This is a genomic window from Corallincola luteus, from assembly GCF_004336975.1.
Lineage (GTDB): Bacteria > Pseudomonadota > Gammaproteobacteria > Enterobacterales > Neiellaceae > Corallincola > Corallincola holothuriorum.
Genome location: NZ_SJXE01000001.1, coordinates 115,344 through 173,014 on the forward strand (window position 1 = coordinate 115,344; position 57,671 = coordinate 173,014).

The following is a 57,671-nucleotide window of genomic DNA, read 5'->3' on the forward strand; positions in this document are numbered from 1 at the left end:
TCGGTGCCGGCATCGGGCCGAGCACAGCACCGAGTTCGATGGCCGATTCTATGAGCTTCTGTTGCAACAATGCTGAGAGTTGCATTAAAAATGCTTCAGCATCTTCTGAGCGATGGCTTTCCGCCCGAAACAGCGCCAAATGGCGAAATGGTGGCAGTTGCGCCTGTTTTCGTTCACTCAGTGCGGTACGAGCAAAGTGACCATAACCATTCTGCAGCAGATCCTGTAACAGAATATGCTCGGGGTGATGGGTTTGCATTACTAAAGTACCTTGCTTGCCAGCGCGTCCTGCACGTCCTGCCACCTGGGTGATCAACTGCCCCAGACGCTCTGGTGCACGAAAATCGGCACTAAATAAGGCCCCATCCACATCCATAATGACCACCAGTGTCACCTCCGGAAAGTGATGCCCTTTGGCTAACATCTGGGTGCCGAGTAATAGTTTTGCTTCGCCGCGCTTTATCTGACCAAGAAACGCATCCAGTGCGCCTTTCCGTCGGGTGCTGTCGCGGTCGATACGGATACAGGGATGCTCAGGGAAGTGGCGTTGTAGCGCCTGTTCTAACTGCTCAGTGCCGACACCCCGGCCAAGCAGGCGGGTGGAGCCGCATTCCGGGCATTGGTGGGGTACTGGCTTTTGGCTGCCACAGTGATGACACTGCAGCAGGCCCGTACGTTGATGCAAGGTGTAGTAAGCATCACAACGACGACACTCTTCTAGATAACCACATTCGTGACATATCAGCGACGGTGCATAACCTCGGCGGTTGAGAAACACTAACACCTGTCCGTCGTTGTGCAGGTGTTGTTTAATCAGCCCTAATAGTTCAGGACTAAAACCTTGATCTAATGGTCGGCCTTTGATGTCGAGTAACTGATGTTTCACCGCTTGGGCGTTGCCCGCGCGACTGCGTAACTGCAGGTGCTGGTAACGACCATGCAGTGCATTCTGTAATGTTTCCAGTGATGGTGTTGCAGATCCTAGCAACAGCGGAAGTTGCTCTTTCTGCGATCTGGCTACCGCCAGATCCCGTGCATGATAGCGATAGCCCTCTTGCTGCTTCAGGCTCATATCATGCTCTTCATCGACGATGATCATCCCTAATTGATGGCAAGGGGTGAAAATGGCTGAACGGGTACCGATGACGATCCCTGCCCGGTTGTCGCGGGCCTGTAGCCAGGCATCCAGGCGTTCGGTGTCGTTGAGGCCAGAGTGAAGCATGGCGATGGGGCAATTAAAACGTTTTTGAAAGCGGCTGAGGGTCTGTGGTGTCAGGCCGATTTCGGGAACCAGCATCAACACCTGCTTGCCCGCTTCTAGCACGGGTGCCATCGCTTGTAGATAAACTTCGGTTTTGCCACTGCCGGTGACGCCCTCTAAGAGAAAGGGTTGGAACTGCTGTTGTGATCCTCTGATGGCTGCCACAGCGGCGGCCTGCTCTTTGTTCAGCACAGGCGTGTCACTACTGATCTGGAGCTTTTCTCCCCACTTGGCATCGCCGCTGGCAATGCTGAACGCTTCAATCAGCGCTTTCTTCTCCATCGCCAATAGCGCACTACGGCTGCCGGCTTGTTCAGCGATGGCGTTGTCCGTCAGTGCCTGCTCCTGCTGAAATAGGGATAACAGGTGCTGTTGTGCTTTGGCTCTGGATAAGCAGGCAGGGGTGGTTTGTTGTCCGGCAGCGGTTAAGCGCCATTGACGAATGTTACCCGCCGACAGCGCGCCGCCTTCGCGCAGTTTAGTGGGTAAGGTGCTGAGCAGAGCATCGCCTAAGGCGTGTTGGTAGTATTTTGCGCTCCACAAGCTCAGTTGCCATAGCGATTCTGGAAGCAGTGGTTGATCATCTAGTCGCTGTTGCGCAGGCTTGACCTGTTCTGGCTGCCATTCTGTGCTGCTGGCATGTTCAACCAGCAAACCGATGCGATGGGACTTGCCAAACGGTACTTTGACGCGAATACCTGCAGGCCAGTCAGTGGCCGATTCGCCTTCCGGTAATCGGTAGTCAAACAGTCTGCGCATTGGCACAGATAGAGCCACTTTAAGATAACGGGGTGTGAAATTGGTTGAAGACATTCGGCACAACAGTTGATAACTCTCTGCAGCAACATACCGATGGCATCTGCAGATCACAAGCCGCTGACGGGTTAGTTGGTTCGGTATTTATAAAGTTGGTCAATTTATTACCAATAACGCTTGATCGATCAGACCCTGATCCGGTAACATTCGCGACCCAAATTTATCCACAATACGTGTGGTGTCCGGCACAAGGGGTGACCGGATGGCGACACGGCCCAATGAGGTTATCCCATGAAAGATGGTATCCATCCTGATTACGCAGAAGTGACTGCGACTTGTTCTTGCGGCAACGTACTGACTATCCGTTCAACAGTTGGTAAGGATCTGCACCTGGACGTATGTTCAGCTTGTCACCCTTTCTACACTGGTAAGCAGAAAGAAGCTGCTTCAGGTGGTCGTGTTGATCGCTTCAAGAAGCGTTTTGGTGCACTTAGCAGCAAGAAGTAAGCTTCGCTTAAGCGAAAAGAATTTTACCAAGGCGCCGCAATGGCGCCTTTGTTTTATCCAGTGCATACTGTTGTAAATCCTAGCCGTTAGTTATCTATGCCCAATACATTTATCGTCAAATTTGTCCGCTCCCTGTTGATCGCACTTTTGCCTGTGGCGAGTGTGGGTTTTGCCGTTGAGTGCATCCCGCCGGAATACAATGACAGTGGTGTGGTCAAGTATGTGAATGATGGTGATACCTTTACCCTGCATGATGGTAGAAAGATACGGCTGCTGGGGATCGACGCGCCAGAAGTGGAACACCTCTACCCTGAAAAATCTGAAGCGTTAGCGCTGCCCGCCACCGATCTATTAAAAAGCCTGTTGCCTGAGGGGAGCAGTGTCTCTTTGCGCCATGATGTGAGAGTTAAGGATAAATATGGGCGTACCTTGGCGGTGGTTGTTAATCAGCAGCGGCAGAATGTATCCGAAGCTTTGTTGAAAGCTGGACTCGCGCGGCAATACTGGATACCGCCAAATTATTACGGCTGGTTTTGCTATCAACTCCATGAACGGCAGGCTCGTGCCGCTCGAGTCGGCTTATGGGCGCTGGCAGAAAATCAGCCTCGCAGTGCAGTTTCAGTGCAACCTGAGTCGCGGCGCCAAGTGGATGTGGTAGGAAAGATCACGCGGATTGAAGACTCGCCGAAATCTTTACATCTGGTGTTAGATAACCGGATCTATGTCGAGCTGGATAAACAGCATCTTGAACTCTTTTCTGAGTTTAACCTACGTACTCAACTATTAGAGACTGTTCGCATCACCGGCCGGGTTTACGATGCTTATGACAGGCTGCGCATGCGTTTGGAGCATCCTTGGCAGCTGGCGCTGATCAGCAATCTGCCACCGCGTCAAAACTGATAGTCAAACAATGACACCTGTTTGCTGAACAGTTCACCGACCCGCTGACGTAAAGGCTCGGAGAATAACTCTCGATAATTTTTGCTCTCGCGGAAAGAGCTTTTGGCATTAGGTAGGCATAGCGAAGGTAGAGCAAAACGTTCTGCTAGCTCCTTCATCGCCTGATCCATCTGTTCAAAGCGATATACTTTATCGACAGCGATTTGGTTATTGATGGTGTAAACCTGCCAGCCGCGCAAATTGATCGCTTTGGACGCTTCCTCTTCGACAAATTTTTCCAAGCTAGGTCTGGGTTCTTGGCGACAGCGCCAAAAATAGAGCGAGACGACTTTGTCCCAAGGATTACGCTCGAAGCAAAATTTGTAGTAGTTATCCCATATCTCTGCGCCAACTAGCTCTCTCACCTCTGCCGCACGAATATGATTGTAGAAGCGTCGCGGCTTACCTTTTAACAGGTTGATCCAGTCACCTTTGCTGTAATGTTTCAACGGTACTAAATAGTGTTGCGCCCCACAGCCCCCGAGCTGCTGGCTTTTTGATTCGTCCGTTGGGGTGACTCGGGTAATCACGTCTTCACCACCACAATGTTGCCTGAGAGCCAGCTCGATGCTGGTTCCCGCCGTCTTGTTGGTTTTTAGAAAAATGAACTTGTGTCGGTGTGAAATAATCATGAGTCGTCCCTGCCAAGGTTATCTGATAAAGCCTAGAACAGCCGCTGACGAGGCTCTGGGTTGACTTAGAATATTTACTATTTTGTTATCACTTTTAGTTACTACAGGTTGGGTTTGTGTGGATGGAGGATAGCAACTATGCTCAAACCGACTGATTAGTCGGTTTTTGTTTGTACTGCCACCTTTTATGCCTAGAGATAGTTTGGAGTAGCGCCATGCTGGAGAGTAGCCAACCCATTGCGGAGGATGTTGAGGTCCGTGATCCTGCTGCGATGGTCAATACTGAATGCGCGCAGGCACCGGACGGTGCAGAGCCGACGTTGAAACAGCGGCTTGAACATCAACGTGCAGCTTTTTCTGCTTGCCCATTTCCTTCGGCCGAGACTCGTTTAACTCAATTGTCCGGGTTGAAACGTCTGCTGGTTGATAATCAGCAAGCGTTGGCGCAGGCGTTGAGTGCTGACTTTGGGCATCGCGCCAAAGATGATTCTATGTTTGGTGATATTTTGCCGTCGGTGCAGATGGTGAAATATCAGATCCGTCATCTTAAGCGTTGGATGAAACCACAGCGCCGTCGTGCCGGCCTATTACTGGTGCCGGCCCAGGTAAAAGTGGTGTATCAGCCGTTAGGTGTGGTTGGCATTGTGGTGCCGTGGAACTTTCCGTTGATGTTATCTATCGGGCCATTGGCATCGGCATTGGCGGCGGGCAACCGCGCCATGATTAAAATGTCAGAATTTACCCCTCATACCAATGCTTTGCTGAAACGTTTATTGGCACAACAATTTTGTGAAGATGAAGTGGCTATCGTCGAGGGAGAGGCGGATGTTGCCCAGGCGTTTTCAGCGCTGCCTTTTGATCATCTGCTGTTTACCGGTTCGACCGCTGTCGGACATCATGTGATGCGTGCGGCAGCGGATAACTTAACCCCTGTCACCCTTGAGTTGGGTGGTAAGTCGCCGGTGATTATCGCCCCTGATATGGCGATCGATACCGCTGTAGCGCGGATGATCTATGGTAAGACGCTTAATGCTGGTCAGATCTGCGTGTCGCCCGATTATGTATTGTGTCCGGCCGATAAGTTGAGCGAATTCTGTGAACAGTTTGTGCGCCGCTTTCAGCAGATGTACCCGAACGGAGAGGGGGGTGACGATTACAGCTGTGTGATTAACTCGCGGCAGTCTCAGCGGCTACAAGCTTGGTTAGCGGATGCGGAGGAGAAAGGCGCGCAGGTGATCCCTTGTGGTGGTCGCGGTGACGATAACCAACGCCGCATGGCCACCCAGCTGCTCCTTAATGTCAGTGATGAGATGACGCTGATGCAGCAGGAGATTTTTGGCCCTCTGCTTCCGGTTATCCCATATACCGATATTGATGAGGCACTGGAATATATTGCTAAACGGCCGCGGCCATTGGCCTTGTATCTGCTCTCTTTCGACAAAGCTTTGCAGCAGCGGATAGAAACAGAAACTCATTCCGGTGGTGTTTGCATAAACGATACGATTTTCCATGTCGCTGCGGACGATGCGCCGTTTGGTGGTATTGGCCCCTCGGGTATGGGGCACTATCATGGCCATGAAGGATTTCTCACTTTCTCGAAAGCGAAAACGGTGTTGAAGCAGGGACTATTTGCATCGTCACTGCTGGTTCATCCCCCCTATGGTCGTTGGCTGCAAAAGCTGTTGGTGAAGATTTTTGTGCGCTAATCTGAAACCTGCTCTGAGATCGATCCATAAGCGCCAGCGTATTTTAGATGCGGCGCTAACACTGTTTACAGAACAGGGGTTTCATGGCACCTCGACGGCAGCTATAGCCAAGCAAGCTGGCGTAGCGACCGGTACGCTGTTTCATCATTTCGCCTCCAAGGAGGCGTTAATTAATGCCCTCTATCTCGCTGTTAAAGCAGAGTTAGCAGAGGGTATCGCGGCGCAGTCTCTCTCCTTGTCTGGACAGCCTTCGTCACAGCAACTTCGCACTGTTGCCAAGCAGTTTTGGCAGCACTCTTTGTGCTGGTGTGTCAGCATGCCGGAAAAAGTGCGTTTTTTTGCGCAATACAATCACTCTCCATATATCAACAACCAGACACAGCAAACGGCGCAGACCCAAGTGTTTGGCTTTATCAATGGCTTGTTGCGGGTTGGTCAGCAGCAAGCCGTGTTTAAGTGTTTACCAGTGGAGCTGCTGTATGAAACCTGTCATGGATTACTGCTGCAGACCGCATTTTATTATATTGCGCAGCGGCGTATGCCCACAGAAATCGAATGTGATCAGTCATTTGGCTTGCTTTGGGACGCGCTGCATGCATAGTTAGAGTGTTATCAAGGCTTCATTGCTTACTGCTGTGATGTCGTAACAGCAGCGGATCGGCGCTTAGTGGCGGTATCCGCATTAGGGAAAGCCAAATATATAAGAGGGCTGTGTTTTGAAACAGACAGATACCGTGGTGCGTCACGGTCCCTACCCCGAGTTGACGCTACCTGCCGTGCTGGTGGGATATTTTCTTGGCGCCATTATTGCCATCAGTATCGGTTATGCCGCCCTGATCCTCGGTTTTTCTATTGAGGGCTCCGAGTTAGCCGCCATTTTGGGATTTGCCGTGCTGCGGGGAATGCTTGGGCGTCACTCCATTGTTGAAAACAACGTCACCCAAACTGTCGCCAGTGCGGTTAATGGCGCATCTTCGGGGATGATGTTCTCGGTGCCCGCGCTGTTTATTCTGGGGTATACCGACTTTGACCCCGTGCTGCTGACCTTTGGCTGTATTGCCGGTGCCTTTCTTGGTATCGCTTTTATTATTCCGTTACGTAAACAGATGATCGACTATGAGCGCCTGACCTATCCAGGGGGCGTGGCGGTGGCCACGATCCTCAAGTCACCGGGTGCTGGCGTGCAAAAAGCCAAGCTGTTAGTAGGGGCCGCGGCAGTGGCTGCGCTGGTTCACTTTGGATCGCAAATGGCCGGTGTCGATAACTGGGACCTGGGCGCTTTGATTGGCTTGCCAGAGTATATGAATGGTGTCTGGTATCTGTCGCTACTCACGGTTGGGGTTGGTTTTATCGCTGGCCGAGGTGGTATCGCCTTTATTCTTGGTGGTTTTGTCTGTTACTGGTTATTAGCGCCCTTACTTAGTGGCTTTGATTTGTTGCCACTGGATGCGGCTGGCAATCCGGTGACGCTGCCGAATGCTTTACGGGTCGATCTGTTTCGGCCGGTGGGGATCGGCATGTTAATTGGGGGCGCGTTGATGGGGATCGCCCTGGCCTTGCCCCTGATCATCTCCGCTATCCGCTCAATGCAGAGTGCCGCGGTGAGTAAGTCGGTGGTAAGTAAAGACGAGATGCCGATTAAGCTGCTGTATATCGCCATTGTGGCGGCGGCGATCCTACTGGCAGTGATGTCTATTTTGTCGACGGAGCATATGGGCTTGGGCCGCGGCCTACTCATGGCGGTGATGGGTACCCTCTGGATCTGGATTGCTGGAGTGATCTTATCGGAAGCGATTGGCCGCACTAATTGGTCGCCACTCTCTGGTATGACGCTGATCGCGGTGACCATACTGATCATTATCGCTAAAGGGTTGGGTGACGCCGAAGCCGTGATTGCTGCGGTGACCTTGGGCGCGGCGGTATGTGTTGCTATGAGTCAGGCCACCGATCTGATGCTGGATCTGAAAACCGGCTATCTGGTGGGCGCAACGCCGAAGATGCAACAGATGGGACAATTCTTAGGAGCCTGGTTAGGGCCGCTGCTGGTGATCGGTTTGATCATGGTGCTGCATGAAGCCTACGGCTTAGGATCGGAAAAACTACCCGCCCCTCAGGGGCAAGCGTTGGCTAGCATGATCAGCGGTATTCTCGGCGGTGACATCCCGACAGAAAAGTATCTGGCGGGTGCCGGTATTGGTGCTCTGCTCTCGGCGTTGTCCGGTGGCTTAGGTATTACCGTGGGGCTGGGTTTCTATCTTCCCTTTAATATCGTGCTGACCTATGCCCTGGGTACCCTGTTACGGGAACTATGCGACCGTTATAAAGGTGATGCATACAGTGAGTCGGTCGGTATTCCTATCGCCGCAGGCTTGATCGTCGGTGAAGCGTTAATAGGGGTTGGATTCGCCGTCAGTTACGTGATGGAGGGGCTGTAATGTTGCTGCTTGGTTATATGCTATTGATTATTGGTGCGCTGGCTGCGGCGTTTACCACCTCTCTGGATCCTGCCACGTTACCGTGGGGCTATTATGCTGTAGCGATGGTGGTGGGAGCCGTTGGCTTGGTGATGGTGAAGCGTCATCAACACCTTGTTGCTCATGATCCGGAACAGCTTGAGGAAAATCTGGGTCAACTGAATGATGCCCTTGGTCGTATTGTGATGGAGGCAGAACAGCTGGTGGATAGGCGCCACGAGTTGCCGGTGCATGAATACCGTTTTGAGATTGACCGCCTGTTTCGTGCCGATCTGAATCAGTTTGCCGAGGCCAGGTACAGTATTCGCCATAGCTGCGGTGTGCAGGTGTTTGCGGATGTGATGTCGCCGTTTGCCGCCGGTGAGCGTTATATCAATCGTATCTGGTCGGCGTCGGCCGATGGTTATCTGGAAGAGGCAAATACCTATCTGGTAAGAGCGCTTGAGCAGTTTCGAGAAGCGCGGGCAAAATTAACCGCCGCATTGGCGACTGTGGCCATAAAAACTTCTTAGTAAACATATTGTTGTTCCAAAAACAAAAAGGGCCGCTAACGAATAGCGGCCCTTTTTATTTTCTGGCTATAACGCGTTTAGGCTGACTTAATATGCTGGCATAGCTTAAACAGATCGGACTGTACCGAGCCGGCCGTGAGCTCGGGGCCAACTGCCGGGCCACGGATCACCAACGGCTGCTCTTTAAACCATTCACTGTGGATAGCATAGATGTTTTCCCCTGCATGGCAGTTGGCCATGGGGTCACTTGGATCGAGAAATTCCAAACCAACGTGAGCCTGACCGCCACGCTCTAGACGGGCGATATAGCGCAATACGCGGCCACTGGCTTCGGCGCGACCATATGCGGAAGCAATTTGACGATCAAATACCTCGGCATTGGCGAAGAACTCTTCGATCGAGCCCTCCAGAGCCTCTTCATCGACCAGAGAAACCACCTCGATGTCATCCATTTCAAACTCTTCCATACCCAGCTGACGGGCGAGGATCAGCAACTTACAGCAAACATCTTCGCCAGTGAGATCTTCCCGTGGATCTGGCTCGGTGAGCCCTTGATCCATTGCCTCACGGATCAAAGAAGAGAATGGCTGTTTGCCATCATATTGCTGTAGTAGCCAAGACATGGTGCCTGACCATACGCCACTGATGCTGACCACTTCGTCGCCGGAGTGTTGCAGGTCGCCCGTGACATAGTGCACCGGCAGTCCCGCACCCACGGTGGCATTGTTGAGCCAAACCACTGCTTTCTCTTTGCGTTGCTGGGTAATTTCACGGTACAGCGATAACGGTGCTGACGCCGGATACTTATTGGCGCTGATCAGATGGATGCCATGTTCCATCAGCGCAGGGTATTGATACGCCAGATCTCGACTATCGGTCGCGTCGATCACAACCAGTTCATCATAGGGATGACCTGCGAGCAGTTCGAGTAACTGTTCGAAGCCCATATCTTCTTTGTGCTGCTGAAAACGTGCCTGCCAATCATCTACCTCGATACCGGTGAAATCGATAATCGCGCCGTCTTGGTTGTACAGTGCACAGAGTTGCACTTCGAGGCGGTGATAGTTGGACAAATAATGCTGCTGTTCTTGATAAAGGCGTAACCAACCAGAGCCGATATTGCCGGTACCAAACAATGCCACGCCCAGTTTCTTATCGGGGCTGGAGATACCGTGATGCATATGCGAGAGCAGGGTATCTAGGTCGGTTTCCCGCAGCACTGCCACTAAACTGAGGCCATGTTCACCGGGTTGAATAAACTCAACTGGCGCATCTTGCAGATGGCGATAGAAGCAGTGGTAGTGGCGGGCATTCTCGGTGACACCATCGCCAACCATGGCTGCTAAGGCGTAGTTGTCATTCAGTGTTAGGTTGCAGAACGCGCCCTGCAGCTGAAAGTCTTTCAGTCGGGCAAACGCAGTTTCAGCGACTTCTGCGGTAAAACAGAGCCGGATCAAGCGCTGATCGGGTTGATATTGTTTTGCCAGTGGCACTAACTGATAACGGTCGAGATAAGCGCGAATGGTGGCCGTGGCTTCCTCAAATGCCTGACGGGATGAGGTGTTCATACTGATCAGGCAGACTTTATCTAATGAGGTGACAATCTTGGCACCCTTTTCACCCACCTGAGTGGGGGCTATTTGGGTATGACTACCGGTGGCGGCAAAGGTTGAACGGATCGACAAGCGCGTCTTGCGGCCGACCATCGGCTGTAGCGTGCGAGTATGCAGTACCGGTGAGCCTAAACGTGCCAGCTCAGCTGCTTCCGCCAGCGATAGAATTGGTTGCGTACGCGCCCCTTTGACCTTATTGGGATCGGCACTAAAGATACCGGCAACATCAGTCCAAATCGTAGCGGCTTGCGCATCGGCTAAGGTGGCCAGCATAGTCGCACTGTAGTCACTGCCGTTACGGCCAAGGGTTACGGTTTCACCGTCGGGGCCACGACTGATAAAGCCAGTGACAATGGTGAGCTCCTCTTGGCGCTGTAACAGTTGTTCGGCCAGTTTTGGCTGCGACAGTGCAACATCGATCTCTGGTTGCGGTCCCGGCTGCGCCGAGAAAATCTCGCGTGCATCCAACCAGCCTGCGGGCACTGTCGACTGATTGAGCAATGCCGCCAGTAGCCGAGCTGACCATAGCTCGCCAAATCCGACAGTTTCGTTATAGCGCGCCGACTCATCGCCAGCTTGCAGCAGAGTCTGGATCTGGTTGAGATCATCGCTTAACGATTGCAGGGCTTGTTTTGCCGCGGCACCGTCTAACAGCTGGGTAATCAGACTGCCTTGAAAGCGCTCCAGATCAGTTAAGGTTTGTTTTACCAGCTCGTCATTGCTGCCCGCACTTTTGCTGCACAACACCAGCGCGTTGGTGGTTTTACCCGCCGCTGAGACCACCACAAGATCCCCTGCGGAGGTGTGCTCTTTTAGCAGCTCTACGACCCGCAGATAGCAATCTGCATCGGCCAAACTACTGCCACCAAACTTATGAACTCTGCTCCGTGATGACACGGATTCACTGCGCTGTGCGTGCTGCCACATATCGGCTGATTACCTTAGGTTATGCCAGTCGGCCAATTATAACTTAAACCGCATCAAAGCCCGCTTGCAGATCTGCAATTAGATCTGCCACATCTTCGATGCCGACAGATAAACGAAGCAGGTTGTTGCCAATGCCCGCTTCAATGCGCGCTGCTTCATCCATGGCTGCGTGGGTCATGGTTGCCGGGTGGGCAACTAAGCTTTCTACACCGCCAAGAGATTCTGCCAATGAGAACAAACTCAGACCACTGAGAAATGCTTTTACCTCATCGACGCCGCCTTTCAGCTCAAAGCTCAACATGGCACCAAAACCATGCTGCTGACGCTTGGCGATCTCGTGGCCTGGATGATCCGGCAGGCTCGGGTGATAAATCGCCGCAACTTTGGTTTGTTGCTGTAAGAATTTGATGATCTCCGCCGCATTATCCTGGTGTTGTTTCACTCGTGGCTTGAGCGTGCGCAAACCCCGCATGGTCAGGAAGCTGTCAAACGGAGAACCTGTGATCCCGATACAGTTTGCCCACCAAGCTAAATCATCACCCATTGCCTGCTCTTTGGCGACAACGGCACCGCCAACAACGTCGGAATGGCCGTTAATGTATTTGGTTGTAGAGTGGACGACGATATCTGCACCCAGAGTTAACGGCTGTTGCAATACCGGTGACAGGAAAGTGTTATCAACCGTGACTAAGGCACCTTGAGCGTGGGCTTGCTCGCAGATAGCTGCCACGTCAACCACACGTAGCAGTGGGTTACTTGGTGTTTCTACCCAAACCATTTTTGGCTTTTGTGCCAACGCCGCAGCGAACGCGGTGGGATCATTCTGATCAACCACCAACAATTTGAAATGGCCTTTCTTTTCTAAATTGGTGAACAGGCGATAGCTACCGCCATAACAGTCGTGAGGAACAACCAGCAGATCATCGGCTTCTAATAACATGGTAGCTAAATGCACAGCCGCCATACCCGTGCTGGTGATTACGCCTTTCGCGCCTTGCTCGAGTTCAGCTAACGCTTCGGCTAGTGCATCACGGGTAGGGTTGCCTGAACGTGTGTAATCATATTGTCGCGGCTGATCGAAGTCCGCAAACGTATAGTTGCTGGACAGATAGATTGGCGGTACCACAGCACCGTGCTGATGGTCAGTATCGATACCGGCACGCACCGATACGGTGGCAATGTTACGTTTGCTCATCTGGTTGCTCTCACTTTGGCTAAGGGGCCATCTGCTGGACATCAAAATATGCAGGCAGAGGCGGGCATGAGGCAACGATAAGGGATGAACTTTCAGACGTCAAGATATCTGGACGTCTAAACATCCCGCCATTTGGATTGCTATATTTGACTGACTCGTCTGACTCGGTACAATCAGCAGGGTTATTTGCAGCAAACGAAGGTAGGCAGCGCTGACATGGCAGAGTGGAACGGCGAATATATCAGCCCTTATGCAGAGCATGGTAAGAAGAATGAGCAGGTTAAAAAAATCACTGTTTCTATTCCGCTTAAGGTGCTTAAGATCCTGACCGACGAACGTACGCGTCGTCAGGTTAATAATTTACGCCATGCCACTAATAGTGAGCTGCTTTGTGAAGCGTTTCTGCATGCCTACACAGGGCAACCGCTGCCCGCTGATGACGACCTACGAAAAGACAGTCCAGATGACTTGCCTGAAGAGGTACGCAAGCAGATGGAAGAGTTAGGCTTACCGATCCCGGATCTGCACACCGAAGATTAGTCGCTCACCGTCATTTGGATTGCGTAATAAGGAGGCCGTTGCCTCCTTTTTTATCGCCTTTTGGTTACCTAACGGGCAAGCTGAGTGCTGTTGCGCTCGGTGTTTTGGCACAAAAATGACTTGACATTAAATGCCGATCACCTCAAATTTAGGCCGTATAGACGTCTAAACATCTAAATGTGACCCTGTGAGTCACATTGCATTCAGCACTGGCAAGGCCAGGGAGTTAAGTGAAATGGCATTAAGTCACGCACAGCAGATAGGTCTGTTGAACCAAAGCTTGTCGGAGCTTGGCAAGATCAATGTTTCTTTTGAGTTCTTCCCGCCAAGTAATGAAAAGATGGAGCAGACGCTGTGGAACTCGATTGAGCGTTTAGCCCCTCTAAAGCCTAAATTTGTCTCAGTGACTTATGGTGCCTGCAGCGGTGAACGGGATCGTACCCACGACATCGTTAAGCGGATTAAGAAAGATACCGGCTTGACCGCTGCCCCTCACTTAACTTGTATTGATGCCAGCCGAGATGAGTTACGCCAGATCGCCCGTGATTACTGGCAAAATGGTATTCGGGAGATTGTCGCACTACGTGGTGATTTGCCGGAAGGCAGTAATGAGCGCCCAGATATGTATGCGGCAGATCTAGTGGCTTTGCTGAAATCGGAAGCGGACTTTGATATTTCGGTAGCGGCCTACCCAGAAGTGCACCCAGAAGCGAAAAGTGCGCAAGCGGATCTGATTAACCTAAAACGCAAAGTGGATGCCGGTGCCAACCGTGCCATCACCCAGTTTTTCTTTGATGTGGAAAGCTATCTGCGTTTTCGTGACCGGTGTGTCACCGCGGGTATCGATGTTGAGATCGTGCCAGGTATATTGCCGGTATCAAACTTTAACCAACTTAAACGCTTCGCAGGCATGACCAGCGTTCATCTACCGCAGTGGCTGCATAAAATGTATGACGGCCTTGATGATGACGCCATGACGCGTAACCTGCTCGGCGCATCGATCGCTATGGATATGGTCAAGGTGCTGGCGAAAGAGGGCGTGAAAGACTTTCACTTCTATACCCTGAATCGTGCTGATCTGAGTTACGCCATCTGCCATTCATTGGGCGTACGTCCGAGTAACTAATTCAACAGATAATTTAAGCAAAAAAGAGCTGGCCATAGGCCGGCTCTTTTTTTATCTCACGTTAGGCTTGTTCCAACTATCTAGAGTCAGTTATGAGCCTGTTGCCGAACTAACATGGCTGGACGTTTCCACTGCGTCATTTCTGGTAGGGTCAGATAAGCGCCAACAAAAAAGCAGGCTGCGCCGACTAAGGTCCAAAGGTTGATTTGATATAAGTCGAGAACCTCCTGGCTACTGGGTAAGACCAGCGTGAATACGCCTGCGACCATAAAGGCGATAGAGCCGAGCATGTTAACCATGACGACCCACCATGAAATAGATCGTGGCTTCCATGCCCAAAAGCTGTGGCACTCTTCAATTACCGCAAGACCGCTGGCCACCAGGAAACAGACGCAACCGATGATGTCGGGAGTCCAGATCAGTAAATCTTGTTGCAACCAGTTCAGGTCACTTAACATCACATCAAAGGTATTTAGATTGAAGAACAAGGTGCCGACAAGCTGGATAAATGCACTTAACCAGCCAATCTGATTAGGTTGCCAGCTAAACCACGTGAAGGGGTTAGTGGGCGTAACACCCGCTTCTAATTCTGCCCGTCGATCAGCATTGACCACCTCGAGAAGCTGTAGGTAAGCGGCACTGGTGAAGAAGATAGAGCCAACAAAAAACACTATATTGATGGTGTCGACATCTTCTAACCAGTGACTGATTAGCCCAGGCCAGACCTCGTTGATACAGGGGGCGGCAAAACAAGCGGCACCGATCATGAATAGCATCGCCATACACCAGCTTAAAAATGTCGGCCGAAAAACCAATAGCTGCTGACTAAGAGTGGGACTTGTTTGGTTGATTGCACCATGGCCACTACCTTTACGGTGAGCCCTAGATGTCCAGTGGTAAACCGAGCCGTCGCTGAAGTGATGGGAAATCTTTAATACAAATGGGCCGAGTTTGGTTGATTTTATTCGATCAATAACTGGTTGAGGCTGTTGCTTATTGGACCCTGATGTTAACGCCATTCGCTGTCCTGTTGTCTTAAATCGCGTATTCCCCCGCGTTATTTAATGATAGGTGATCAACTAATGCTTCGTTAGTTAAAATCACCGTTTTAGATCTCAATAGGCTGTTTTAATTAATTTATTTTTTCTAGGTGGCGGCATTGGTGAGTGGGTTTGGTTCCGCGTAGTACCGCTGAATCGTCGTTAGTTGTTTAGATCATCACAAAGCAGCTCTCTTGCTTTTATTTTGGTTCGTCGGCAATGAGAGTATTAGGAATAGTGGTGACTTTCGTTGCTGTTCGATACTCCTTGATAGTGATCAGTAACCGTGACTCGAACAAGCAGTCCGGTTGCGTTGGCTACTCATGAACAGCTGACAAGCTGTGCCGGTTGAAGTTTGATAACAGTTTGCACTAACACACACTTGTTAAAAAAATGTGAACTGTGCATAATTGGCACGAATAGTGACTGTTTTTTCAGCAGAAATTCCACGTTTGCAGCCCAAGGATGTCGCAAATGAGTGAGTCGTCAATTTTAGAATCTGAAGAACTGAGTTTTCTCAATGAGGTGATGTTCAGTCGCTTGCCTGAAGGAAATCAGGTTCAGCCGTCGTTTACGTTGGATGGCGATCAAGAGCACAGTGAAATGCTTGGCCGTCTCGGACAGGCAGCCAGTATGCAGATGGTGGCGCAGTTCAAAAACCGCCGTCTTATCTTTCCGTTACAGTTATTTCAGGACGAATTTAACCGTTTAACCATGGAGTTACAGGCGCCGCAGATCTTCGAAACCGGCCCCACCATGCGGCAATGGCGAATGCAGCCGCAGTTACCGCTGCGTTTGTTGGAAGCATGCGGCAAAGAAGCTGAACTGAAGGTGCATGATATTTCTCTCAGCGGCTTCTCTGTGACACTGCCTGAACATGAAGGCACCGCACCAGAGAAGCTGGAGTTGCAGCTGGAATTGCCCGAATGTGGTTCGCTACTGCCTCTTTCTGGCGCAAAAGTTAGGCGTATTGACCAGCAAAGGGTGGCTTACAACCTGTTATTTGATGAACCCGATTTAGAGCAGGCATTGGGACGCTTTTTGTTCGAGCAACATAAACAGCAGCACCCTGAGTGGGAAATGCCCGCCGTCACGCCGAAGTCATCGGAGATGGCAGAGTCTGCCTAGATTTTGAATAGGCCTAGAGACAGAAAAGCCACCTGGATTAGGTGGCTTTTTCGTTTCTTGCTACTTTGGGATTAACCGGTATTACGCATACCCGCAGAGATCCCGGTCATGGTCACCATCAATGCCTGATCCACAGCATTGCAAACCTCGTCTGATGCGCGAGAACGTCGCAGCAGCTCTGCTTGCAACATATGCAATGGGTCCATGTAAGGGTTACGTAGCTTAATAGACTGTTGCTGCCATGTTTCCCGTTCCATCAGATCGTTATCGTGTGTCAGCGACAATACAATGTCGATCCCTTCCTGTAGCTGAGCGCGAAGCTTGTCACCCAGTGCGTGCAGCTCTTGCGGCACCAATACCTGCTCGTAATACTTGGAAACTTCAGGTTCAGCTTTCATGAACACCATCTCAAGCATGTTGAGGCGGGTGCGGAAGAATGGCCACTGTTCGAACATCTCTTCGAGCAGGGGTTGTTGGCCATTGGCTATCACCTCTTTCAGACCCGCAGGTGAGCCTAACCAGGCCGGCAACACTAACCGGTTCTGAGCCCATGCGAAGATCCATGGGATAGCACGCAAACTTTCAATTCCGCCAGTGGGTTTACGCTTGGGTGGGCGTGAACCCAATGGCAGTTTGCCCAGCTCAACTTCCGGTGTTGCAGCGCGGAAGTATTCGACGAATTGAGGCTCGCCGCGCACCACGGCACGATAGGCTTCACAGGAGGTTGCAGACAGCTGATCCATTAGCTGGCGCCAGCTCTGCTCCGGTACCGGAGGTGGTAGCAGTTTACCTTCGAGCACGGCACTGCCATATAACGCCAGTGAGTGCTGAGCGACTTCTGGTAAACCAAATTTCACCCGGATCATTTCGCCCTGTTCAGTGACGCGAATACCGCCATCTAACGAACCTGGAGGTTGAGACAGGATCGCATTGTGTGCCGGGCCGCCCCCACGTCCAATAGTGCCGCCACGGCCGTGGAACAGCATCAAAGCGACGTCAGCTTCTTTACAGACCTGTACCAGATCTTCCTGCGCACTGTACTGTGCCCATGCCGCGGCCATCATGCCGGCATCTTTAGCGGAATCAGAGTAGCCAATCATCACTTCCTGATGGCCTTTGATATAGCCGCGATACCAGTCAATCTCCAGTAAGCGCTTGATACAGTCTGCACCACCATTGAGGTCATCCAGAGTTTCAAACAGTGGAGCTACGCCCATGTTAAAGCTGACACCAGACTCTTTTAGTAACAGTTGTACAGCTAACACATCGGAAGGATCTGATGCCATCGAGATCACATAGGTTCCGAGGGCATCTGGGTGCTGTTCAGCGATCACTTCGCAGGTGTCTAATACCTCTTGTGTATCTGCGCTGGGTTGCCACTGCTTCGGAAGTAATGGCCGTTTACTGGCCAGCTCCTGCAACAGGAAGGCTTGTTTATCCTCTTCACGCCAGCTGCTGTAATCACCCAACCCTAAATAACGGGTGATCTCGCCAATCGCATCGGCATGGCGCGCAGCATCTTGACGAACATCCAGTTTTACCAGATTGATACCGAAACAGGCGACACGGCGCAGGGTATCTAATAGGGCGCCATCAGCGACTACGCCCATGCCACAGTTATGCAATGATTCGTAGCAGAGTTGCAGGGGCTCACGGATATCTTTGACATCACGGATCAGAGGACATACCCCTACAGAGCGACCATCCAATACCGCTTCGATCCCTTCGCGGGTGGCGCGCAGGTGATCTCGCAAACGCTTAAGTACATGGCGGTAGGGTTCTTTGGCACCGTTACTGTAGTCAGCAAGGGCGTCGTCGCATTGGCTCATCGACAACTCGCCAATCAGTGGCCCTAAATCGCGAATATAGAGATCGGCCACTTTCCAGCGCGCCAGCAACAGCACTTCGCGGGTCACCTTGGCCGTAACAAACGGGTTACCGTCACGGTCGCCGCCCATCCAACTGGCAAAGCGAATGGGTGCCACGCCATCGACCGGAAGCTTTCGGCCAAAGCGACTATCCAGTTCCGCGTTGAGATCACGCAGAAAGCTCGGTACCGCTTCCCAAAGTGAGTGTTCGATAACGGCGAAGCCCCACTTGGCTTCGTCTACAGGGGTCGGGCGTTGGTCGCGGATCTCGTTGGTGTGCCACACCTGGGTGATCAACTGCTCCAGGCGGTTTTCAACCAAGCCTTTTTCCCGCTCTGTGTTCAGTGGACTTTCCAAATCTCCCAAGCAGTGCGCCGCTTGCACATACTTGTTGATCTGGGTTCGACGATTCACTTCAGTTGGATGCGCGGTTAATACCAATTCAATATTGAGCGTGGTCAGCGCATCAATGATCTCATCTGCAGACACCTCTTGTGCGTGCAAACGGTCAAACAGTTCGCCGAAAGGATCTGGCTTGTCTACCTGTTGCCGCCCATCACGAGAGATGGTGTGAAACTGCTCTGCCATATTGGCTTGGGCAAGAAACTGTTGGAACGCTTTGGCAACGGGCAGTAGCTCTTCATCGCCAAGAGAGTTCAGAATATCAATAAGGGCTGCTCTGTCTTGCTCCGAACCAGACTGGGCACCTTTAGACAATTGTCGAATCGACTCAATTTTTTCGAGAAAGGCGTCACCCATGTCATGCTGGATCGCTCGACCCAGTAGGGTGCCGAGGAAGCTGACATTGCTTCTTAGCGCCGCGTATTTATCCATACTGGTAATACCTTATGTGCATGTGTGCTAGCAAAAAACCGGCAAGGCTATCGCGCAAAGCTGGATAGCTTTTTGCCACAAAACAAACTTTAGAGGTTCAAATAATAAAGGAAACTGCGTGCAATGTGCACTAGTGCATATGTTAACTCCCGATTTTAATAATTATGCAACTTAGCGAATGGTTAATAGTCGCGCGATGGTGCCTATTTTTCGTTATATATACGTAAAGTTTACATTCCAGTTCAATGGCTGCTGCGAAAAATGAATAAACCCAATAAAAATGCAGATATCTTGCATAAGAAGTCATTTTGATTTAGCTTTGCCAACATAAGGCTCATTCTTTATCAGCCAGTATGGCAGTTCCAATGACTGGAAAGGCGAATACGATAAGCAATCGAAGAGTGAGTAAGGTTAGAACAACTATAGTTAGGGTTCCTTGCGGAGGGGCAAAAACAGATGGTGAAATGTTCCATTATCGGTGCCAGTGGTTATACCGGCGCCGAATTAGCAAATTTGGTTGAGCAGCATCCACAGATGACGCTTAAGGCTATCTATGTATCAGAGCGTAGTGCTGATGCCGACACCGAATTAGGAACCCTTCATCGACGCTATCTCGGCCAGCTAAACCTGCCTTTGACACCCTTGGCCACAGCCGATGTAGCCAAAGCCGCTGAAGGCGTGGATGTGGTTTTTCTCGCCACGGACCATAAGGTCTCAGTGGCTCTGGCGCCCGGCTTGCTGGAAACTGGCGTCACGGTCATGGATCTGTCTGGTGGTTTCCGTTTTGATACGGCCGCGCCTTATTACCAGTTTTATGGCTTTACCCATGACTCCCCCGAATGGCTTGAGCAGGCCGTTTATGGCTTAGCAGAATGGAATGCGGCTGAGATCAGTCACGCTCAATTGGTTGCTGTGCCGGGGTGCTACCCTACTGCTAGCCTGTTGGCGTTAAAGCCTTTGCAGGAAGCGGGCTTGCTTAAATCAGAGACTACGCCGGTGATTAACGCTGTTAGCGGTGTATCTGGCGCTGGGCGTAAAGCCAGCATGGTGAATAGTTTCTGTGAAGTCAGCTACAACCCTTACGGCGTCCTTAATCATCGGCATCAGCCTGAGATCGCTCTGCATTTGGGAAATTCAGTTATCTTTACGCCACATCTTGGTAACTTCCCTCGCGGTATCGTGGCTACTATCACCGCTCAACTGGCGGATGGGGTGACGGCAGCAGCAATTGACCAAGCCTATGACCACGCCTATGCCGGTAAGCCAGCGGTGCGTTTGTATAATCAGCTGTCGCCAGGTCATTGGCCAAGCATCGGTGGTGTGGCCAATACGCCCTATTGCGATATCGGCTGGAAAGCAGATTTGGAAAGCGGTCATATCGTGATTGGTTCGGCTATCGACAATCTACTAAAAGGCGCCGCGTCACAAGCGATCCAGTGCGCCAATATTCGTTTTGGTTTAACCAATTATCCGATAAGTAAGAAGGCTGCGCTATGAGTGCTCCGGTACTGATTAAAGTTGGCGGTGCCTTGCTGGAAAATGCTCAGGCATTGCAAGCACTGTTTGCAGCCTTGGCAGACGTTCAGCGTTTGCGGCCAGTGATGATCATTCACGGTGGCGGCTGTATCGTTGAACAGCAGTTGGCTGCCATGGGCATGGTCAGTGAAAAGAAAGATGGCCTGCGGATCACGCCACCGGAGCAGATGGCTGTGATCACCGGCGCTTTAGCGGGCACCAGTAATAAACAGCTATTAGCTTACGGCCTGAATGCGGGCATGAAAGCGGTGGGTGTTTGTATCGGCGATGCGTTCACTGTCGAAGCCAGCGTACTCGATCCTGCATTAGGGTGTGTCGGGCAGTGCAGCGAAGATGGCTCAGCGGGTGATCCGGCCTTGTTGAAGTTGTTGGTCGATAATGGCTATACACCCATTATTAGTTCTATCGCCGTATCTCGCGAAGGTCAGTTGTTGAATGTTAACGCCGATCAGGCTGCGCTGGCGTTGTGTCAATTACTGCAAGCGGAACTGGTGCTGTTATCCGATGTCGAAGGCATTCTCGATGGTGAGCGTCAGTTGATCCCAGAAATTGATCAGCAAAAAGCCGATCAACTGGTTGCTGAGGGTGTGATCACCGATGGTATGGCTGTTAAGGTGCAAGCTGCACTGCAAGCCGCACGAACGCTCGGTCGCAGTATTGCTGTGGCCAGCTGGCGTGAGCCAGAAAAATTGACCGACCTGTTGGCTGGTAAGCCGGTAGGCACTAAGGTGCTGGGCTAGGCTGCATCGCGTTAAGCAGCAAAACACAGCAAAAGAATTAATGCGTATACCATCTCGATGGCATACGAGAAAGAACGAAACAGATGTCTGCAAGAAGAGGCGAGAAGCCGCAGACATGATGGAGTGTTAGATGAAACCATTAAATCACCTGTTAACACTGAAGGATCTCGATAAAGAGCAGATCCTTCATTTGCTGGATCAAGCCGCAAAAATTAAGGCTGCTCCTCAGGATTACGCCAATGCCCTGCGTGGCAAAAGTGTGGTGATGTTATTTGAGAAGCCATCGCTGCGGACGCGGGTGAGCTTCGACATCGGTTTAAATAAAATGGGTGGCCACGCGGTCTATCTGGATCAGCAAAATGGTGAGCTAGGCGCACGGGAAACAGTAAAAGACTTCGGCGCGAATATCTCCTGCTGGGCTGATGGCATCGTAGCGCGTGTGTTTAAGCAGAGTACGTTGGAGCAGCTTGCGACGGGTGGTTCTATTCCGGTGATCAATGCACTAAGCGATCTCTATCACCCTTGTCAGGCGTTGGCCGATTTTCTCGCGTTACAGGAAAAGCTTGGTGATCCGTCAAAAGTGAAACTGGCCTATGTCGGTGATGGCAATAATGTGACCCATTCACTGATGTTGTTGGCGGCGCAGATCGGCGCTGAAATGGTGGTGGTCTGTCCTCCAGGTTATAGCGTGGATGGCCAGGTTGTGGTTGATTGTCAGGCGATTAATGCGCGTACTGGCGGTAAGCTGACTATCTCCAGTGAGTTGAGTGCGCTCAACGGTGTTGACGCCATTTATGCCGATACTTGGGTGTCGATGGGTGACAGCACGCCATTGGATCAGATTAAAGCCGTGTTCTCTTCATATCAGATCAATGCTGAGTTGATGGCGAGTACTGGCGCGAAATTCTTTATGCATTGCCAACCGGCACATCGTGAGTACGAAGTGACCTCTGAGGTGTTGGATGGCGAACAATCATTAATATTACCGCAGGCGGAGAACCGCATGTGGGCACAAAATTCAGTAATGCTGGAATTATTAAAGTAAGGGTGATGGCAAACATGAGTAAGCAACAAGTTAAAAAAGTCGTACTGGCCTATTCCGGTGGTCTCGATACCTCAGCCATTATTCCTTGGCTGAAAGAAAACTATGATGGCTGTGAAGTGGTCGCATTCGCTGCTGATGTAGGTCAGGGTGATGAAGAGCTTGAAGGTCTGGAAGAAAAAGCACTGGCATCCGGCGCCAGTGAATGTCATATCGTTGATCTGAAAGATGAGTTCGTAGCGGACTACGTGTATCCAAGCCTGACTACGGGTGCGGTTTACGAAGGTAGCTACTTGCTGGGTACCTCGATGGCGCGTCCTATCATCGCCAAAGCGCAGGTAGAAGTGGCTTTGAAAGTAGGCGCAGACGCCTTGTGCCACGGTTGTACTGGTAAAGGTAATGACCAAGTCCGTTTTGAAAGCACCTACGCCGCATTGGCACCGCAACTGGCGGTGATCGCCCCTTGGCGTGAGTGGACTATGTCCAGTCGTGAAGAGTTGTTGAACTACTTAGCTGAGCGCGACATCCCTTGTACTGCCAGCCTGACCAAGATCTATAGCCGTGATGCGAATGCATGGCACATTTCCACCGAAGGTGGCGAGCTGGAAGATCCGTGGAACGAGCCGACAGAAAACTGTTGGGCATGGACAACGGCGCCTGAGCAAGCGCCTGATACCCCAGCGTATGTTTCCCTGACCGTTGAAAAAGGCCGCGTTGTAGCCGTTGATGGTGAAGCACTTAGCCCTTACGACACGCTGGTGAAATTGAACGAAATCGCGGCGCCCCATGGTGTGGGTCGTGTCGATATTTTGGAAAACCGTTTAGTCGGCATGAAGTCGCGTGGTTGTTATGAAACCCCTGGCGGCACCGTGATCATGGCGGCGCTGCGTGGTATCGACGAACTGATCCTGGATAAGAACTCGCGTAAGTTCCGTGACCAACTGGCGGTGGAGTTTTCTCACGTCATGTATGACGGTCGTTGGTTCACGCCACTGAACAAATCACTGCTGGCGGCGGCAGAAAGCTTCGCTGAAGATGCTAACGGTGAAGTCGTCGTTAAGCTGTACAAGGGCACAGCCACTGCAGTGAAGAAGAAGTCACCTAATTCGCTCTACTCAGAAGAGTTTGCGACCTTTGGGGAAGATGACGTTTACGACCAAAGCCATGCAGAAGGCTTTATCCGTCTGTTCTCGCTTTCCAGCCGCATTAAAGCGCTGAAGCAGGAGAAATAAGATGGCGTTGTGGGGTGGACGTTTTTCCCAGGCGGCAGACAGCCGGTTTAAAGAGTTCAACGACTCGTTGAAGTTTGATTACCAGCTGGCCGAGCAGGATATCATGGGCTCGATTGCTTGGGCGGGTGCGCTGAATAGCGTCGGCGTGTTAAGTGATGAAGAGGTGAAAGCGCTGGAAACGGCGCTGTTGCAACTACGCGCTGAAGTTCAGGCCGATCCTAAGCAGATCCTGCAGAGCGATGCCGAAGATATCCATAGCTGGGTTGAAGGCAAGCTGATCGATAAGGTCGGTGACTTGGGTAAGAAGCTCCACACTGGTCGTAGCCGTAACGATCAGGTCGCTACCGACCTGAAGTTATGGTGTAAAGACTACGGCGATCTGGTGCTTGAAGCGCTGGTTCGCCTGCAGCAAGCCTTAGTGGACCTAGCTAATCGCGAATCTGAAACCGTGTTACCGGGATATACCCACCTGCAACGCGCGCAGCCGATCACTTTTGGTCACTGGTGTCTGGCTTATGTCGAGATGTTCCATCGTGATATCGACCGTCTGAAAGACGCCATGCAGCGGCTTGATACCTGCCCACTGGGCTCAGGTGCTCTGGCGGGTACGGCGTATCCTATCGACCGTGAAAAGCTGGCTCACAGCCTTGGTTTTACTCGTCCAACATACAACAGCCTGGACGCGGTATCTGATCGCGACCATGTAATGGAATTGATGTCGAGCGCCAGCATCAGCATGCTGCACCTGTCACGGATGTCAGAAGATCTGATCTTCTACAACACGGGTGAAGCCAACTTCATCGAACTGAGTGATAACGTGACATCGGGATCGTCCCTGATGCCACAGAAGAAAAACCCCGATGCGCTGGAGTTGATCCGCGGCAAAACCGGCCGAGTGTATGGCTCGCTGGCTGCCATGATGATGACAGTGAAAGCGCTACCTCTGGCATATAACAAAGATATGCAAGAGGACAAAGAGGGGCTGTTTGATGCCATCGATAGCTGGGTGATGTGCCTGGATATGGCGGCATTGTGTCTCGAAGGGTTAAAAGTTAACCGTGATCGGACCATGGAAGCGGCCCAGCAAGGGTATGCTAATGCTACAGAGCTGGCTGATTATCTGGTTGCCCGTGATGTGCCGTTCCGCGAAGCCCACCACATTGTTGGTGAGGTGGTGGTTGCGGCAATCGCTAAGAAGCAACCTCTGGAAGATTTTGCCCTGTCAGAGCTAAAAGCTTTCTCTGACAAGATTGAAGAAGATGTTTATCAGCATCTGACCATTGATGCCTGTTTGGCTAAGCGTGAAGTGTTGGGTGGTACCGCACGGATCAGCGTGTCAGAAGCATTAGGCAAGGCACAGCAGGCCAAGGCGCCAGTGGATGTGCAGCAGGGACAGGCGCTGGGTGGCACGACCTACCAGCAGGTAAAACACGCTTTAGCGCAAGCGCAGACGCGCTTGAATGCACAGAAAGCCGAAGTGCTGAAAGTGCGTAGTGCCAAGTTAAGTGATCTCGATGCCATCGATGAGATCGTCAGTCACTGGGCTGAAGTGGGCGAAACATTGCCTCGGAGTCGCGATGACCTGGTGCGCAGCATTCTCGATTTTGCTGTTGCTGAACAGGAAAATCAGGTTATCGGTTGTGCATCTTTGTACATCTACGGCACGGGGTTAGCAGAAATCCGCTCGTTAGGAGTGGAGCGTACGCAGCATGGTCAAGGCCAGGGGAAAGCACTGGTGCAGTACATGCTTCAACGCGGAAAGGAATTAGAGCTCAAACGTTTAGTCGTGTTGACTCGGGTCCCCATGTTCTTTGAGAAACTGGGCTTCACATACACCAGCAAAGACCAATTGCCGGAAAAAGTGATGAAAGATTGCGATATCTGTCCGAAGAAACACGCTTGCGATGAAGTAGCAATGGAATACGTACTGTAACCGTCTCTCTGGAGATAGGGTGAGAGAGTTAGTCCTCTTATTACCACCCTTGTTTGCCCCCAACACCTCGGTGATTGGGGGCTTTTTTTTATGTACAGGAAGTACGGTATGCCACGGATACATGGATGTATAGGAGTGGTAAGTTACAGGAAGTACGGTCGAAAAATGCTCCCTGCGTTTTCGACATTCCCGCCATCCATGGCGGTCGTATACCCAAAGCGCTGCGCGGTGTGAGCTTTGTCGCGGGTGCATGGAACCCAATACACTTCGTGGGGTGTGCTACGATACCCACCAACCATGGCGGTTGTATGCCAGCGAGCGGCATCCTGAAGTGAAGCAGCTTTGATAGGCGGTAATACATCTGCTTTATTTGCTCTGCTGCATTGCTAAAACATACCTGAGTGCGAAGTAGTTACTCGTTTTGTCGTGACTGTCGCTGTTACTTTTTAACGGTTAGATCTAGTCTCTGAGGAGGTATTTTTCCATGGAGTGATCTTATGTCGTCTTTTACCGCCTCGCCTATTGTTGACTTGTCTTCTGCTGCCGCTTCCGGCCAGCGTTTATTACATTGGCAGATCGCCCCTTATCTGGTTCCGTCTGATCACTCTTACCTGGTCACTCTGTTATTACATTCAAGTCTCAATGCAAAGCAGGTGTTTCTGCGTGCGGAGCCGGATAACGAAGAGTATCTGCTGCCGATGACTCTCACCTCTGCAGGTGCTGGCGATTGGCTCAGCTATCAAGCTGAATTGCCATTAAATCCAGCGGAACCTACCACTGTGTATTGCTTCAAGGTGGTGACTGAGGATAACCAGTTGTGGTTGGATGCCGCCGGTGAATCGCCACATATGCCGATGCGAGAGCAGAGCTTTAAGATCGTGGTGGGGATTGCGCCGCCTGCGTGGGTGCCACAACAGGTGTTTTATCAGGTTTTTGTTGAGCGGTTTAATAATGGTGATCCCACCTGTGATATGGCGAAAGGTGCGTATCAAGTGCGTCATCAGGGACCGGTTAAGGCCAAGCCCTGGGGAGAGCCGATAGATGGGGATAATCCAAATACAGAGTTTTACGGGGGGGATCTGGTCGGTGTTAAAAATAAACTAGATTATCTGCAATCGCTTGGTGTCACCGCGCTTTATCTGAATCCTGTGTTTACTTCGCCCAGTGTGCATAAGTACGACATAGAAGATTATGAAAATGTCGACCTGAACTTTGGTGGTAATCAAGCCCTCGCTGCGCTGACCGATGATATGCATCAGCGTGGTATGAAGATCTTACTGGATGCAGTATTTAATCATTGTTCGGATACCCATCCCTGGTTTAACCGCTGGGGAACGCAAGACTCCATTGGGGCACACCAAGGTAAGCATTCGCCCTATTACGACTACTTCACCTTTATGGATCCTAATAATCCTGACAGTGAATTTTGTTGGCAGGGAAGTAAGGTGATCCCTGTTTTAAATCTGGGCCACCCTGAGCTGAAGGCTTATTTCTTTGATGCGCCAGATGCGATCACCCGTCGCTGGATGCAGCCCCCTTATAATGTCGATGGCTGGCGAGTGGATGTGATCCATATGATGGGAGAAGGCCCCCACGCCGATAACAATGCCAAAGTGCTTGGACAGATGCGCCAAGCAATTAAGGAGACCAACCCTGAGGGATACTTCCTCGGTGAACATTTCTTTGAAAATACCCGCTGGACCCAAGGAGAGCTCGAAGATGGAGCGATGAACTACTACGGCTTTGCATTGCCACTGCGGGCGTTTCTGGCAAAGCAGGATGTGAATTATCACCCCCATCAGCTCAGCGCTGAGCAGTTCGATGCTTGGTTGCGTCAAACCCGTTCCCGTACCCCTTATGCCACTCAGCTTTGCCAGCTTAACTTGCTGGACACCCATGACACGGCACGCTTTTTTACCCTGTTGAATGAAGATGAAGGGCTGATGAAGCTGGCCGTGGTGTTATTGATGACTTACCCCGGTGTGCCGTGTATCTATTATGGCGATGAAACGGGCATGGTTGGGGGCAATGATCCCTACAACCGTGCTTGTTTTGATTGGGATGAAGCGCACTGGATTCACTCTCTGTGGCAGCATTATCAGCAGATGATCGCATTGCGTCAGCAAACTCCCGCACTGCAGACGGGTGCCTATCACACGCTATATGCTGAAGGGGATGGATTTGCGTTTGCTCGATTTGATGCTGAACAGTGCTGCGTTATCGCGATTAACCGCAGCGCCGACAGGCCTTTAACCATGGCGCTTACGGCAGATTTTATGGCGGCATTGAACCTAGTGGGTCAGTGGTCACTGTTGGCTGGGGAAGGTATCAACAAGGATGGCGTTATCACTCTGCCAGCAACAGGATTTGCCGTGTGGAGCCGATCTTAAGGCGATAATGGCAGGCAAGCGAGATAACTTGCCTGTTTTCACTGCGCGCGTGCGTTGGAGAACAATGGAAGATGTGACCGGCTCGTTTAGCGCTGTCGCCGGTAGTAGCTTTGCACCAAGGCATCGAGAAATACTTGTGTGCTGATATGGGTAAATTGCTGTGATGCGGATAGGTTGCCGAACATAGGCACGCCGTCACCTAACAATATTGGTAGCCGGGTAATGATCAATTCGTCGATCAGATCCTGTTGCAGAAAACGCTGAATCGTCACGCCACCATCGATATATAAATTTTGCAGTCCACGTTGGTTTAATGTGGTAACGATCTCCGTTGGTGTACCTGTGATTAGCTCGGCATGGTCACGGAATTTCTCAGGAATAGCGCCTAGCGTATCGCTGACGACAAAGGTTGGTTTGTTATAGGGCCAAGGAATATCGAAGCCACAGACCACTTCAAAAGTATGACGCCCCATAACTAACGCATCGACGTTCTCCATAAAGGAGGCAAAGCCGAAGTCCTGATGGTCTGGATTGGGTACGGTGTCTAGCCAGTCCAGCCCGCCTTTTTTGTCAGCAATATAACCATCTAAGCTGGTCGCGATAAATACGGTATTGGTCATCTGAGGATCCATAAAAAGAAGAAAGCGCATCATCGGATGCGCTTTCTTTAGTATGAACGAGTTATGTTGTCGCTGACTATGATTGCGCTCGACATAATGAGCTTAATTCATGCGTCATACTGCGATTCAGGTTTACGCGCCGGGACCACACTCCATGCACTGTTCGATCATTGCCGGACCCAAATGCAGTTTGGCGTTAAGGTCACGTAATGCGGTGCGCAAGCCCTCTTCGATCACCGGATGATAGAACGGCATATCCAACATCTGGGCTATGGTCATCTTTTGTTGATGGGCCCAAGCCAGCAGGTGGGCGATGTGCTCCGCACTGGGGCCGATCATTTCAGCGCCTAAAAAGCGTCCGGTGCCCTGCTCACCGTAGACGTGCAACATCCCTTTGTTTTTCAGCATCACTCGACTACGGCCCTGATTTTCAAAGCTCACCTCGCCGGTAGCGAAACAGCCACAGCTACCATACTGTTTTTCCAGCTCACGATGGCTTTGACCGACCATAGCAATTTGTGGGTCAGAAAATACGGCAGCGATGGCGCTGCGGCGCAGACCGGCACGGATATCGGGAAAGCGTCCAGCATTGTCCCCGGCAATACGCCCTTGATCAGCCGCTTCGTGCAATAGCGGGATCTGATTGCTGGCATCACCCGCAATAAACAGATTCGGCACTGAGGTTTGCAGTGTATAGTGATCTGCCGTGGGTACACCCCGTTCATCCAGCTCGATATTGATATTTTCCAGTCCCAGCTTATCAACGTTAGGACGGCGCCCTGTGGCGGCTATCACGTAATCAACATGGGTTTCGATATATTCGCCCTGCTTATCGTTATAGGCGAGGAACACACGGTCGCCATCACGCTTGATGGTTTCAACTTTGGCATCCGCATCAAGATAGAACTCTTCGGCAAAGGTGTTGCGGGCGTATTCGGCGACATCGGGGTCGCTCAGTGGGCCGACTTGGTTACCGACACCAAACATCAACACACGCACACCAAGGCGGTGCAGTGCTTGCCCTAGTTCCAGGCCAATAACGCCGGGTCCAAACACGGCCACAGATTCTGGCAGGTCATCCCATTCGAAGACATCATCGTTAATTAATAGACGGTCACCCAGTTCTGCCCATGGTGCGGGATAAGTGGGGCGAGAGCCGGTGGCGATAACAATGCGCTTGGCTGTGATCTGGGTGTGATCATCGATCTGCAGCGTTGTAGCATCGATAAACTTGGCGTAACCACGGATCTTGTCTTCAGCCGGAATACCATCGACCGCTTCAACTACGAAGCCGGCAAAGCGGTCACGCTCGCTTTTTACCCGTTGCATCACCAGCTTGCCATGAATGATTGGCTTGGCGGGCACTTCAATACCAAACTTGTCGGCCTTGCCGATATCGTGGGCGGCTTCGGCGGCGGCAATCAGCAGTTTCGATGGCATACAACCGACGCGTGCGCATGTCGTACCGTAAGAGCCACCTTCGATCATGACGACGCTGGCGGTGTGTTCTTTTGCTGCGCGGTAAGCGCCAAGGCCAGCGGTGCCTGCGCCGATCACAGCGACATCTACGTTCAGTTGTTGCATATCGAACCTCTTATACTGTCACGATGGATGGCTTAGCCATCCATCGCGTTAAAAATATGGGGCGGCGGTGTGACCCGCCGCTGACATGGCGATGACTTAATTAGCCGGCCAAATGGGCGTCTAACTCTTCGCTACCGCCGATGTGCTTACCGTCGATGAAGACTTGCGGCACAGTGCTGCGGCCAGAAATGGCTTTGAGGCTGACGCTAGTGGCGTCGGTGCCCAGAATCACTTCTTCGTAACGCAAGCCTTTGTCGAGCAGGGCTTGCTTAGCGCGGGCACAAAACGGGCATCCCGGCTTAGTGATGATGCTGATTGACGACGGTGCTTTTGCCTGCGGATTGATATATTCCAGCATGGTGTCAGCGTCAGATACTTCAAACGGGTCGCCTGGCTTTTCTGGCTCGATGAACATTTTTGCAATCACGCCATCTTTCACCAACATGCTGTAGCGCCATGAGCGCTTGCCAAAGCCGAGGTCATCTTTATCAACCAGCAGACCCATACCTTCACTGAACTCACCATTGCCGTCTGGAATAACGGTGATGTTTTCTGCTTCTTGGTCGGCTAACCATGCATTCATTACAAAGGTGTCGTTAACACTTAAACAAACGATCTCATCGACGCCGTTTTCAAACAACACGGGTGCCAACTCGTTATAGCGTGGCAGGTGTGTGCTTGAACACGTTGGGGTAAATGCACCTGGCAAGGCGAATACAGCGACGGTTTTACCTGCGAATAACTCGTTTGTGCTGATATCAACCCACTGGTCGTCTTTGCGAGTGTGGAAAGTAACGTTAGGGACGCGTTGTCCTTCTTTGTTTTCAAAAGCCATGTCGTGCTCCAGTTGATTATCTGTGGGGCGTTTTGCCCGGGTCATTGCTTGCTTCGGGAGTAACTATAGGTGGGATTGTTATATTGGTGAAATCGTTTATATTTATTTAAGTGATAGGTTTTGGCTATTAAAGATGAACATTAGAGATTTTCAGTACTTAATCGCATTACATGATACTGGCCACTTCGGCCGCGCTGCCGCGAGTTGCTATGTCAGTCAGCCCACGCTCAGTGGCCAGCTAAGTAAGTTGGAAGATGAGTTGGGTCTGCAGCTGGTGGAACGCAGCCGTCGCAGCATGATGTTTACGCCGGCTGGAGAGGCCATCGTGGCTCAAGCAAGGCAGGTATTGTTAGCTGTGGACGAAGTTAAACATGAGGCCGAACGTTGGCGTGATCCGATGGCGACCACATTGCGACTGGGACTGATACCGACGGTGGCGCCTTATCTTTTGCCTCATCTGCTACCCGCGGTGCAAAGAGAGTTTCCAGCGCTAAGAGTCGAATTGCATGAGTTGCAAACTGAGGTGTTATTAGAGCAACTGGGACAAGGCAAATTGGATGCGCTTATTTTGGCTAAATTGCCGGGGATGGAAAAATATGATGACCGGCTGCTTTATCAGGAGCCAATGCTGCTCGCCGCCGCATCTGATCACCCTCTGTTGCTGCAACCCTCCTTGCAGCTGGCGCAATTGCAGGGCGAATCTGTGCTGATGCTGGAAGATGGCCACTGTTTGCGAGATCAAGCGCTCGGTGTCTGTTTTGCTGCTGGCGCGGAAGAAGATCCCAGTTTTCGCGCGACCAGCTTGGAAACCTTACGTCATATGGTGGCTTTGGGGAGGGGGATCACATTAATGCCGTTATTGGCCTGTTCAGAAACAGGTAAATCCCACGGCCTTTGCTACGCTAATTTTAGCGCACCGCAACCAACACGGGACATCGTGATGTTGTGGCGAAAAGGCTCTGGTATTAGCAGAACCTGTACGCCGCTCTCAGATCTGTGCTCGGAAGTGGTGAAAGAGGCAATGCGAGGTTATATTCACAGCGCTGGATAAGCCAATAAGTTAGGCAACCAAACAGGGAGGATGCGATGATCTCGCATGATGATCGTAGAAATTTCTACCGCATGATGGTGAATGCTGAAGTCACATTAACGCAAGTGACGACGGACTCTCGTTATGAGGGAACCTGTATCAACCTCAGTGCAACTGGGATGGCAGTGTCGGTAGATGAAATGATTGATGCAGACGTGGAACTGGAAGCACGGCTTGAAGCCGCTGACCAAATGGTTCCTGCACTCAATGCTAAGACCAAAGTGATTCGGTGTACGCCCCAAGGGGATGGGAGCTACATGCTAGGGCTTGAGATCCTCGATGTAGTTTAGCCAGGTACAGGCACCACATACTGATTCTGTTTTAAGTATTCTCACTTATCTGGAGAAGATAACGGATATGGAGCGGATCCTGGTTGTAGAAGACAGCCCTATGGTGCTGAAGATTATTCGTCATTTGATCTTACAGGGGCTGGATGTTGATGTTGTAACCCAAACCGATTTAGCAAGTTGTCGTGAACAACTTGATAGCGATGGTGAGTTTTTTGCCGCTGTTGTCGATCTGAATCTTCCTGACGCGCCCAATGGTGAAGTGGTTGAACTCGTGCTTGATCGTCAAATACCTACCGTGGTGTTAACCGGTAGTTATGATGATGAGCGGCGAGAGCGCCTGCTGAGTATGGGAGTAGTGGATTACGTCGTTAAAGAGAGTCGTCATAGTTACGACTATGTCGTAAAGCTGCTGCGTCGCTTGCAAAAAAATCGTCATATTAAAGTACTGGTCGCTGATGATTCCGGCACTACCCGCCGTTTCATTAAAGGCTTGCTACAGCAGCATTTATACCAAGTGCTAGAGGCGAAAGACGGTAAGGAAGCCCTTACAGTCTTAGCTCAACATCCCGATGTCAGCATCCTGATCACCGACTATGCGATGCCTGAAATGGATGGGTTCGAATTGGTCAAGCAGGTGCGCACCGAAAAAGATAAGCATGAACTGGTGATTATCGGCCTGTCATCCACTGAAAGTGGTGCGTTGTCCGCCAAGTTTATTAAAAATGGCGCCAATGACTTCTTGCGTAAGCCTTTCTTTCATGAAGAGTTTCACTGCCGTTTAATGCATAACCTGGAAGAGATGGAGTTGATCCAGGCGATCCAGGACGCAGCCAATAGGGATTATCTAACTCAGCTCTATAACCGCCGCTACTTTTTCACCACAGGTGGGAAGCACCATGAGCAAGCGGTTGCCAAAGGTCAGCAATTGGCGTTGGCGATGCTGGATATTGACCACTTCAAGCAACTGAATGATAACTACGGCCATGAGGCTGGCGATGAGGTGTTACGACAACTGGCATCTAAGATGACGCAGGCCTTTCCTCGTTTTATTTGCGCGCGTATGGGCGGTGAAGAGTTTTGTATCATGATGCCCGGCCTAAATAACGATCAAGCCAATCAGCTTTTAGAAGGCTTTCGTTTGATGGTGGCGCAGCAACCCTTTATGTATGGTGATACAGAGCTTCAGGTGACCTTTAGCGCGGGAGTTACCAACCAGCTATCCAGTTGTTTGGATAATATGTACCAAGGGGTGGATGAGTATCTTTATCGGGCCAAAGAAGCGGGTCGCAACTTCGTGATTACTGACGACTAACGAAAAGCTTCACTCTATCCATCATCTCATTAGGTTGATTGATTAGATTGTAAGCACAAAAAAGGGCATTCCGCGGAATGCCCTTTTTCATGTTAAGTGCAGAGGTTAAGGCACTTCGGAGTTGATTGCTTTAATCTTGTGAATCGCTAAATCAGCGCCTTGGAATTCATCCTCTTGGCTCAGACGAATACCTATGATGGTTTTAACTAGCCCGTAGATAACGAAGCCGCCAACCAGCGCAATAACCAGACCCGTAATAGAGCCGATCAGTTGGCTCATAAAGGTTACACCGCCAAGGCCGCCAAGCGCTTCCAGGCCGAAGATGCCGGCAGCGATACCGCCCCAAACGCCGCATAAACCGTGCAAAGGCCAAACACCCAATACGTCATCGATATCCGGGCGGCGATTCTGCAGGTAGGTAAAGACGACGATGAATAAGCCGCCAGCAACAGAGCCAACGATCAGTGCACCGATAGGATGCATCAAGTCCGAGCCTGCACAAACAGCCACAAGGCCGGCTAAAGGGCCGTTATGGATAAAGCCTGGGTCGTTTTTACCCATCAGCATGGCAACGACAATACCGCCAACCATGGCCATCAGCGAGTTCAATGCAACGAGGCCTGATATACCTGTCAGTTGCTGAGCAGACATGACATTAAAACCAAACCATCCTACGGTCAGAACCCATGCACCTAGCGCTAGCATAGGGATATTGGAGGGAGCGAAACCAACGACGGTGCCACCTTTAACACGCCCTTGACGAGTACCGAGCAACATGATGGCAGCAAGTGCGATCCAACCGCCGACACCATGAACCACAACGGAGCCTGCGAAATCGTGGAATTGGGCGCCAAAACTCTCTTCCAACCAAGCCTGGAAGCCATAATTACCATTCCAGATCATACCTTCAAAGGTGGGATAGAGCAGAGAAACACACAGCAGAGAAGCTAATAGCATGGGGTAGAAGCGTGCACGCTCGGCAACGCCACCACTGACAATGGCTGGGATGGCGGCAGCGAAAGTCAGCAGGAAGAAAAATTTGACCAGCTGATAACCGTTGTCTGCAGCTAAAGTGTCTGCACTGGCGAAAAAGTGCTCGCCATAAGCCAGCCAATAACCAACAAAAAAGTAACCTAATGTCGAAACGCCGAAGTCAGTGATGATTTTCACTAAGGCGTTGACCTGGTTTTTTTCGCGTACGGTACCCACTTCCAAAAAGGCAAAGCCGGCGTGCATGGCCAGTACCATGATGGCACCGCCCAGTACAAATAGGGTGTCGGCACTTTGAAGCAGTGTTTCCACCGCGCTATTGATGTCTTCCACAATTCCTCCAGTTTAAATCGAGCGCATTCAATTGGTGCAAAATGCGCCAATTAAGTGCAAAAATTTCACACCTTGTTGAGCAAGGAGTGGAACTTAGCTTCGCTTTTATAAATTTAATTATTTTTATCAATCACTTATGTTTGTGATTGTTGGGCTGCTATGGTTTGCACCTGAACAGTTCAATAACTAAAGCAGGATGTGTGCCATAACAAAAAGGAGGTATGGGAAACGCGAAGGTTGGCGATTAGAAATACTTTTGGATGTCTAATTTATGGGTCTCAGGCTTTTCGCAGGAGGCGATCTTTTCATTGCATTTAGGGTCTGCAAGATCGATAAATTCTACGTCAATATGATGCTGATACTTGACACTGTAAAACACTTTTACTTGCGGTTTAGTGAGCTCTTTTTCATTAGTTTTGGTGACAATGCCTAATTTTTCACTTTCCAGTTTCACCAGAGTGCCAACCGGATAGATACTCATGCAGCGAATAAACTCTAATACCAAGTCGGCATCTAATTGATCCGGACATAAGCCTTTTAAGATCCCTAATGCTGCGTTCGGTACCATGCCACGCTTATAACAACGGTCCGCCGTTAGTGCGTCATATATGTCGACGATAGACACCATGCGACCATACTTTGAAATTTTATTGGCCGTTAATTTATATGGGTAACCGCCTCCGTTGAGTTTCTCATGGTGTTGAATAATGACTTCCATGGTTAAACGTGGAACTTCAACGCCGCTTTCAATGACCACATCCCGGCTATATACCACGTGATTTTTCATTAACTGAAACTCTTCGGCAGTTAATTTACCCGGCTTATGTAGCACCTCTTCGGCGATTTTAATTTTGCCTAAATCATGGAGCAGTGCACCTAAGCAGATTTGATCGGTTATTTTTCGATCTAATTTTAGATGCTTAGCAAACACGGCCATCAGAATAGATACATTGATGGAATGTTCGAGTAGATAAGAATCTTTTTCGCGGATGCGGGTTAAACAGAGCAATGCATCTTGATTGCGGAACACAGAATCGATGAATGATCCTGTTAGTTCTGCCATCGGCTTAATTTCAAGGGTCTTACCGGCTGCGATATCATCCAGTGCTTTTTGTTGTAGGCCTCTGGCTTCGGTATAGAGTTTTTCTGCTTTTACCATTTCGTCAGCGAAACTGGCACTGCCATGTTGTTCCGCTTTATCTGGTGTTGCTTTGGCTTGTTTTGCAGGAACTGGGGATTGAGGGAGATCGTCGCCTCGATCGGTATCGATAACGACTTCAACCACGCCTTTTTTACGCATCAAATCAACAACACTTTGGCTAGGCACCTTGCCCGCTTTTTTTATGTTGTGATGCTTACCGCCAGCTTGTTTGGCAATACCGTCTACATACATACCAGCTTTGAGCTGATCGATTGAAATTGTCTTCAGCATTTAAACTGCGCAGTAATAACAAGGCTTAATCATGGCTGCAGTCTAACCTATGAAACGGGAGCGTGATACTAAGGGGATCACACTCCGTTTATCTGTTTAGAACAGTTCCTCAGAGCGTTGTTGGTCAGAGCTCTCATCACTGTCGAATGGATTGTCTTGGGTGGCTTCGGCAAACGTGGTGGGTTCACTGCCTTGAATGAAATACTCGAATCTGGATGTGTGGTCTGCTCTTCTCGCTAGCTTACCTGTTTCACGATCGATACGAACACTGACGATCCCTTCCGGTGTTGCCATTCTGGCCTCTTTTTGGCCTTTGAGGCTGGCTTGCATGAAAGTGATCCAAGCGGGTAGCGCGGTTTTTGCTCCAAACTCCTTGCCCGTGATCTGCTCCTTGCCCATGTTGGCATTACGTGAAGCAGCGCCTAGGTTGCGTTGATGATCGTCAAAGCCGATCCATGAGGTGGCAACCAGGTTACTGTTGTAGCCGGAAAACCAAGCGTCTTTCGCTTCGTTGGTGGTACCTGTTTTACCGGCAATATCCCGGCGCTTCAGCTGTCTGGCCGCGCGCCAGGCGGTACCGTTCCAACCCGTACCGTCTCGCCAGCTGCCTCCTCCCCATACCGCGCTGTTTAGTGCTTGGGTGACAAGGAATGCGTTTTGGGCTGAGATAACACGTGGTGCCAGCTGCGCAGGCTCTACCGGAGTGGCAGGACTAATTGGAAACTCGTCATCAGCGCTCTGTTTTGGTTTTGGCGTGCAATCGCTACAGGCTACTTTGGGGGTACTTTGAAAAATGATATTGCCCTGAGGGTCTTCAATCTTATCGATCAGGTAGGGCTCTACGAGAAAGCCACCGTTGGCAAAGACGGCAAAAGCTGTGGCGACTTCCATCGGCGTCAGAGACGCAGAACCAAGGGCTAGAGATTCATTTCTGGGTAATTCATTGATATCGAAGCCGAATCGCGTCAGGTAACGGCGCAGATCTTGAAGTCCAACTGCCCGTAATAAGCGCACCGAGATAACGTTTTTTGATTTAGCCAAGGCGACGCGCAGTCGAGTTGGCCCTTCGTAGACTGGCGGTGAATTTTTTGGTCGCCATGCCGTGCCCTGACGGGAGTCCCATTGGTTGATGGGCGCGTCATTAATGATGCTTGCTAAGCTGAAGTTATCCTCAAGAGCGGCTGAGTAGATAAAAGGCTTAATATTTGAGCCGACCTGGCGCTTGGCCTGGGTCACCCGATTGTACTGGCTGAACTGGTAGTTAAAGCCACCGACTAACGCTTCGATGCCCCCGTTTTTTGGATTGAGTGCAACAAGTGCGGCGTTGGCTTCTGGTACTTGAGCCAGTGACAATTCTCCCTCTTCGTGAGTGCGTATCCAGATTTGACCGCCAGGATTAACTATTTCGGCTGCTGTCTTCGGTGCTTTTCCTTGGCGCTCATCAGAGATATAGGGGCGTGCCCAGTTCATCCCTTCCCATGGCATGGTACTCAGCAATCCGCCGCGAACAGCGACTTCCGCCGTTGTTTCCGATACGGAAATAACCACCGCTGGTAGCAGATCGCCGACGGGTGAGACATCATCCAAATAATCGAAAATCTTCTCGGTCGTCCAGCCTTCGCTTGTCGGTGCTATCTCACTGTCGTTTTGCTGCGCTTCGTCTGAGCTGATAAGGGCATTTGAACCGTCCTGCCAAAGCTGCTTCACTGCACCGCGGTAGCCGTGGCGAATATCATAAGCGAATAGATTACCGACAACCGCCTTTTCGGCTGCTATCTGTGCTTTGCTTTGTACTGTTGTATAAACGTTATAGCCGCCGGTATAAGCCTCATCTTCGCCGAGCAGGTTAATGATTTCCTGACGAACCATCTCTGACAGATAGGGGGCGTAAATACCCACTTGAGGGCCGTGATATTTTCCTGTGATGGGGGCCGCATCCGCTTCTGCGAAACTAGCCTGATCAATTGCGCCGACCTCTAGCATTCGTCTTAGTACGTGATGTCTTCTGTCTTTGGCGCGTTCAGGAGAACGGATTGGGTTTAGTAAAGAGGGGGCTTTGGGTAAGCCTGCAATAACCGCAATCTGAGCTAGAGATAATTCATCAACTGATTTGCCATAATAAACTTCTGCAGCAGCGCCGACACCATGGGCACGATAACCCAAAGGGATTTTATTTAAATAAAGTTGGAGAATTTCGTCTTTGGTTAAAAGTTCTTCAATATGCCAAGCGAGAAATATCTCTTTAATTTTTCGCATGTATGTTTTTTCCCGAGATAGGAAAAAGTTACGTGCTACCTGCATGGTAATTGTGCTTGCCCCTTGACGCTTTTCACCTGTCATTAATAAAGAGGTAAATGCGCGGGCTATACCAATGACATCGATGCCTGGATGGTCATAAAATCGCCAATCTTCCGTCGCCAGAAACGCATTAACCATGGTCTCCGGGATCTGTTCCATTTCCAATGGAATTCGTCTTTTTTCGCCAAACTGGGATAGTAATTGACCGTCAGCGCTATAAACCTTCATTGGCGTTTGTAAGCGCATAGTTTTCAACGTATCTACATTGGGTAATTCAGGCGCTATATAAAAATAAAGGCCGATGACAGCCAATGTACCGGTCAAAAAGCAGCTGATGAATGCTATAGATAGCCATTTAATCCACTTCACGGTGGCAGACTCCAGGGGGACTAATTTTCATTTCTGTGATCAGAGAAGGCTAGTATAGGGATCTCGCTCATAAATAACGAATAGTTTTGAGAACTCTACTGTTGGATGGCGACTCGAACTGTTCTATGCTAACAGCCAGAACCAAAAAATTAACATAATAGCAATCTTTCTATTTTCAGGGAGTTTGGCGAGGGGTCATGCTGAAGGGCTTTTTAGAACAGCAAACCCCCCCGATGGTCGGCATAGATATTGGCTCGAATTCAATCAAAGCCGTGTTGTTATCTAAAACAACAGACGGATTTAGATTGGATGGCGTGGCTCAGATGCCGGTACCAAAAGGGGCGGTTGTAGATCACGAGATTCAGGACATCGAGGCCGTTGGTGGAGTGATTAAAACACTTCGCAAACGTTTTGACAGAAAAGTGCGCCTGGCGGCAGCTGCTGTCAGTGGCTCGTCCGTCATGACTAAAGTGATTTTCATGGATGCGGCTCTGTCTGACAATGAGATGGAAGAACAGATCCGGATTGAAGCAGATAACTTAATTCCGTACGCATTGGATGAAGTGAGTTTAGACTTTGAGACCATTGGTCCCAATCGTGCAGATCCAACCAAAGCTGACGTATTGTTGACCGCTTCTCGCACAGAGAATGTGGAAGCGCGTGTGAGTGCTCTTGAAGAGGGTAATTTCAGCGCTAAAGTAATCGATGTTGAGGCTTACGCGCTGGGCCGCAGTGTCGAATTGATGGTGGCACAGCTCGAAGGCTACTCTGAGAAAAGTGTTACTGCGGTGGTCGATATCGGTTCAAATATGACAACCTTTAGTTTTGTCGTAGATGGCCAGATTGTGTATACCCGCGAGCAAGCTTTTGGTGGTGAGCAATTTACCCAGTCGTTGATGTCTTATTACGGTATGGAACATGCCGAAGCCGAAACGGCCAAACTAACTGGCGAACTTCCGCGTAATTACACTTTTGAAGTGTTGGCGCCGTTTCAAACATCGTTAATTCAACAGCTGCGACGAACTATCCAGATTTTTTCTACCTCAAGTGGTTACGATAAAGTCGATAATTTAATTCTTGCCGGTGGTACCGCACAGCTTGAAGGTATTGTGCAACTGCTTTCAGATGAGTTAGGTGTGGAAACTATCGTGGCCAACCCCTTTAGCGGTATGACATTGGCTGATGAAATAGCCCCGGAAGCGATAACAACGGATGCAGCAAAATATGCTGTTGCCTGCGGCCTAGCATTAAGGAGTTTTAGCCAATGGCACATATAAACCTCCTTCCTTGGCGCGAAGAGGCGCGCAAGCGTCGCCAAAATGCCTTTACTGCGATGCTTGGAGCGACTGTCTTTGCGGGTGTTTTGTTGATGTATGGTGTTTACTCCATTGTTGATGGTGTCATTGACAGTCAACGTCATCGAAATGCGTACCTACAGCAGGAAATTCAAGTTCTGGATCGTCAGATTGCAGAGATTAAAGAGCTGCGCAAGAAAAAATCTGAACTGGCACAACGTATGAAGTTGATTAGCGACCTGCAGAAGAACCGGAATATGGTGACGCGGGTATTTAATGAATTAGCATCATCAGTGCCTGGTGGTGTATATATGACGGAACTTGACCGCAAGTCTGGCAATATCCAGATTGTTGGGCGCTCCGAGTCTAATAACCACCTTTCTAATTTGATGCGCCGTGTCGTGAATTCAAGTTGGTTGACTGATCCTACCTTGCAATCGATTCAGGCAGATCCGAAAGAACCGAAGTTGAAGAGCTTCTCAATGCGTCTTCGTATCAAAGAAGCTGCAGCACCTGTTGCTGAAGACGCTAAGCAGAGGGGAGCTAAACGATGAAATTTGACTTGAAAGAGCTGAATGAAATCGATTTCAATGAGTTGGATCTTAACAATATGGGCGAATGGCCTTCTACGGTTAAGGCCATATTCATAGGGATCGTTGGTGTTCTTACTTGCTTCCTGTTTTATTACTTCATGATCGGTGATCAGCTCGACGATTTGTCGCGAGAGCAGGCACGTGAAATTGAATTACGGGAACAGTTTCGCTCTAAATATCATTTAGCTGCCCGGGTGAAAACCTACCGTGAGCAGATGAAAGCGATGGAAGAAACGTTTGAAAATTTGCTGCGTATCTTGCCGCTAAGTCATGAAACACCGGGTCTGTTGGACGATATTACCTATGTCGGCACTACCCACGGCCTCGAGTTCGTTAACATTAACTGGGAACCCGAGCGGCCACAGGAATTTTATATCGAACTGCCTATCGCGATCGTTGTTGAGGGTGACTATCACCAATTTGGTGACTTCGTGTCAGATGTCTCTGCATTACCACGAATTGTTAGTCTCCATGACTTTTCTATTAAGCGTATAGATGAGTCGAAGTTGCAGCTGAGTATTTTGGCTAAAACATACCGCTACAAGGAGGCTCAGTAATGAAGAAGTTAGCATTGCTCGCCTTGGTTAGTGCGGGACTTTATGGTTGCGGAGACGATATTAGCGATCTACAGGAGTTTGTTTCCTCCGTTAAAGCGACGCAGTCAGGTTACGTGGAACCTATGCCTGAAGTTGCGCCGTTTCAGCATGAAGATTACGTGGCGAGTGAATTGAGAAGCCCGTTTGTGGCGCCTCAGCCTGAGCTTATCGTAGAAGCGGTTGAAGTAGTAAAAGATTGCTTAACACCTGATGTCAATCGTATTAAAGAGCCTTTGGAAGCTTATGCGATTGATAATCTGACAATGAAGGGCACCGTTGGTGATGCCGAAGGTCTTTGGGCGTTGATGCAGACTGATGACGGAGGCTTGTTCCGTGTGAGAGCCGGTTATCATATGGGGCTCTATTTCGGATTGGTGACGCAAGTGCGCCGTGATGGTTTAGATCTTATCGAGTTAATCCCTGACGGCTCAGGCTGTTGGGTAGAGCGCTACACCGATGTGGCACTTGCGGAATAATAAGTAGAATTCAGGAACGGATATGTTTAGTGAACGGACGGTGAGGCATTTAGGCCAAGTTGTTGGGTCGATAACTTCGGGAGAGTTGAGAGCCGTGATTTCTAATAGGCTAGTAACACTGTTCTTATGCCTGCTGCTGACGCCAAGTGCAGTGAATGCAGCGCAACTCAAGGACATCCGCTATAACGCGGTCGTGGAAGATCTTCTGGAGATCGAACTTGTATTCGATGCGCCGGTTGAAGATCCAGAGAGTCGGGTGAACCATCGCCCGACAGAGATTGAGTTTAGATTTCCTGACGTCACGTCAGATCTGGATCTGCGTAGTATCCCAATTGATAAGGCCGATGTTCGTGGCTTGAGTATTCAGGAAGGTTTCCGTGGTATGAAAATGGTGGTGGGGCTAAAATCCCTGCGTCCTTATCGTACCCAGCGTAAAGGTAACTCCTTTATTATCAGTATTGGTAATGAGGTCGTTGCTGGGCCGACGCCTGATGACGTTTTCCTTAATCGAATTAATGCTCTCGATTTTCGACGTGGGGCGGAAGGTGAAGGTCAGTTCCTTGTTTACCTTGAAGGCCAATCTGCTGCGGTGGATGTGACTCAAAAGGGTGAGAAGCTGATCGTTGAATTCCATAACACTGACATCATGAAAGAACTGATCTACATGATGGATGTTATTGATTTTAATACGCCAGTGAAAACCATCGAGACATTTAAAGGGGAAAACTATACTCAGTTTATGGTCGAACCATTAACTGACTATACCTACAACTACTATCAGTTAGATAATCTCTTTACCTTGACTGTTTCCCCCATCTCGGAAGACGAAGATGATGTGTCAGACCAATACGCAGGTCAGCCTATCTCGCTAAACTTCCAGGATATTCCTGTGCGTACTGTTTTACAGATTATTGCTGATTACAACGGATTCAACCTTGTAACCACTGATTCTGTGGACGGTAATATTACACTTCGCTTAGACGGTGTGCCTTGGGACCAAGCGCTTGATATTATCTTGAAGGTTAAAGGCCTTGGTAAGCGAGTAGAGGGACGCATCCTGATGATTGCACCTTCTGAGGAGCTGGCAGTACGCGAAGCGAACGAATTAAAAGCAGAGCGTGAAGTTAAGGACTTGGCGCCTCTGTACTCGGAATATATCCAGGTTAATTATGCTAAAGCGGCGGAATTGACTGCGATTATTACCTCTTCTGACTCTTCATTACTGTCGAAGCGTGGCGCTGTATCAATGGATGAACGAACCAATACGTTATTGGTTCGTGATACCGCAGAACGCTTAGAAGATATCCGTCGCATGATTGATGTACTTGATGTGCCGGTTAAGCAGGTGATGATAGAAGCACGAATGGTGACTATCAATGATGGTGTTCAGGAAGATCTTGGCATCCGTTGGGGTATCACAGATACATTCGACGATGGTGCTACTTCAGGTACACTTGAGGGGGCTGATGCCGCAGCCGCAGGAATTGTTCCTGACTTAGCTGACCGTTTGAATGTAAACCTTCCTGTCGCGTCACCAGCGGGTAGTATCGCATTCCAGGTGGCAAAACTGGCGGATGGTACCATCCTTGATTTAGAGCTCTCAGCTTTAGAGCGCGAAAATAAGGGTGAAGTGATTGCGAGTCCACGTATCACGACGGCTAACCAGAAACCGGCTTATATCGAACAAGGTACAGAGATCCCATTTGTGGAATCAGCTTCTTCTGGTGCGACATCTGTGACCTTTAAAAAAGCGGTATTAGCGCTACGTGTTACACCGCACATTACGCCTGATGACCGTATTATTCTCGATTTGGTTATTACTCAGGACACCAAAGGCGATACCGTACCTACTGGTACTGGTCTAGCAACGGCAATTAATACCCAGGAAATTGGCACGCAAGTTTTGGTCAATAACGGGGAAACCATTGTTCTTGGTGGTATCTATCAGCAGGAAATTAAGCGTGCGGTCAGTAAAGTGCCGCTGCTTGGTGACTTGCCTGGCGTAGGCTGGATGTTCAGAAATACCAGCGATACCAATGAGAAGAAAGAGATCCTGATCTTTGTAACACCAAGGATTGTGACTGAAACTTTCTAACTGGTAGTTAGCTTAAAAAGGGGAGCTTGCTCCCCTTTTTTGATCTTAATTGCCAAAGGGGTACTGTTCCTGAGATAATGGTAGATTGTTCGCGGGTCCTTAACTCTTTAAGGAGAGACCAAGGTTTCACTCTGTTTAATCGGCTGTAGACGGCAATGGCAGAAAAAAGAAATATATTCCTAGTAGGCCCCATGGGGGCTGGTAAAAGTACGATTGGGCGTCATTTGGCGCAAGAACTTCACCTAGAATTTTATGATTCTGATAGCGAGATTGAGAGTCGCACAGGCGCTGATATCGCTTGGGTGTTCGATATTGAGGGTGAAGAAGGCTTTCGCGCTCGAGAAGAGACAGTGATTAATGATCTAACAGAGTTGCAAGGCATTGTGCTTGCAACGGGTGGTGGATCGATCATGAGTAAAGAGAACCGAAATAAGTTATCTGCTCGCGGTATCGTTGTCTATCTCGAGACTTCAATTGATAAGCAGTATGCGCGTACGCAGCGTGATAAGCGTCGGCCTTTATTACAGACCGACGACCCACGTAAGACGTTAGAAGATCTGACGGATGTCAGAAACCCTCTGTATAGCGAGATCGCCGATTTGACTGTGAAGACTGATGAGCAAAGTGCTCGTGTCGTAGCAAATCAAATTATCAAGGAACTCGGTTTTTAAGATAGTGGTGCAGGATATGAGCGTCCTTCAGGTTGTATTGGGTGAGAGAAGTTATCCCATTACTATTGCTCCAGAGGCCTTTCGGGCCACTGGTGCTGTGGTCAAATATGTGCGTGGTGATCGGGTAATGATTGTCACCAATGAGACTGTGGCGCCACTTTATCTGGCGCAACTCGAAGCCGCTTTGACCAGCAAGAAAGTTGCTTCTGTGGTTCTACCTGACGGTGAATCGTATAAAACCCTTGATACCTTGAATCAGGTGTTTACAGCGTTGCTTGAAGGAAACCACGGGCGCGATACCACGGTTATTGCACTAGGTGGAGGAGTTATTGGCGATATGGCCGGCTTTGCCGCCGCGTGCTATCAACGCGGGGTGCCGTTCATTCAAATACCAACGACCTTGCTTTCACAGGTCGATTCTTCTGTTGGTGGTAAAACAGCCGTTAACCACCCTTTAGGAAAAAATATGATTGGGGCGTTCTATCAGCCTCAAGCAGTTTTTATCGATACCCTCTGTTTAGGGACATTGCCTGCAAGGGAGTTCGCAGCAGGGATGGCCGAGGTGATTAAGTACGGTATCATTGCCGATGAGCCCTTCTTTGAATGGTTAGAGCAACATGCGGACGAGTTGCAGGCGTTACAGCCAGAGGCTTTGCGTTATGCGATCGAACGTTGTTGTCAGATAAAAGCGGATATCGTTGCCGCTGATGAAACAGAAAAAGGTGTTCGCGCGCTACTTAATCTGGGGCATACATTTGGTCACGCGATAGAAGCTGAACAAGGGTATGGTCAATGGCTACACGGTGAGGCAGTGGCAGTGGGCATGGTGTTAGCCGCAAAAACATCATTAGCGCTCGGTTTGATTGATGAAGCTATGTATCAACGGCAAGTCGCACTCATTCGACTTTATGACCTTCCTGTCGTTCCTCCTGCTGAGATGGACTTCGATTCTTTTATGACGCATATGCAGCGTGATAAGAAGGTATTGCAAGGTAAACTCCGGCTTATTTTGCCAGAGAGAATAGGTCGCTGTGCGATGTTTGACGATGTCGAAGAGGCCGTGTTGCGTTCAGTGCTGGCGTAATGACGCCTATACCCTATTGGAGGGGTGTGTTTGCAAAACGTTCAACACAGTGAAGGCGAATTGTTTGTCTCACAACAGCAGCTGCACGAGCGGTTAGGCTTTCTCGTCGAATTCGATTCAAATATTGTGCTACTAAAAGGTAGCACCGGAAGTGGTCGAAGTACGACACTGCTCAGTTATGTCACCAATCACGACACCACAACTAATCATGCTTTCGTTCAGTGCCAATCGGACGCTGATGTTTGTCACTATCGCCACCAAATACTGACGCAGCTGATCACTAATCCCTTGTTTGATGAAGCCGATCCCCTGTCTGATAGTTTATTGCGGATGTTGCCTGATGAACCGCAAAGAATGTTAGTGGTGTTGGACGATTGCCAGTTTTTCAGCAATGAAGTTTGGCAGGAAATTGCTGAGTTAATTATCACCTTTCGCAGAGATGGAAAGCATCAATTATCGGTGATTGGCTCCATAGATAGCTCAGCTAACCTGTCACTGGCCAGTTTGGTTGGTGATGGCGTCGTAGAGGTGGCTATGCCACCTTTGCCGATGGAGGAACGCCGCCATTTTCTATCTGAATTACTCGCGGCAGAGCCATCTATGCTGCTCAACAGCGAAGCGATTGAACGTCATCTCGCATTAGCAAAATCACCTGCCGCCGTTATGGCGCTGGCAACAAAAATTAAGGGAGGCGGTGTGAAGAAAACAGCATTTCCGTGGCAACATGCAGTGCTAGCGGGGTTGGTCACTGCGCTGCTTATCGCTTTGTTGTTGTGGGAATTCCAGCCATCTCCCGACGATGCTTCTCCGCGCGTTGAACCTCCCCCTGTAACTGAACGGCTACCTGACGATGAAAAGCTATCTGATCAGGCAATTGGAGAAGAGGTCGTAAAAGCGCCTTCTGTACCGGCAGAGAACCCGATATTGAGTGCCGATGAGTTACTGCCTGCTGAATTGACCGAACCGCCAGTGGAGATTGAAGCTGCGCCGTCAAGTGGTCAAAATGTGGTAATCGAGATCCCCGATGAGCTGCTGATTGAGGCTGAACAGCAGAACTTGCTGCCAGTATCTCCTTCCGTCCCGCCGATCTCGACCGAGGAAAGCGATGGCGATGAGTCAGGTGCAGAGGAGACCGACCCTGCCACAGTGGTGCCTGAGGCGAGCTTGGATGTCACCCCTGAGACAGGTGAGCAAAAAGTCGTAGCTTTGCCGATGACGCAAGAAGATGCGGAAGTTCGCCAGCGCATATCTGCGTGGCCAACAGAGCATTACACACTGCAACTCGGTGTATTTTCTGACGAAGCCGTTCTTGCACGTTTTTACCAGCGAGCAGAAATTGCGCTACTGAAGGATGATATTCTCGAGTACATTGTGACCAAGAAGGGGCTGCCTCGTCATGTGCTTATCTTGGGGAACTTTGCTACTCGTGCAGAAGCTACGGCATACCTGCAAGCGTCTTCGGCAGATCTGCGCGCCTTAAAGCCTTGGACAAAAAGTGTTGCAGCTGTGAAAGCGGACATAACAGAAGCGCAGGGGGCTGCGCGTAGTGAGTAGTAAAGTGCGTGCTTTCCTAAAGTGGGCGGGCGGAAAGTATGGATTAGTTGAAGAGATCAACCGGCGTTTACCCTCGGGTGATACCTTAGTAGAACCTTTTGTAGGTGCTGGTTCGGTATTTATTAACTCTGATTATAAAAATTACCGATTAAACGATATTAATCCTGATCTGATTGGTCTTTATCAGCTCCTAGCAGATCAGGGGGATAGGTTTATTGCCGCGGTGAAACCGCTATTCTCGGAGCAGCATAATACGCCAGAAGCTTACTATCATTGGCGACAAGTGTTTAATCAGAGTGCTGATCCTGAATTGCGTTCGCGACTCTTCCTCTACTTGAATCGTCACGGCTATAACGGGCTCTGTCGTTACAATAAGAAAGGTGCTTTCAATGTGCCTTTTGGTCGTTATAAGCGCCCATACTTTCCAGAAAAAGAGATGGCATTCTTTGCTGAGAAAGCGAAACGAGCCACGTTTACCTGTATGCCATTCGCCGAGGTGATGCGGGCTACCGGGCCAGGCGATGTCGTATACTGCGATCCTCCCTATTGGCCACTTAGCCCCACTGCCAGCTTTACCTCCTATCATGGTGCGGGATTCAATCGCGCCGAGCAGGAGTCTTTGGCGCTGGTAGCACAAGAGGTCTCCTCAAAAAACGGTGTGCCCGTATTAATCAGTAACCATGAGGTAACCGAGACGCGAGCACTTTATGCTCCTGCTAATCTAGATATAGTCCGTGTTAAGCGTACTATCAGTCGTAATGGGTCAGGGCGACAAAAGGTAAGTGAGTTGCTTGCTTTTTACGAGGGGCGGTTAGTCGCGGAATAGGCTTATTTATCTAGTACCCAGCTAACGACAGCTATCAGCGTTAGCACCAGCATTAATGCCATAACGATGCCAGCAATGATAAATGGCACAGGATTGTGGTACTGAAAATCTTGTTTTCTCGCCGCTTCACTTTGCACGCCAAAGAAAGCCGATACTACCGCTCTTATAGCTCGCAACGGGTGAACTGATATCGTCGGGAGTTGCAATTCAGCCCTAGCTCTGGGGTTCTTTCGGCGAGATAGGCTTATCAGTAGTATTCGAACGGGATAGGAGTTCAAGCAGATCGATGAAGTGATATTCCGCCGAACGACTATCGCCAGCTAACCATGCCCACCAGCTTTCATTTGATGCTTTGTTTTGCAATGAGCAGCGGTTTGCAGGGTGGCTGACCGGAAGGCTGGCGTCAAAAGTAATGCTCTCTGCTTCGCAGGAACATGCGTCACCCAGGCTTGTACTAGTGGGCCACTGATGGAAAGCAACAATAGAGCTTAAAACTACGGTTGCTGCACTTGATAAAAAGATCTTCGAACGAATCATTTCACTGCCTCCCTGACAGAGATACAAACAAATATACCACTGCTAATAAAGGGAAACTATGCTTGGAGTGTTAAATAAAGGTTAAATTTTGAGCGGTGTATGCTGTGACAAGAAATAACGCCGCCCGATGGCGGCGTTTATGTTACGGCTGTTGTTCTTACAGATCGAAGTCAACAGCGTAAGAAACAGCAACTTTAACATCGTCTAAGTTGCCGCCGTCGATGTCAGTTTTAGAAACCAACAGACCGAAGCCGCCTTTAGACAAGCTTACGCTGTAATCGGTATAGCTGTCGCCAAACCAATCTTCTGCAGAATCACCGCTGAAGTTACCTACGTGTAGGCCAAGCTCTAAGCCTTCTGAAATTTCAAAAGCGGCGTCAGCATAGACGTAAACCCAGTCATCATCCTGGCCGTCGCTGAATGCGTCATCGCCAGAGTTAACCAGTGTTGCTGCACCTACGGTGAAGTAAGAATAGCTAACAGAACCATATACCTCGCCTAAGTCGATTTCAGCGCTGTCGTCTGGGTATGCATAGTAGATGTAACCTACGTCATAACCGAAGTCACCAACTGCTCCTGCGTAGCCGAAGTAGAAGTCTGCTTCGTAAGATGCGTCGAGTCCGGTTACTTCATCACCACCAAAATCTACGTTTGATGCCCATGTACCTACATAGATACCTGAAGAATGTTCATAGTCGATGCCACCCTGTACGGCTGCGCCGTCATCAGTTTGGGTCACACCACGCCATAAGTAGTTGCTAGTTACGCTAGCGTTGGCTGACAAGCCTTCGATGGCGTATGCGTTAGTAGAAGCGAGTGCTGCAACACCCAAAACTGAGCTGATAGCTAAAGAAAGTGCTTTTTTCATTTTAGTATTTTCCTGGGTTTGGAATTATCGCTGTGGTTAAAGCGATCATCGTGCCAGTTTTTTTAAGGTTATGAAAAGTAATGGTTAATATGGTTTTTGGCCTTGGCGCCGCGGGAAGGGATATCAATTTTTGTAACATCATGGTGCATTAGTTTTACAAAACATTTATCGGTGCATTATTTTGGTGCGGCGCTTTAATTGAGTGCATCCTTCGCGAAAACTGGAGCTGAAAAACTGCCTACTTTTTAGTACACTGCGTCTCTCTTAATAGCTCGGCGAGAAACCACTCATGCAACCTTATCTACTTGCTCCCTCTATCTTATCTGCAGATTTGGCCCGTTTAGGTGAAGAGGTCACCCATGTGCTTGAGGCGGGGGCGGACGTTGTGCATTTTGATGTGATGGATAATCATTACGTGCCGAATCTCACTTTCGGCCCGATGATTTGCCAGGCATTGCGAAACTATGGCGTGACTGCGCCAATCGATGTGCATTTGATGGTGTCACCGGTAGATGAGTTGATCGAACAGTTTGCCGATGCGGGCGCTAGTATGATCAGCTTTCATCCGGAGGCGAGCCAGCATGTCGATCGTTCGTTGCAACTGATCCGAGACAAGGGTTGTCAGGCCGGGTTGGTGTTGAATCCGGCAACGCCACTGCAGGTGTTGGACTATGTATGGGACCGTTTGGACTTTATTTTATTGATGTCAGTTAACCCTGGGTTTGGTGGGCAGGCGTTTATCCCTGCAACGCTGGCTAAGATCGAAGCGGTGAAACAGCAGATAGAGCAGCGTGGTCTGAATATTCGTTTAGCTGTCGATGGTGGCGTGAAACAGGACAATATTGTCGAGATCGCCAAAGCTGGCGCAGATATGTTTATTGCGGGTTCAGCCATTTTTGGCCAAGGTGACTATAACGAGGTGGTAGGCCAATTCCGTCAGAAGTTGGCCACCGTTTAAATGCCGTCGTCCTTTCGTCAGATCCGTGCCATTGCATTTGATCTCGATGGTACGCTTCTGCACAGCGCACCGGACCTGCACTACGCGGTTAACCAGATGCTGATTGAACTTGGCCGTGAACCGGTGTCACTAGGACAGGTAACGGGCTGGATCGGGAATGGTATTGAAGTCCTTGTGCAGCGTGCGCTCAGCCGTAGTTTCAAAGTTGATACTCGCTTGGAGCCAGAACTTGTTGAGCAGGCGTTGGGCTTGTTTAAGCTGCTTTATGCCAACGCACTACACCGCTTTAGCTCGCTATATCCTGATGTAGAAGCCGTGTTGATGGCGTTGAAAGCGGCAGGCATGAAACTGGCCATTGTTACTAATAAAGCGACTGAGTTTACCTTACCGTTAGTCCAACAGTTCGGTTTGTCAGGTTTGATTGACTTGGTGGTCTGTGGTGACACGCTGCCACAGAAAAAACCGCGTCCCGATCAGTTGCTATATTGTGCCGAGCATTTTGATATCTCCGCCACTGAGTTACTGATGGTGGGAGATTCTAGGAATGATATTCAAGCCGCAAAAGCAGCCTTGAGCCCGAGTATTGGCTTGACCTATGGCTACAACTACGGGGAAGATATCGCTCTTTGCAACCCGGATCGGGTACTTAATCAACTAGCGGAGCTCTCGGCGCTGTTATTATCTGTGCCTGAATCCGTGTAACTAATTTTTCAAAGCATTTGCAGGAACATTCACATGTCTAAACCCATCGTCCTTAGCGGCGCGCAGCCTTCCGGCGGTCTTACCATTGGTAACTATTTTGGCGCCATACGTAACTGGATTACGTTACAGCAGGATCATGAGTGCTTATTCATGCTGGTGGATCTGCATGCGATCACGGTCCGCCAAGAGCCAGCGCTGCTGCGCGAGCGTACTTTTGACGGCATGGCGCTGTATCTCGCTTGTGGTTTAGACCCACAACAGAGCAGCGTGTTTGTCCAGTCACATGTGCCAGAGCATGCTCAGTTAGCTTGGATATTGAACTGTTATACACAGATGGGTGAACTGAATCGAATGACTCAGTTTAAAGATAAGTCGCAGAAAAATGTCAACAATATCAATGTTGGCTTGTTTGGTTATCCGGTATTGATGGCGGCAGATGTATTACTGTATCAAGCCAATAAAGTACCTGTGGGCAATGACCAAAAACAGCATCTAGAGCTGACTCGCGATATCGCGACCCGTTTTAACAATCTTCATGGTGATACTTTTGTAGTACCGGACCCCTTTATCCCTGAAGTGGGGGCTCGGATCATGAGCCTGCAGGAGCCAGAGAAGAAGATGTCAAAATCGGATGATAACCCGAATAATTTTGTCTTGATGTTAGAGGAACCAAAGAAGATCGAGAAGAAGATTAAACGGGCGATGACCGATTCTGATGAGCAGGCGCGGATCTATTTCGATCAGCAAGAGAAAGCAGGTGTATCCAATCTGCTGACATTGCTGAGCTGCGCGACAGGAGAATCCGTGGAAAGTTTGGTGCCGCAATACGAAGATAAAATGTATGGCCACTTGAAGAAAGACGTTGCCGATGCTGTGGTCTCGATGTTGACGCCTATCCAACAACGCTATAAAGAGCTGCGTGAAGATGAAACGGCATTGACGCAGATAATGGCGGTAGGTGCAGAGAAGGCATCAGCGATCGCTTCTGAGACCTTAAAAACGGTGTATGAGCGCGTCGGTTTAGTCGCTCGTCCTTAAAGTATTGTTACCGCAATAGAAGGGCTGTCATTGAAGGCAGCCCTTTTCTTTTCAGACGATTGCTTGGCGTATGGCGAACGTCGGTTTTGCCTTAAGATTTATACTGAGGGTTGAGTCTATAGGCGGTTATAGAGTAGGTAGAGATAGATGCTGTTAATGATCGATAACTATGATTCGTTTACCTATAACCTGGTGCAGTATTTTATGGTGCTCGGCCAGCAGGTCGAGGTGGTTCGTAACGACGAAATAACGCTGGCTGAGATCGAGGCGCTAGCACCAGAGTATCTGGTGATCAGCCCGGGCCCCTGCACTCCTGATGACGCTGGTATCTCGCTGCCGGCTATCGAGTACTTTGCCGGTAAGCTGCCTATCTTGGGTGTTTGCTTAGGTCATCAAGCGTTGGGGCAAGTTTTCGGTGCGACAGTCACGCTTGCCAGACAGATGATGCACGGCAAGACCAGTGCCATTAGCCATCGTGGCGAAGGGATCTTTTGTGGATTATCGAACCCACTCACAGTGACCCGCTATCATTCGTTGGTGCTGGACGTTGCGAGCCTTCCCGACTGCCTTGAAGTGACCGCCTGGACTTGCGACAGCAATGGCAAGATGGATGAGGTGATGGCAGTTAGGCATAGAGATATTGCTTTGGAAGGTGTGCAATTTCATCCTGAATCCATTCTCAGTGAGCAAGGGCATGAATTGCTGGATAACTTCTTAACGCGTTACGCGCCATCCTGCTCCCCGATTTGAATTAGCTACTGCGCTTGCTTTTGGTGCTGGTGTATTTCGCTGGCATCACATTTACTCATTGTTAGGCGGGTGTTCATAAGGAAAGCCGTTAGAATATGAGAGACGATTATTGATCCCTTGAGTATCTAAATGGCATCAGCAACAACGCCGTCGCGGGGGCGTTTTCATTCTCAATCATCACAAACCAGCGACCATGAGACCGAGTTGGGTCTGAATGGACCCGCTCATATCCTCGAACAGCGTCACTTGGATTATCTTTGTGGTATCCCTTTCCATACCCCCTCTGAGCTCATTGAGTCTAGTGATGAACAGCAGGTCAAGCTGCAGGGGTTGGCTATTGATCAGCAGCGTCGACAACAGCATGCGCAGCGACTGGCGCAGAAAGAGATGCTGAGGGCAACCTTAGTGCAACGGATCACCGCCCAAACTGAAGCGAAATTGACAGAATTACTCACTGGTAATTGGCCGGCTGTGCTTCAGCAACTGCCGATCAATCCCAAGCTCACTGAGTCATTAGCCATGTTGGCGCTTGATGCGCCAGCATCCCACCTGGAGCAGCAGCTACGGCAGCTGTCCTGGCTGACACGAGAATTGCTCGCCACGGTTAATTCGCCGTTATTCAAGCAAAGCCACGCAATTAAGACGCCAATAGCTGACCTGCCCCATGCGCTGGCAAGCTTTGGTCAAGAACGCTTGAAGCAGTTGTTAGCACGACATTTATGTGAACAGATGTTGCCGGATGATAATCGACCTTTCGCAAATTCTGCTCGGCGGCTTTGGCAGCATGCGCTGGTTAGTGCGAATGCCGCGCATTATTTGGCAGAGAAGCAGGGGTTAGATCCCTATCTCGCGGGTCGTTTGAGTTGGGTCAACAGTTACGGCTCGTTGACGCTATTGAGGTTGATTAAGCAGATTTTTCTGGCACTGTGTGAGCATCACATGCAACAGGCAAGGTTGACAGCTAAACCTGAGATCCATCAAGTGCTTAGCGAGCTAGATCTTCCTGCTACCATGCTCAAAAGGCAATTTTCCCGTTACCAGAAAGTGATCACGAAAGCGCTATTGCCGCAGATTTCTCCTGAATGTAAAACATGTGTTACAGTCAGCCGAGAGCTGCATAGTTCGTTGCCGTGGAAACTCACCTCGCCATACGCTCGAATCGTGAAGTTTGCTAGCTGTTATAGCCAGTATCTATGCTTGAATGAACAGCGTCGGATACAGCTCGATGAGGCTGTAAAGTTAATGGCACAGTACGGTTTTTCAGGTGACGATCTACAGGAATTAACACGGCAAAATCTTAAAAAAGCGCGTGCATAGCCATAGATTGAGTTTGTTATGCAATAACTATGCATTTAAATTGGGTCTTTAGTGCTTATTTTGCATGTTTATTCGTTGTTTAATCAAAATTTCCCTTAGTTGTTCGCATTGGTAATAATGCGGTTACATTAGAGTAGGCTCGGCTGCATTGATATTGAGCAATGAATAGCCAATGTGCCTTCACAAATTCTCGGCCATAGGAGCCAAAGTATGTCAGAGTCGAACGTTTCTCGAGCCCTTTTTGATGAAGTAATGGTGCCCACCTATGCACCTGCGAAGATGATCCCAGTTAAGGGAGCAGGTTCACGGGTTTGGGATCAAGAGGGGCGGGAATATATCGACTTCGCGGGTGGCATCGCTGTGAACTGTCTGGGCCATTGTCACCCTGCCATGGTTGACGCGGTGAAGGCGCAAGCAGACAAGCTTTGGCACTTGAGCAATGTGTTCACTAACGAGCCAGCACTGCGACTCGCTAAGCAACTCACGGAAGCAACCTTTGCAGACAAGGTGTTTTTTGCCAACTCAGGTGCTGAGGCGAATGAAGCAGCGTTGAAGTTGGTGCGGCGCTATGCCGTTGAGAACTTTGGTGAAGAAAAAGACCAAATTATCTCTTTCAAACAGGGCTTCCACGGCCGAACTTTTTTCACTGTCACAGTCGGTGGGCAAACCACTTACTCCGATGGCTTCGGCCCTAAGCCTGGTGCGATTGAGCATTCCCCCTATAACGATTTGGCAGCGCTGGAGGCATTGTTTTCTGATCGTACCTGCGCCGTGATGATGGAGCCGCTGCAAGGGGAAGGTGGAATTATTTCTGCTGATCCTGAGTTTGCTAAGGGTGTTAGAGCGCTATGTGACAAATTTAATGCACTGCTGGTATTTGATGAGGTGCAAACAGGGGTTGGTCGTACTGGCGAGCTATACGCTTATATGGGGCTGGGAGTGACACCTGATGTGCTGACTACCGCGAAGGCATTGGGTGGCGGCTTCCCTATCGCAGCCATGCTCACCACGGATAAATTAGCGCCTTCCCTGAAAGTCGGGACTCACGGTAGTACCTATGGTGGTAATCCGATGGCTTGTGCCGTCGGTGAGGCGGTTCTTTCGTTGGTGAACACGCCTGAAGTACTGGCGGGTGTTAAACAGAGAGAACAGTGGTTCCGTGATGCTCTGAATCAAATTAATGAAAAACATCAGGTATTTTCTGAAATTCGTGGTCAAGGGCTGTTGGTCGGCGCGGCATTAAACGAAAAGTACGCTGGTCGTGCGCGAGACTTCTTAATGGCGGCTGTCGAAGAGGGCACCATGATGTTGGTGGCAGGACCTAATGTGCTGCGCTTTACCCCGTCATTGATTATTCCCGAAGCCGACGTAAAAGAGGGATTGGCTCGATTTGAGCGCGCTGTTGCTAAGATCGTGACTGCTTGATAGCCGGGATATAGAGGGAGGTATAGCTATGTTAGTGATCCGTCCTATTAGAGAATCGGACTATGCGTCGCTTTATCAAATCGCCTGCGAATCGGGGATCGGTTTTACCTCCTTGCCTGTCAATGAAGAGTTGCTGCGCTCCAAGATCACTCGAGCTGTTCGTTCTTTCTCCCGTCGAGCTCATAAACCGGGAGCGGAAAGTTACTTGATGGTGATGGAAGACACCGAATCCGGCGATGTGGTTGGCACATGTGGCATTGAGGCGTGTGTTGGCTTGACCGATGCCTTTTATCACTACCATGTTGGGCAAGTGGTGCACTCTTCCCGCGAATTGAAGATCCATAATATGGTGGAAACGCTGACTCTGTGTAATGACTACACGGGGGCGGCCGAGCTTTGTACGCTATTCCTGCGTGAGAGCCACCGTAAAGGCTTGGCAGGTCGTTTGCTGTCTCGTAGCCGAATGTTACTGATGGCCGAGCATCCAGAGCTGTTTGGTGCCCCTGTGATCGCAGAGATGCGTGGAGTGTCCGACGAACATGGCTGTTCACCTTTCTGGCAATGGTTAGAACAGCATTTTTTCTCCATGGATTTTCCAACCGCCGATTACCTCACGGGTATTGGTCAAAAAGTATTTATTGCCGAATTGATGCCGAAGTACCCTATTTACGTCAACTTGCTGAGTAAAGCGGCGCAAGAGGTGATTGGTCGTGTTCATGAGAAAACACAACCAGCCTTGCAGCTACTGAAAACAGAGGGGTTTAGGTGTAAAGGTTATGTCGACATCTTCGACGCTGGGCCAACGGTTGAGGCTGAACTAAGCCAGATCCGCAGTGTGCGTAGCTCCCAGCGTCGGCATGCGTTGCTCGCAGAGGTCGACAAAGGTTCGCTGTATATGATCGCGAATACCCAGTTAGCTCAGTATCGCTGTACCTTGGTTGAGGCCGTGCTCGATGATGAAACCGGCGCCATAGTGATATCGCCTGAGGTTGCAGATGTTTTATGTGTAAAGCAGGGGGATCCTCTGCGAGTACTGGCCGTGAAGTAAGCCACGAGGAATATAATAATGACAGAGAAAGTACAGTACATCGATGGCAAATGGTTAGCGGGCAGTGGTGAGCTGTTTAGCTCTATCAATCCGGCGACGGGTGAAGTGGTTTGGCAGGGAAATATGGCAGACTCTGCGCAGATTGATGTGGCTATTAGTAGCGCCCGTGCTGTTTCGTTTGAGTGGGCGCAGCGCAGCTTCGAGGACCGATTGACCATTATTCGTCAATTTGGCGAGCAAGTTGCTGGCGCGAAAGAATCATTAGCCTTGGTGATCTCCAGAGAGACCGGCAAGCCGTTGTGGGAGACGCGTACCGAAGTCGCAGCGATGCTGGCGAAGATCGAGATCTCTGTCAAAGCCTATGAAGAGCGCAGCGGCACCGTCGAGAAAGCGATGCCAGTAGGTCGCGCAGTTATTCGCCACAAGCCCCATGGAGTAGTGGCCGTCTTTGGGCCTTACAACTTCCCCGGGCACCTCCCTAATGGGCATATTATTCCGGCCTTGCTGGCTGGCAACTGTATTGTCTTTAAGCCCAGTGAACAGACACCTATGGTTGGCCAGGAAATGGTTAACTTATGGCATGCCGCTGGTCTTCCTGCCGGTGTGATCAATATGGTGCAAGGGGCTGCTGAAACCGGTAAGCACCTGGCTGGCCATCGCGGTATTGATGGTTTGTTTTTTACCGGAAGTTCCCATACAGGCAAGCTGTTGCATCAGCAGTTTGGTGGGCAACCAGAAAAGATCTTGGCGCTAG

Annotated in this window: 51 protein-coding genes (2 of these 51 cut by a window edge); 36 read left to right on the top strand and 15 right to left on the bottom strand. The window is 50.0% G+C overall.

Translation table 11 applies throughout. The annotated features are described in order from the left end of the window. Window positions 1-2,074 carry the 5' portion of a primosomal protein N' gene (gene priA / locus EZV61_RS00475; protein ID WP_131413973.1) on the bottom strand. The gene continues 164 nt to the left of window position 1, outside the view, so the window shows 2,074 of its 2,238 coding nt (coding positions 1-2,074); its start codon is at window positions 2,072-2,074; its stop codon lies off the left edge, out of view. A gap of 234 nt (window positions 2,075-2,308) precedes the next feature. Between priA and rpmE the strand changes: the two genes are divergently transcribed. After that, on the top strand, window positions 2,309-2,524 hold the full coding sequence (rpmE, locus tag EZV61_RS00480; protein ID WP_114339631.1) for a 50S ribosomal protein L31: 216 nt from the start codon (window positions 2,309-2,311) through the stop codon (window positions 2,522-2,524). Window positions 2,525-2,620: 96 nt separating this feature from the next. Then, on the top strand, window positions 2,621-3,424 hold the full coding sequence (locus EZV61_RS00485; RefSeq protein ID WP_131413974.1) for a thermonuclease family protein: 804 nt from the start codon (window positions 2,621-2,623) through the stop codon (window positions 3,422-3,424). On the opposite strand, the gene EZV61_RS00490 is transcribed toward EZV61_RS00485, so the two are convergent. Then, window positions 3,415-4,095: a sulfotransferase family 2 domain-containing protein gene (locus tag EZV61_RS00490; RefSeq protein ID WP_131413975.1), complete on the bottom strand. Its 681-nt coding sequence runs from the start codon at window positions 4,093-4,095 to the stop codon at window positions 3,415-3,417. The genes EZV61_RS00485 and EZV61_RS00490 overlap by 10 nt on opposite strands. A gap of 215 nt (window positions 4,096-4,310) precedes the next feature. On the opposite strand from EZV61_RS00490, the gene EZV61_RS00495 reads away from it, so the two are divergent. The 4 genes from EZV61_RS00495 (at window position 4,311) to EZV61_RS00510 (ending at window position 8,787) form a co-directional block, all read left to right on the top strand. Continuing rightward, window positions 4,311-5,801: a coniferyl aldehyde dehydrogenase gene (locus EZV61_RS00495; RefSeq protein ID WP_131413976.1), complete on the top strand. Its 1,491-nt coding sequence runs from the start codon at window positions 4,311-4,313 to the stop codon at window positions 5,799-5,801. Next, entirely contained in the window at window positions 5,791-6,402 is a 612-nt protein-coding gene (locus EZV61_RS00500) for a TetR/AcrR family transcriptional regulator (protein ID WP_131413977.1), read from the top strand. The genes EZV61_RS00495 and EZV61_RS00500 overlap by 11 nt, the downstream gene beginning before the upstream one ends. A 115-nt stretch (window positions 6,403-6,517) precedes the next feature. Further along, complete coding sequence (locus tag EZV61_RS00505; RefSeq protein WP_131413978.1) at window positions 6,518-8,236, top strand: OPT family oligopeptide transporter; 1,719 nt, start codon at window positions 6,518-6,520, stop codon at window positions 8,234-8,236. Then, the gene (locus tag EZV61_RS00510; protein WP_131413979.1) at window positions 8,236-8,787 is read left to right on the top strand and encodes a hypothetical protein; all 552 of its coding nucleotides are present in this window, start codon (window positions 8,236-8,238) and stop codon (window positions 8,785-8,787) included. The genes EZV61_RS00505 and EZV61_RS00510 overlap by 1 nt, the downstream gene beginning before the upstream one ends. A 77-nt stretch (window positions 8,788-8,864) precedes the next feature. On the opposite strand, the gene metL is transcribed toward EZV61_RS00510, so the two are convergent. Further along, a complete protein-coding gene (gene metL / locus EZV61_RS00515) occupies window positions 8,865-11,327 on the bottom strand; it encodes a bifunctional aspartate kinase/homoserine dehydrogenase II (RefSeq protein ID WP_114339624.1) in 2,463 nt (820 codons plus the stop codon). Between the two features lie 43 nt (window positions 11,328-11,370). Beyond that, window positions 11,371-12,522, bottom strand: coding sequence for a cystathionine gamma-synthase (metB, locus tag EZV61_RS00520; protein ID WP_114339623.1), 1,152 nt, complete (start codon window positions 12,520-12,522; stop codon window positions 11,371-11,373). Window positions 12,523-12,738: 216 nt separating this feature from the next. Between metB and metJ the strand changes: the two genes are divergently transcribed. Together metJ and metF are read left to right on the top strand one after the other, a co-directional pair. Next, on the top strand, window positions 12,739-13,062 hold the full coding sequence (metJ, locus tag EZV61_RS00525) for a met regulon transcriptional regulator MetJ (RefSeq protein WP_114339718.1): 324 nt from the start codon (window positions 12,739-12,741) through the stop codon (window positions 13,060-13,062). 235 nt (window positions 13,063-13,297) lie between these two features. Beyond that, window positions 13,298-14,188 carry a methylenetetrahydrofolate reductase gene (metF, locus tag EZV61_RS00530; protein ID WP_114339622.1) on the top strand — a complete coding sequence of 297 codons (891 nt, stop codon included), beginning with the start codon at window positions 13,298-13,300 and terminating at the stop codon, window positions 14,186-14,188. An 86-nt stretch (window positions 14,189-14,274) separates the two neighbouring features. Here metF and EZV61_RS00535 read toward each other — a convergent pair whose 3' ends face one another. Further along, complete coding sequence (locus EZV61_RS00535) at window positions 14,275-15,207, bottom strand: hypothetical protein (RefSeq protein ID WP_131413980.1); 933 nt, start codon at window positions 15,205-15,207, stop codon at window positions 14,275-14,277. Between the two features lie 495 nt (window positions 15,208-15,702). Between EZV61_RS00535 and EZV61_RS00540 the strand changes: the two genes are divergently transcribed. Further along, complete coding sequence (locus tag EZV61_RS00540) at window positions 15,703-16,356, top strand: PilZ domain-containing protein (protein ID WP_131413981.1); 654 nt, start codon at window positions 15,703-15,705, stop codon at window positions 16,354-16,356. A gap of 71 nt (window positions 16,357-16,427) precedes the next feature. Here EZV61_RS00540 and ppc read toward each other — a convergent pair whose 3' ends face one another. After that, window positions 16,428-19,058, bottom strand: coding sequence for a phosphoenolpyruvate carboxylase (ppc, locus tag EZV61_RS00545; RefSeq protein WP_130566139.1), 2,631 nt, complete (start codon window positions 19,056-19,058; stop codon window positions 16,428-16,430). A gap of 456 nt (window positions 19,059-19,514) precedes the next feature. Here ppc and argC point away from each other — a divergent pair, with 456 nt between their 5' ends. The 7 genes from argC (at window position 19,515) to malZ (ending at window position 27,931) form a co-directional block, all read left to right on the top strand. Further along, the gene (argC, locus tag EZV61_RS00550; protein ID WP_131413982.1) at window positions 19,515-20,555 is read left to right on the top strand and encodes an N-acetyl-gamma-glutamyl-phosphate reductase; all 1,041 of its coding nucleotides are present in this window, start codon (window positions 19,515-19,517) and stop codon (window positions 20,553-20,555) included. Continuing rightward, window positions 20,552-21,334 (top strand): acetylglutamate kinase, encoded by a 783-nt coding sequence (gene argB / locus EZV61_RS00555; protein WP_114339617.1) that lies wholly within the window; start codon window positions 20,552-20,554, stop codon window positions 21,332-21,334. The genes argC and argB overlap by 4 nt, the downstream gene beginning before the upstream one ends. 130 nt (window positions 21,335-21,464) lie before the next feature. Further along, window positions 21,465-22,379 (top strand): ornithine carbamoyltransferase, encoded by a 915-nt coding sequence (locus EZV61_RS00560; RefSeq protein ID WP_131413983.1) that lies wholly within the window; start codon window positions 21,465-21,467, stop codon window positions 22,377-22,379. A gap of 14 nt (window positions 22,380-22,393) precedes the next feature. Next, on the top strand, window positions 22,394-23,608 hold the full coding sequence (locus tag EZV61_RS00565) for an argininosuccinate synthase (RefSeq protein WP_131413984.1): 1,215 nt from the start codon (window positions 22,394-22,396) through the stop codon (window positions 23,606-23,608). A 1-nt stretch (window position 23,609) separates the two neighbouring features. Then, entirely contained in the window at window positions 23,610-25,541 is a 1,932-nt protein-coding gene (argH, locus tag EZV61_RS00570) for an argininosuccinate lyase (RefSeq protein WP_114339615.1), read from the top strand. A 125-nt stretch (window positions 25,542-25,666) separates the two neighbouring features. Beyond that, window positions 25,667-25,876, top strand: a complete 210-nt coding sequence (locus EZV61_RS00575) for a hypothetical protein (RefSeq protein ID WP_131413985.1) — start codon at window positions 25,667-25,669, stop codon at window positions 25,874-25,876. Between the two features lie 162 nt (window positions 25,877-26,038). Beyond that, window positions 26,039-27,931, top strand: a complete 1,893-nt coding sequence (gene malZ / locus EZV61_RS00580; RefSeq protein ID WP_131413986.1) for a maltodextrin glucosidase — start codon at window positions 26,039-26,041, stop codon at window positions 27,929-27,931. An 86-nt stretch (window positions 27,932-28,017) separates the two neighbouring features. Here the strand turns inward: malZ and EZV61_RS00585 are convergent, their stop codons facing one another. The 3 genes from EZV61_RS00585 to EZV61_RS00595 form a co-directional block, all read right to left on the bottom strand. Beyond that, window positions 28,018-28,551 (bottom strand): dihydrofolate reductase family protein, encoded by a 534-nt coding sequence (locus EZV61_RS00585; protein WP_131413987.1) that lies wholly within the window; start codon window positions 28,549-28,551, stop codon window positions 28,018-28,020. A gap of 132 nt (window positions 28,552-28,683) precedes the next feature. Beyond that, window positions 28,684-30,135 (bottom strand): dihydrolipoyl dehydrogenase, encoded by a 1,452-nt coding sequence (locus tag EZV61_RS00590; RefSeq protein WP_131413988.1) that lies wholly within the window; start codon window positions 30,133-30,135, stop codon window positions 28,684-28,686. A 100-nt stretch (window positions 30,136-30,235) separates the two neighbouring features. Beyond that, complete coding sequence (locus tag EZV61_RS00595; protein ID WP_114339608.1) at window positions 30,236-30,970, bottom strand: glutathione peroxidase; 735 nt, start codon at window positions 30,968-30,970, stop codon at window positions 30,236-30,238. A gap of 133 nt (window positions 30,971-31,103) precedes the next feature. Here EZV61_RS00595 and oxyR point away from each other — a divergent pair, with 133 nt between their 5' ends. From oxyR to EZV61_RS00610, 3 genes are all read left to right on the top strand, one after another. Further along, window positions 31,104-32,021 (top strand): DNA-binding transcriptional regulator OxyR, encoded by a 918-nt coding sequence (gene oxyR / locus EZV61_RS00600; protein WP_131413989.1) that lies wholly within the window; start codon window positions 31,104-31,106, stop codon window positions 32,019-32,021. 35 nt (window positions 32,022-32,056) lie between these two features. Then, complete coding sequence (locus EZV61_RS00605) at window positions 32,057-32,350, top strand: PilZ domain-containing protein (RefSeq protein ID WP_131413990.1); 294 nt, start codon at window positions 32,057-32,059, stop codon at window positions 32,348-32,350. A 67-nt stretch (window positions 32,351-32,417) separates the two neighbouring features. Further along, window positions 32,418-33,662, top strand: a complete 1,245-nt coding sequence (locus EZV61_RS00610) for a diguanylate cyclase (RefSeq protein ID WP_131413991.1) — start codon at window positions 32,418-32,420, stop codon at window positions 33,660-33,662. Between the two features lie 105 nt (window positions 33,663-33,767). On the opposite strand, the gene EZV61_RS00615 is transcribed toward EZV61_RS00610, so the two are convergent. The 3 genes from EZV61_RS00615 to EZV61_RS00625 form a co-directional block, all read right to left on the bottom strand. Continuing rightward, window positions 33,768-34,985: an ammonium transporter gene (locus EZV61_RS00615; RefSeq protein ID WP_131413992.1), complete on the bottom strand. Its 1,218-nt coding sequence runs from the start codon at window positions 34,983-34,985 to the stop codon at window positions 33,768-33,770. Window positions 34,986-35,229: 244 nt separating this feature from the next. After that, complete coding sequence (locus tag EZV61_RS00620; protein WP_131413993.1) at window positions 35,230-36,417, bottom strand: cyclic di-GMP phosphodiesterase; 1,188 nt, start codon at window positions 36,415-36,417, stop codon at window positions 35,230-35,232. Between the two features lie 96 nt (window positions 36,418-36,513). Further along, window positions 36,514-39,084, bottom strand: coding sequence for a penicillin-binding protein 1A (locus EZV61_RS00625; RefSeq protein WP_131413994.1), 2,571 nt, complete (start codon window positions 39,082-39,084; stop codon window positions 36,514-36,516). 197 nt (window positions 39,085-39,281) lie between these two features. Between EZV61_RS00625 and EZV61_RS00630 the strand changes: the two genes are divergently transcribed. The 9 genes from EZV61_RS00630 to EZV61_RS00670 all read left to right on the top strand — a co-directional run bounded on the left by EZV61_RS00630 (window position 39,282) and on the right by EZV61_RS00670 (window position 48,274). Then, entirely contained in the window at window positions 39,282-40,361 is a 1,080-nt protein-coding gene (locus EZV61_RS00630) for a pilus assembly protein PilM (protein ID WP_205695289.1), read from the top strand. Beyond that, window positions 40,349-40,933 (top strand): PilN domain-containing protein, encoded by a 585-nt coding sequence (locus tag EZV61_RS00635; RefSeq protein WP_130566147.1) that lies wholly within the window; start codon window positions 40,349-40,351, stop codon window positions 40,931-40,933. The genes EZV61_RS00630 and EZV61_RS00635 overlap by 13 nt, the downstream gene beginning before the upstream one ends. Next, window positions 40,930-41,529, top strand: a complete 600-nt coding sequence (locus EZV61_RS00640; RefSeq protein ID WP_114339599.1) for a type IV pilus inner membrane component PilO — start codon at window positions 40,930-40,932, stop codon at window positions 41,527-41,529. Before EZV61_RS00635 ends, EZV61_RS00640 begins: the two co-directional genes overlap by 4 nt. Then, on the top strand, window positions 41,529-42,044 hold the full coding sequence (locus EZV61_RS00645; protein WP_114339598.1) for a pilus assembly protein PilP: 516 nt from the start codon (window positions 41,529-41,531) through the stop codon (window positions 42,042-42,044). The genes EZV61_RS00640 and EZV61_RS00645 overlap by 1 nt, the downstream gene beginning before the upstream one ends. Window positions 42,045-42,066: 22 nt before the next feature. Then, window positions 42,067-44,139, top strand: a complete 2,073-nt coding sequence (locus EZV61_RS00650; protein ID WP_131413995.1) for a type IV pilus secretin PilQ — start codon at window positions 42,067-42,069, stop codon at window positions 44,137-44,139. A 155-nt stretch (window positions 44,140-44,294) separates the two neighbouring features. Next, window positions 44,295-44,810 carry a shikimate kinase AroK gene (gene aroK / locus EZV61_RS00655; RefSeq protein WP_114339596.1) on the top strand — a complete coding sequence of 172 codons (516 nt, stop codon included), beginning with the start codon at window positions 44,295-44,297 and terminating at the stop codon, window positions 44,808-44,810. A 16-nt stretch (window positions 44,811-44,826) separates the two neighbouring features. After that, entirely contained in the window at window positions 44,827-45,894 is a 1,068-nt protein-coding gene (aroB, locus tag EZV61_RS00660) for a 3-dehydroquinate synthase (RefSeq protein WP_131413996.1), read from the top strand. A 30-nt stretch (window positions 45,895-45,924) separates the two neighbouring features. Beyond that, window positions 45,925-47,448 carry an SPOR domain-containing protein gene (locus EZV61_RS00665; protein WP_131413997.1) on the top strand — a complete coding sequence of 508 codons (1,524 nt, stop codon included), beginning with the start codon at window positions 45,925-45,927 and terminating at the stop codon, window positions 47,446-47,448. Continuing rightward, on the top strand, window positions 47,441-48,274 hold the full coding sequence (locus EZV61_RS00670) for a Dam family site-specific DNA-(adenine-N6)-methyltransferase (RefSeq protein WP_114339593.1): 834 nt from the start codon (window positions 47,441-47,443) through the stop codon (window positions 48,272-48,274). The genes EZV61_RS00665 and EZV61_RS00670 overlap by 8 nt, the downstream gene beginning before the upstream one ends. 2 nt (window positions 48,275-48,276) lie before the next feature. Here EZV61_RS00670 and EZV61_RS19675 read toward each other — a convergent pair whose 3' ends face one another. From EZV61_RS19675 to EZV61_RS00685, 3 genes are all read right to left on the bottom strand, one after another. Beyond that, entirely contained in the window at window positions 48,277-48,552 is a 276-nt protein-coding gene (locus EZV61_RS19675; protein WP_338068529.1) for a DUF2970 domain-containing protein, read from the bottom strand. Continuing rightward, a complete protein-coding gene (locus tag EZV61_RS00680; RefSeq protein WP_114339592.1) occupies window positions 48,488-48,811 on the bottom strand; it encodes a hypothetical protein in 324 nt (107 codons plus the stop codon). Before EZV61_RS00680 ends, EZV61_RS19675 begins: the two co-directional genes overlap by 65 nt. 157 nt (window positions 48,812-48,968) lie before the next feature. Then, complete coding sequence (locus tag EZV61_RS00685) at window positions 48,969-49,679, bottom strand: TorF family putative porin (RefSeq protein WP_114339591.1); 711 nt, start codon at window positions 49,677-49,679, stop codon at window positions 48,969-48,971. Between the two features lie 289 nt (window positions 49,680-49,968). On the opposite strand from EZV61_RS00685, the gene rpe reads away from it, so the two are divergent. From rpe to astD, 8 genes are all read left to right on the top strand, one after another. Then, on the top strand, window positions 49,969-50,637 hold the full coding sequence (gene rpe / locus EZV61_RS00690; RefSeq protein WP_131413998.1) for a ribulose-phosphate 3-epimerase: 669 nt from the start codon (window positions 49,969-49,971) through the stop codon (window positions 50,635-50,637). Continuing rightward, window positions 50,638-51,339, top strand: coding sequence for a phosphoglycolate phosphatase (locus tag EZV61_RS00695; RefSeq protein ID WP_131413999.1), 702 nt, complete (start codon window positions 50,638-50,640; stop codon window positions 51,337-51,339). A 33-nt stretch (window positions 51,340-51,372) separates the two neighbouring features. Further along, complete coding sequence (gene trpS / locus EZV61_RS00700) at window positions 51,373-52,377, top strand: tryptophan--tRNA ligase (protein WP_130566155.1); 1,005 nt, start codon at window positions 51,373-51,375, stop codon at window positions 52,375-52,377. 147 nt (window positions 52,378-52,524) lie between these two features. After that, window positions 52,525-53,127, top strand: coding sequence for an anthranilate synthase component II (locus tag EZV61_RS00705; protein ID WP_114339587.1), 603 nt, complete (start codon window positions 52,525-52,527; stop codon window positions 53,125-53,127). A gap of 129 nt (window positions 53,128-53,256) precedes the next feature. Then, window positions 53,257-54,444 carry an HDOD domain-containing protein gene (locus tag EZV61_RS00710; protein ID WP_131414000.1) on the top strand — a complete coding sequence of 396 codons (1,188 nt, stop codon included), beginning with the start codon at window positions 53,257-53,259 and terminating at the stop codon, window positions 54,442-54,444. 210 nt (window positions 54,445-54,654) lie between these two features. Continuing rightward, window positions 54,655-55,869, top strand: coding sequence for an aspartate aminotransferase family protein (locus EZV61_RS00715; protein WP_131414001.1), 1,215 nt, complete (start codon window positions 54,655-54,657; stop codon window positions 55,867-55,869). Between the two features lie 28 nt (window positions 55,870-55,897). Further along, window positions 55,898-56,917, top strand: a complete 1,020-nt coding sequence (gene astA / locus EZV61_RS00720) for an arginine N-succinyltransferase (protein ID WP_131414002.1) — start codon at window positions 55,898-55,900, stop codon at window positions 56,915-56,917. An 18-nt stretch (window positions 56,918-56,935) separates the two neighbouring features. Beyond that, window positions 56,936-57,671 carry the 5' end (the start) of a succinylglutamate-semialdehyde dehydrogenase gene (astD, locus tag EZV61_RS00725; protein WP_114339583.1) on the top strand. The gene runs 737 nt beyond the window's last position, so only the first 736 of its 1,473 coding nucleotides appear in the window; its start codon is at window positions 56,936-56,938; the stop codon falls past the right edge of the window.

Coding starts and splice junctions, on each gene's coding strand:
- malZ (WP_131413986.1), top strand. CDS start 26,039: ATGTCGTCTTTTACCGCCTCGCCTATTGTTGACTTGTCTTCTGCTGCC.
- aroB (WP_131413996.1), top strand. CDS start 44,827: ATGAGCGTCCTTCAGGTTGTATTGGGTGAGAGAAGTTATCCCATTACT.
- rpe (WP_131413998.1), top strand. CDS start 49,969: ATGCAACCTTATCTACTTGCTCCCTCTATCTTATCTGCAGATTTGGCC.
- oxyR (WP_131413989.1), top strand. CDS start 31,104: ATGAACATTAGAGATTTTCAGTACTTAATCGCATTACATGATACTGGC.
- EZV61_RS00620 (WP_131413993.1), bottom strand. CDS start 36,417: ATGCTGAAGACAATTTCAATCGATCAGCTCAAAGCTGGTATGTATGTA.
- metJ (WP_114339718.1), top strand. CDS start 12,739: ATGGCAGAGTGGAACGGCGAATATATCAGCCCTTATGCAGAGCATGGT.
- EZV61_RS00710 (WP_131414000.1), top strand. CDS start 53,257: ATGGCATCAGCAACAACGCCGTCGCGGGGGCGTTTTCATTCTCAATCA.
- astA (WP_131414002.1), top strand. CDS start 55,898: ATGTTAGTGATCCGTCCTATTAGAGAATCGGACTATGCGTCGCTTTAT.
- EZV61_RS00495 (WP_131413976.1), top strand. CDS start 4,311: ATGCTGGAGAGTAGCCAACCCATTGCGGAGGATGTTGAGGTCCGTGAT.
- EZV61_RS00680 (WP_114339592.1), bottom strand. CDS start 48,811: ATGATTCGTTCGAAGATCTTTTTATCAAGTGCAGCAACCGTAGTTTTA.
- trpS (WP_130566155.1), top strand. CDS start 51,373: ATGTCTAAACCCATCGTCCTTAGCGGCGCGCAGCCTTCCGGCGGTCTT.
- EZV61_RS00560 (WP_131413983.1), top strand. CDS start 21,465: ATGAAACCATTAAATCACCTGTTAACACTGAAGGATCTCGATAAAGAG.
- EZV61_RS00585 (WP_131413987.1), bottom strand. CDS start 28,551: ATGACCAATACCGTATTTATCGCGACCAGCTTAGATGGTTATATTGCT.
- rpmE (WP_114339631.1), top strand. CDS start 2,309: ATGAAAGATGGTATCCATCCTGATTACGCAGAAGTGACTGCGACTTGT.
- EZV61_RS00485 (WP_131413974.1), top strand. CDS start 2,621: ATGCCCAATACATTTATCGTCAAATTTGTCCGCTCCCTGTTGATCGCA.
- EZV61_RS00490 (WP_131413975.1), bottom strand. CDS start 4,095: ATGATTATTTCACACCGACACAAGTTCATTTTTCTAAAAACCAACAAG.
- EZV61_RS00630 (WP_205695289.1), top strand. CDS start 39,282: ATGCTGAAGGGCTTTTTAGAACAGCAAACCCCCCCGATGGTCGGCATA.
- EZV61_RS00565 (WP_131413984.1), top strand. CDS start 22,394: ATGAGTAAGCAACAAGTTAAAAAAGTCGTACTGGCCTATTCCGGTGGT.
- EZV61_RS00645 (WP_114339598.1), top strand. CDS start 41,529: ATGAAGAAGTTAGCATTGCTCGCCTTGGTTAGTGCGGGACTTTATGGT.
- metF (WP_114339622.1), top strand. CDS start 13,298: ATGGCATTAAGTCACGCACAGCAGATAGGTCTGTTGAACCAAAGCTTG.
- EZV61_RS00540 (WP_131413981.1), top strand. CDS start 15,703: ATGAGTGAGTCGTCAATTTTAGAATCTGAAGAACTGAGTTTTCTCAAT.
- argB (WP_114339617.1), top strand. CDS start 20,552: ATGAGTGCTCCGGTACTGATTAAAGTTGGCGGTGCCTTGCTGGAAAAT.
- EZV61_RS00635 (WP_130566147.1), top strand. CDS start 40,349: ATGGCACATATAAACCTCCTTCCTTGGCGCGAAGAGGCGCGCAAGCGT.
- EZV61_RS00575 (WP_131413985.1), top strand. CDS start 25,667: ATGTATAGGAGTGGTAAGTTACAGGAAGTACGGTCGAAAAATGCTCCC.
- ppc (WP_130566139.1), bottom strand. CDS start 19,058: ATGGATAAATACGCGGCGCTAAGAAGCAATGTCAGCTTCCTCGGCACC.
- EZV61_RS00510 (WP_131413979.1), top strand. CDS start 8,236: ATGTTGCTGCTTGGTTATATGCTATTGATTATTGGTGCGCTGGCTGCG.
- aroK (WP_114339596.1), top strand. CDS start 44,295: ATGGCAGAAAAAAGAAATATATTCCTAGTAGGCCCCATGGGGGCTGGT.
- argH (WP_114339615.1), top strand. CDS start 23,610: ATGGCGTTGTGGGGTGGACGTTTTTCCCAGGCGGCAGACAGCCGGTTT.
- argC (WP_131413982.1), top strand. CDS start 19,515: ATGGTGAAATGTTCCATTATCGGTGCCAGTGGTTATACCGGCGCCGAA.
- EZV61_RS00605 (WP_131413990.1), top strand. CDS start 32,057: ATGATCTCGCATGATGATCGTAGAAATTTCTACCGCATGATGGTGAAT.
- EZV61_RS00695 (WP_131413999.1), top strand. CDS start 50,638: ATGCCGTCGTCCTTTCGTCAGATCCGTGCCATTGCATTTGATCTCGAT.
- EZV61_RS00715 (WP_131414001.1), top strand. CDS start 54,655: ATGTCAGAGTCGAACGTTTCTCGAGCCCTTTTTGATGAAGTAATGGTG.
- EZV61_RS00535 (WP_131413980.1), bottom strand. CDS start 15,207: ATGGCGTTAACATCAGGGTCCAATAAGCAACAGCCTCAACCAGTTATT.
- metB (WP_114339623.1), bottom strand. CDS start 12,522: ATGAGCAAACGTAACATTGCCACCGTATCGGTGCGTGCCGGTATCGAT.
- EZV61_RS00705 (WP_114339587.1), top strand. CDS start 52,525: ATGCTGTTAATGATCGATAACTATGATTCGTTTACCTATAACCTGGTG.
- metL (WP_114339624.1), bottom strand. CDS start 11,327: ATGTGGCAGCACGCACAGCGCAGTGAATCCGTGTCATCACGGAGCAGA.
- EZV61_RS00650 (WP_131413995.1), top strand. CDS start 42,067: ATGTTTAGTGAACGGACGGTGAGGCATTTAGGCCAAGTTGTTGGGTCG.
- EZV61_RS00610 (WP_131413991.1), top strand. CDS start 32,418: ATGGAGCGGATCCTGGTTGTAGAAGACAGCCCTATGGTGCTGAAGATT.
- EZV61_RS00590 (WP_131413988.1), bottom strand. CDS start 30,135: ATGCAACAACTGAACGTAGATGTCGCTGTGATCGGCGCAGGCACCGCT.
- EZV61_RS00640 (WP_114339599.1), top strand. CDS start 40,930: ATGAAATTTGACTTGAAAGAGCTGAATGAAATCGATTTCAATGAGTTG.
- EZV61_RS00685 (WP_114339591.1), bottom strand. CDS start 49,679: ATGAAAAAAGCACTTTCTTTAGCTATCAGCTCAGTTTTGGGTGTTGCA.
- EZV61_RS00595 (WP_114339608.1), bottom strand. CDS start 30,970: ATGGCTTTTGAAAACAAAGAAGGACAACGCGTCCCTAACGTTACTTTC.